The following is a 55,038-nucleotide window of genomic DNA, read 5'->3' as shown; positions in this document are numbered from 1 at the left end:
CCGTGTCGGCGAGCGCCGCGATCGCCGCGGCCTGGGCCGGGCGGGAGGCGTTGAAGGGCGAGCGCACGCGGTTCAGCACATCGGCCACCGACGCAGGCGCGTAGGCCCAGCCGAGGCGAAGCCCGCCGAGGCCGTAGATCTTCGAGAAGGTGCGCGTCATCACGACGTTCGCGCCCGGGCCATCCACGAGCGCGACGGCCTCGGAGCCGCGCGGGTCCTCGAGATACTCGGCATAGGCGAGGTCGAGGACGAGCAGAACGCTTTCGGGCAGGCCCTGACGCAGCCGTGCCACCTCCGACCACGGCAGCATCGTGCCGGTCGGGTTGTTCGGGTTGGCGAGCATCACGAGCGTGGTGCGCGGGCTGACGCAGGCGAGGATGGCGTCGACATCCGCCGTCAGGTTCCGTTCCTCGGCGACGACCACCGTCGAGCCGGCGTAGCGGGCATAGATCGGATGCATCGCGAACGCATGCTTCGTCACGATCGTCTCGGTGCCGATGCCGCCATAGGCCTGGGTGAGGAGGCAGAGCAGGTCGTCCGACCCCGCGCCGCAGACGACGCGCGACGCATCGAGCCGGAACGCCGAGGCGATCGCGGAGCGTAGCTCGCCCGCCCCGCCGTCGGGATAGCGGTGGATCTCGCCCTTCTCCGCCTCATAGGCGGCGATAGCGCGCGGCGAGGGGCCGAGCGCGCCCTCGTTCGAGGACAGCTTGATCACCCGGTTCGCGCCGGCGAGCTTGCCCTCGCCGCCGACATAGGCCGCGATCTGCATGATCCCGGGGCGTGGCTGAGGCGGCATGGCGGCTACTCCGAAGCGGAAGGATTGGCCGAGGCGAGAAGATAGGCGCTCTCGGGCGGCGGGACGGGCCAGCCGCCGATCACCGCGGGCCGCGCAACCGCCGCCCCACTCTCGAGAAGCGCGCCGAGGCGCGGGTCGTCCACGGTGATCAGGCCTTCCACCTCCGCGAGGCAGGCTGCCTCGGTCCTGTCGGGCCTGTGCAGAACCAGGTTCAGCGGCTTCAGTCCGGCAGCGACCAGCCGGTCGCCGATCCGGGCGCGGCTCACCTCGTCGGCCGAATGGAAGGCGACGAGGCTCCTGTCGTCCCCGGAAGCCTCGGGCGGCGTGGAGGCAACGACAAGGGCGGAGGCGCGGGAGGCCCCCTCCGTGCGCACGGTGACGAAGGGCAGCCTCGCGACCACCGAGATGGCCGGCCGCTCGCCCCGCATCAGGGCGATCCACCAGGGGTCGTTCGCGCCCTCGGCGTTAGGGTCGTCCTGCGGCAGGGGAAGCACCCCGGCCTGCGCCTCGCCCTCGCCCACGGCGTAAAGAACCTGGGCGGTGGTGCGCATCCAGCGGATCGGCGTGATGGAGCCGAAATGCTCCCGGGCCAGGCTCACCGTGCCCGCCCCGGCCTCGGGGTTCCACACGGCGATGTTGAAGGGGCCCTGCATGGCGATGGTCGCTGCCAGCATCTCGCGCCAGATGCCGATCACCGCCTGCTTGGGCAGCCTGCCGGTATGGCGGGCGAGCAGGCGGCGGAGGATCTGCGCCTCCCGGGCCGGGCGGTAGGGCGAGCCGCGTTTGATCCGGGAGGCGGCGAGCTGCTCCACGATCGCTGCCCGGAGCAGAAGCGTGTCGTGCAGAAGGTCGTCGAGCCGGTCGATCTCGGCGCGCAGCGCGGCGAGCCGCGACGCCGCCTGCTCGGGCGTCTCGGCGGTATTTTCGGTCGTCTCGGTGGAACCCTCTGGCGGCATGGCGCCGAAGGCATAAAGGATGCTGGGCAGGTTGCAAGTGCGGCGGCGGCCAGGCCCCGGGCTGCCCTGCCCCCCGCCTCGCGCCAGTTGCGCGGCGCGGGGCCACAACCTACTGATGGCAGCGTGACGACCATTGCGCCGACACCGCCGGGGCTGAATGCCTCCGTCATGCACCAGCATGAGACCTTCGAGGAGGGCCTCGCCCTCGATTGCGGCACCCTCCTGCGCCCGCTCGATGTCGCCTACCGCACCTACGGGCGGCTGAACGACAGCCGCTCGAACGCCATCCTTCTCTGCCACGCGCTCACGGGTGACCAGTACGTCGCCGAAACGCACCCCGTCACCGGCAAGGCCGGCTGGTGGGAGACGCTGGTCGGCCCGGGCAAGCCGATCGACACGGACCGGTTCTTCGTCATCTGCGCCAACGTGCTCGGCGGCTGCATGGGCTCGACCGGCCCTGCCTCGGAGATGACGGACGCGAACGGCGCCAAGCAGGGCCGGCCGTGGGGGACGCTGTTCCCGCCGGTCACCATCCGCGACATGGTCCGCGCCCAGGCGATGCTGGTCGAGCGGCTCGGCATCCCGAAGCTCTTCGCCGTCATCGGTGGCTCGATGGGTGGGATGCAGGTGCTCGAATGGGCCGCGCTCTACCCCACCCGTGTCTTCGCAGCGATCCCGATCGCGACGGCCGCCTGGCACAGCGCGCAGAACATCGCCTTCCACGAGATCGGCCGCCAGGCCGTCAACGCCGACCCGGACTTCCATGGCGGCGAGTACTGGCGCCACGGCACGATCCCCGCACGCGGCCTCGCGGTCGCGCGTATGACGGCGCACATCACCTACCTTTCCGAACAGGCGCTGACGCGGAAGTTCGGCCGACGCCTGCGCACCGGCCCGATGCTCACCTTCGACAAGGACCTGTTCGAGGTCGAAAGCTACCTGCAATACCAGGGCAGCACCTTCGTGCAGCGCTTCGACGCGAACGCCTATCTCACCATCACGCGCGCGATGGACTTCTTCGACCTCGCCGCAGAGTACGGGGGCTCGCATGGCGGCACGCTCGGCGAGGCGTTCCGCAACTCGCCCGTTCGGTTCTGCGTCATCTCCTTCTCGTCCGACTGGCTGTTCCCCACGGCGATGAGCCGAGAGATCGTGCGCGCGCTGAACGCAGCGGCAGCGAATGTCAGCTTCGTCGAGATCACCTCCGACAAGGGGCACGACGCCTTCCTCCTCGACGAGCCGGACCTGTTCCGTACCGTCTCCGGCTTCCTCAAGGGTGCTGCGGAGCGGTGGAGCCATGGCTGACGGGCTCGTCTCGCCGCGCATCGGCCGGCCGCTGTCGGACAGGCTCGACCTCCGCCTGATCGCCGAGATGGTCGAGCCGCGGTCGCGCGTCCTCGACATCGGCTGCGGCGACGGTGCGCTGCTCGACATCCTGGTGCACGAGCGCGCGGTGGATGGCCGCGGCATCGAGATCGACATGGGCGAGGTTGCCGCGGCCGTCGCGCAGGGCCTGCCGGTGATCCACGCCGATGCGGACACCGACCTCGCCTTCTATCCCGACGGCGCGTTCGACTACGTGATCCTCTCCCGCACGCTGCAGGCGACGGAGCGGCCGCGCGAGGTGCTGGCGCAGATGCTGCGCATCGGCAGGCGCGCCATCGTGTCGTTCCCGAATTTCGGGCATTGGCGCGTGCGGCTAGCCCTGCTCGCCACAGGGCGGATGCCACGCACCGAGGTGCTCGACCGAGCGTGGTACGACACTCCGAACATCCATTTCTGCACGCTGACCGACTTCTTCGATCTCTGCGCGCTCGATGGCTACGTGGTCGAGCAGTGGCTCGGCGTGGACGACGAGGGCAAACGCACTCCGTGGCGGCGCAACCGGCGCCTCGCCAATCTCTTCGCCGAACAGGGCCTGTTCCTGCTCAGGCGCGGCTGAAGGGATCGAGCCTCGCGCCGGCAGCGCCGTCGAGCATCACGCCTGCGACCGCATCCGTCCTCGCCTCCAGCGTCGGCCCGGCGAAGCGGGCGAACTTGGCCACCACTGCTTCGCGCGTCATCGGCAGCGCAGCATCGCCCGGCACGGCCTCGACCGCGGCGGTCTCCCGCCGTCCGTCTTTGCTGACGATCGTCAGTCTCGCGCCGCGGCCCTCGCGCCCGCCCCCCCAGTCGCGAAGCTCCACCAGCGCCTCGAGCCGCCGCAGGGCAGGGTCGGCCAAGGCGGCATCGGTGTAGGCCTCGGGCGAGAGATCCCCCTGCGCCAGCGCGGCAGCGGCCGCCCAGGACAGGCTGAATTGCGCCTTGATTGCGCTCGCCGGGGCGCGGTTTCCGGCATAGGTCAGCGCCTCGCCGTAGGTCTCGAGAAGGATCGCCGACACACTATCCGCAGGGATGCGCCCGCGCAGCGCAATGGCCGCCGCGGCGGCGTAATGGGCATGGCGCACCCCGGCATAGGGTTTGATGTAGGCCTCCGCCAGCAGCCAGCGTCCTGGCTCAGCCGTCGCCGGCGCATCGTCACGGCCGAGAACCGCCTTCCGTCCGGCCGCGAACCCTTCCTTCGGCGCATCCATCCCGGCGGCGGACGCCGCGGCGGCGAGCGTGCCGAGCAGTACGGCATGGGCGGGGTAGGTGTTCCGACCGTCCATCCCGGCAGCGATCGGGGCGTAGAGGCTCGCGGGGATCTGGCAGGCGGCGAGCCGCACCGCCCGCGCAGCCGACGCGGCACCGCCCCCCGCGAGCCGCGCGGCAGCGGCGGCGGCGCCGAGCGCGTGCCACGAGCCATCCACATGCATTCCCGGCCGGATGCGCCAGGCGAGACCGGCGCGGGCCGCCACTTCGTAGCCGAGCGCATACGCAGCGCGCGCCTCGCCAAGCGTGACACCCTCGGCGAGTGCGGCGAGAACGAGCGGCGCCACGGCGAGGCCAGGACGGCCATGCGCGATGGCAAGCCCGTCATTGGCTTCATCCCAGCACATCGAGGCGGCAAGCACGCCGGCAGCGCCCGCGCGGGAGAGCGAAGCGGCGACCCCGGGCAGCGCGATGCGCCCCGGCATTGCATGCGCAAGTGCCTCGCCAAAGCCGTGCGGCCGCGCGTGGCGGAGCCCCGCGAGCGCGCAGCCGAGGCTGTCGAGCAGCAGAAGCCGCGCGGCCTTGTCCTCGCGGCCGCCCTCCGCCGGGCCGTCGAAGGCCCAGGCGACGGCACCATGCGGCATGGCTATTCCGCCGTCGCGCCGGAGGCCTTCACCGCCTCGCGCCAGGCCGGCACCTCGACGGCGAGCGCGCGGATCAGCGCCTCGCGGTTCTCCGGAACGCGCTCGGCCTGGCGCTGCTCGAGGAGCGCGGCCCAGGCGGGGCTGTCGAGAACCGCGCGCAGGTCCGCCTCGAGCCGCGCGAGCACCGGCGCGGGCGCGGCGGCCGGGCCGAACACCCCGTACCATGGGCTGGCGTCGTAGCCCGGAACGGTCTCGGCGATGGCGGGAATGTCCGGCAGCGACGGCGCGCGGGCGGCGGAGGTCACCGCCATCGCCTTCAAAGTGCCGGCCGAGACATGCGGCATCGAGGTCGCAACGGCATCCATCGCGAGCGCGATCTGCCCGCCGATCAGGTCTGCCAGCATCGGCGCGGAGCCGCGATAGGGAACGTGCACGAGCTCGATCCCCGCCTTCATGCGGAACAGCTCCATCGAGAGATGGGTGAAGCTGCCGACCCCGTTCGAGCCGTAGGCGAGCGGCTGCGGTGCCGCCTTGGCCATCGCGATCAGCCCTGCGAGGTCGGGCGCGGTGACGATTTTCGGGCTCGCGACCAGGAGGTTCGGCTGCCGTGCCATGAAAGCAAGCGGGGTGAAATCCGCATCGGGGTCGTAAGGCAGGCGCCGGAACAGAGCCTTGTTGATCGCGATGATGCCCTGGGTCGCGACGAGAAGCGTGTGCCCGTCCGGCTCGGCCCGCGCCACCGCCTCCGCTGCGAGGTTGCCGCCTGCGCCGGCGCGGTTCTCGACGACGACCGCCTGGCCGAGCCGCGGCTGGAGCTGGTCAGCCAGCGCGCGGGCGAGGATGTCGGTCAATCCTCCCGGCGCGAAGGGAACGACGAGCCGAACCGGCCGCGACGGCGCCCATTGCGCCTGCGCCCCGCCGGCACCGAGAAGCGCTGCGCCTGCGGCCAGGACTGTCCTGCGCCCGATGATGCGGTCGGTCATGCGCGTCGTCTCCCCCTCGCTGTCATGCTCGCGCGAGCTTCCAACTGCGGGACGGCAACGGCAACCCCTGGCGCTCACCCGCCTGCGTCGCGCCCCACCTCCTCCGCCCGCATGGCCTGGAAGGCGCGGAGCGCGCGGCGAAGCGTCGGGAAATGGCGATGCGCGATCATCGCCTCGCCGAGGCCTCTCGCGCGCAGCATCTGCTCGGTCTCGGTCATCCGCCCGGCGATGACGAGCTCGGCCCCCCGCGCATGCAGGAGCCGCGCGAGATCCTCGAGCATGTCGACGCTCGTGATGTCGACGCCCGTCAGCGGCAGGGCATCGACGACGAACCAGCGGAGCTCGGGCCCGGCGTCACGAATCGCGGCGAGCGCCTCCTGCTTAAAGTAGGGCGCATTGAAGAACACAAGCGGGGCGTTGAAGCGGAAGATGATCATGCCCGGCTCCGTCCGCGCAGCGCGGTGCCGAGAGATGGAATGGAACCCGGGAAGCCCCTCCACCTCGCCGAGAAGCTCGACGCGCGGGCGCGCCATCAGCCGCACGAAGTTCAGGAGCGCGAGCACTATCGCGACGAGGATCGCCTGGATCGCGCCGACCCAGATGACGCCGGCCGTGGCAAGCAGGCAGAGGGCGAACTCGAAGCGGGAAAAACGCGCAAGCCGCCGAAGCGTGTCGATGTCGAGAAGCGACAGCGAGGCCCGCACGAGCACCGCCGCCAGTGCCGCAACCGGAACGAAGCGGAGCGGCTCGGTCAGCAGCAGGAGCACGAGCGCGATCGCGGCCGCCGCCACGAGGCCGGTCATCTGCGTGCGCCCGCCCGCAGCGTCCGCGACGGCGGTGCGGGAATCGGCGCCGCTGACGGCGAAGGTCTGCGACAGCGCCGCCGCAAGGTTCGCCGCCCCGAGCGCTGCGATCTCGCGATCGACATCGATCTCGTAGCGGTTCTTCGCAGCGAAGCTGCGCGCGGTGAGCATCATGCTCGTGAAGCTGACGAGCGCGAGCCCGCCCGCTGCGCCGAGGAGGTCAGCCAGCGCGGCAAGCGGAACGGCTGGAAGACCGAGCACCGGCAGCCCCGCCGGTACGCCGCCGATCACGGCCACGCCCCGCGCATCGAGACCGGTGGCGGCGACGACGGCGCCGGCAACGACGAGCGCGATGAGCGGCGCCGGCAGCCGAGGCAGAAGCCGCGACGACAGGGCCAGCAGCGCGAAGGTTCCCACGCCGAGCGCAAGCGTCGGCGCATGCGTCTCCTCGATCCGCGCGCCGATCTCGAAGGCGGTCGCGACCATGGTGGTGGTGTCGATCCGGAAGCCGAACAGCTTCCCGAGCTGCCCGATCATGATGTGAAGCGAGATGCCGTTGAGGAATCCGACGAGGATCGGCTTGGACAGGAAATCGGCGATGCGGCCGAGGCGGAGGAAGCTCGCGCCGATGCAGAGAAGCCCCGCGATGGCGGTGAGCGCGACGGCAAGCGGCATGGCGGCAGCCGCATCGCCGGCCGAGAGAGGCGCGACGGCAGCGGCGACGAGCGCGCAGGTCGCGGCATCGGGTCCGACGATGAGCTGACGCGACGTGCCGAACAGGGCATAGGCGAGGAGCGGCAGGATGCTCGCGTAGAGACCGTACACGGGCTCGAACCCGGCCAGCTGCGCGTAGGCGACGCCGACAGGAAGTGCGACGGCGGCGACGGAGAGACCCGCGGCGAGGTCGTGCAGCAGGTCGCTCCACCGATAGCGAAGCAGCGCGGAGAGGCCCGGTGCGAACCGCGCGGGCCAGGGCTCGGGCGATGCGGATGCCATGGGCCGCCTGTTACCGCAGCGGAACCGTTTGCGCCAGCCGAGCAGCGGGATGACGATGGTTCCCTGCCGGCCGGGCGCTGCTGTAGCGTGCCCTTCTGCGCCGAACTGGCAGCAAGGGGAAACCACATGCGCAACGCCTTCCGGGCCGCCATCCTGGCACTGCCGGTTCTCTGCACGCCGGCGCTCGCCGGGCAGACCTTCGATGCCGTGAAGCAGCGCGGCGCGGTGATCTGCGGCGTCAACAGTGGCGTTGCGGGCTTCTCCGCGCCTGACAGCCAAGGGGTCTGGCGCGGCCTCGATGCCGATTATTGCCGCGCCGTCGCCGCGGCGATGTTCGGCGACGCGTCGAAGGGGCGCTTCGTCGGCACGAGCCACCAGACGCGTTTCACCGCGCTCCAGTCAGGCGAGGTCGATATCCTAGCCCGTAACGTGACGCTGACGCTGACACGCGACACCGCGCTCGGCTTCAATATGGTGGGGGTGAACTTCTACGATGGCCAGGGGTTCATGGTGCCGAAGCGGCTGAACGTCACCGCTGCGAAGCAGCTCGACGGCGCCTCGGTCTGCGTCACCGCAGGCTCGACGAGCGAACTGAACCTCGCCGATTTCGCGCGGCGCGAGGGCATTCGCATCAGCCCCGTGGTGATGGGGCGCTTCGAGGAGATGGTGCCCGCCTACAACAGCGGCCGCTGCGATGCGCTGACCACCGATGCCTCGCAGCTTGCCGCGCTGCGCGTCTCGGCGATTACCAATGGCGCCGAGCATATCATCCTGCCCGAGCGGATCTCGAAGGAGCCGCTCGGGCCCTATGTGCGGCACGGTAACGACCAGTGGCTCGACATCGCCCGCTTCGCGCTGATGGCGATGATCGAGGCGGAGGAGCTCGGCATCACGCAGGCCAACGTCGACGAGATGCTGAAGAGCCAGGACCCGACCATCCAGCGATTCCTCGGCGTCTCGCCCGGCTTCGGCAAGGCGCTCGGCGTCGAGGAGAACTGGGCCTACGCCATCGTCAAGCTGGTGGGCAACTACGGCGAGGTGTTCGAGCGCACGCTCGGCAAGGGCGGGCCGATCGGGCTGGAGCGCGGCCTCAACGACCTCTGGACGCGCGGCGGCTTGATGTATGCGATCCCGGCCCGGTGACGTGGCCAGGCCGGCAGGCCGCCGAGCCGAGCCGTTGGCGCTGCGCGACATGCCATGGCAGAGCGGAGGCGCATACCATTGCGAAATGACAGCTACAACGTGTCGCGTTTCTGCAAGACGCAACCATGGATAGCTTGAAGGTTAAGAAACTATTGAAGCACGGTGGCGGCAAGACAGGAGAACACCCATGCCGCGCATTCGTGAGTATCGACGCATCGACTTCGGAACCGACATGATCGCAGAGGCGCTGCGTACCTGCATCGCCGACATCATCCGCCTCGAGATGCCAGACGCCGAGCTCGACCATGTGCGCATGGCCGAAGCGGAGACGGGGGAGGACGAGATGGCGGAGGATGCCGTGATCGTGGCGCGCTGGCGGCGCGCCGGCGGGCTGTATCGGGACTGCGCGATGGACGCCGAGGAGGTCACCGCCGTGCTGATCGGCTGGTGCAGGCTTGCCGGCATCCCCCTGCCGAAGGGCGGGGAGAAGGCGCTCGAGCCGGCGGCCGACGGCGTGACGCTGATCATCCGCCAGCGCGGCCTCGCCCCGGCGTCCGCGCTGCACTAGAAGAGGGGCGTGGACGCGACACTGCACCCGCCGCCAAGGCCCGACCTTCGCTCCCGGCCGAGGATCTACCTCGCGGGGCCGGAAGTGTTCCTGCCCGATGCGCTCGAGGTGCTCGCGGCGAAGAAGGCGATCTGCCTTCCTCTCGGCCTCGAGCCCGTCGCGCCGCTGATCGACACGCCGCCGCCGCCGGCCGCCACGGCGCGCGCCCGCGCCTTCGCGATTGCCGCCGGCAACGAGGCGCTGATCCGGAGCTGTGTGGCCGTCATCGCCAATCTCTCGCCGTTCCGCGGCGTCTCTGCCGATGTCGGCACGGTGTACGAGGTGGGGCTGGCGCGGGGGCTCGGCCTCGCCCTCTTCGCCTACACGACCGACCCGCGCGACTATGTCGAGCGGGTGCTGAACGACCCCGACGGGCTCGACATCGAGGATTTCGGCCTCTCCGACAACCTCATGATCGAGGGCGGGATCGCGGCGGCGGGCGGCACCTTCGTTCGCGTCTCGGCGCCGGAGGCCGACCCCTGGCGCGATCTCGGCGCTTTCACCGCCTGCGCCCGCGCCGCCGCCGCCGCACTTGCCGCGCCGCGGCAGTAGGCTGCCGCCGCCAGCTCCCGGAACGATGCGGCACTGAGGCGGCGCGCCGTCAGGCGAAGACGATGTCCGTGCCGATGCCGAGGCCGGTGACACCCTTGACGATGATGCCGCCCGCGTAGCTGCCGAAGCTCACGACCGTGTCGCCGCCGATCTCCTGCACCGTGTAGCTGTCGCCGCCGAGCTGCACCAGGAGCTGGTCCCCCCCCCGCAGCGAAGTCGTGGATCGTGTCCACGCCGTCTCCGTTGGCGACGCTGTAGAGGAAGTTGTCGGCCCCCGCGCCGGCGAAGGCGCGGTCGCCGCCGAGCGCTGCGACACCGGTTCCGGCGAGCACGAGGTCGATGCCGTCCACCAGGTAGTCGGACGGATCGCCCACCGCCATGGACGCAGCGGTGTTGTGGCCGAGGAAGCGGATCTCGTCGAAGGCGATTCCCTTGGCGATGACGATGCTGCCCTCGCCTCCATTCGTCGCGCTGAACGTTCCCGTCGGCACCAGGAGCTCAATCGGGCCGTAGAGCGCGTCGTCGACGAGCGCGCCGTCGTTCCAGAGCTGGATGCGCGCGACCTCGCCGCCATTCTCGCCGCAGTAGAAGTAGTTGAGCGCGACCTTGGCCGCGATCGTCTCGGCACCGCCCCAGGACACGACAAGCACGTCGGTGAACGCGTTGCCGTCCGCCCCGCCCCAGGCATTGAGCTCGCCCATGCCGTTCGCCGCGGCGTTGTCGGGGTTGGCGAGGCTGGCGCCGCCGCCGAAGAACTCAGTCCTGGTTGGTTGGCTGATACCGATGCCGCCCGCGTCGGGGAACAGCGCCGGCGTGTTCTGCACCACACCGAGATCGGCCGGGCCGGACCACATGCCGCTCGCCTGGGCGAAGCCGGCGTTGAAGTCGGTGCCGGCGATGGCCGCGACGTCGGCCTCGCCGGCGAGGACGCTCGCTGCCGCGGCGGTGGCGATGGCGCCGCCGGCGGTCTTGAAGTAGGCGCCCAGGCTAAGGTCGATCCCGGCCGCGGCGGCATCGGCGAACCAGTCGGCGAGCTGCGCCTTGGCACCCTGCTCACCGCCCGACACGCCGAGCGTCACCGTGCCTCCGGAACCGAGGAACAGCGTTCCGAAATCGCTGGCCAGGGTGACGGCTGTCTGCGCCTCCGCGCCGTTTCCGTCGAACACGTCATCGCCGCCGCCGAGATTGGCGACGACGAGCTGGAGCTTGCCCGAGGTGTCGAACACCTGGCCGGGAAGCGTCCTCGCCGGGCCCGCCATGTCGCCCCGCGCGATGAGCAGGCTGTCGCCGAACTGCGAGCCGACGACGACGAAGCTCGCCTGCCATTCGGACACGTTCGGCGAGACCAGGTTGGTGGCGAGCGAGATGGCCGCAGCGATCCCCTTGTCGCTCGCCGAGGCGATCAACTCGCCGCGCTTGACGTTCTCGATGTCGACGACGTGACGTCCGGCATGGCCGTCGCCGTCGCAGGACGGCGCGATGGCGACGTCGCCGAGCTTGATTCGCACATCGACGACGTTGCGGATGCTGATGCCCGACAGGCCGGGAACATCCTCACTGTCGACCAGGAGCTCGACGTTCTTGATGCCGTTCCAGTCGGCGTTGGCGAGCGAGACGCCGAGCACCCCGTCGGCGAAGCCGCCAGCCACGAGAGGGTTCTGGTTTCCCGCCGCGCCGCTGAACACCCGACCGCCGGCGAGGTTGGCGGCGAGGCCGGAGCCGGCAAAGGTGCCGCCCGCGATGAAGTCGAGGCTGTGGCGGGCGGACACGCCGTTGACCTGCTCGACATTGGCGTTCGCGTCGAAATTGCTCGCCGCCACGGCGGTCGGCACGCCCTGGACGATGCCAGGCACGCTGTCGGGGGAGCTGGTCCCGTCCGCCACCCCGCCGTCCCACGTGTTGCGCTGCCCGGTTCCGCCCGAGCTCTGGCTGAAGACCGCGTAGCTCCTATTGGCCATGACCTCATTCCCCACTGCGCGCGGAACCGCCACCTGCGCCAGCTTCTGGCGCAGGCCCCCGGCAGGTACCTGACGCAACAGTAAACATCGCCCGTGTTAGAGGATAGAGCACGCGCACGCAGTACGTGTGTGTTCGGTGGGTTATCGCGTCTGGCGCGCGTACCACACAGCCTTCCGCGGGGGCGCCAACGGTGCTTCAATGCCCCAGAGACGGCATGGTGCCAACCGGGAATTCGGGCGCGACAGCGCGGCCGTCGCTTCCGGTTGCGCCATCGGCCGGCCGGCCCGGCTCCACGCCGGGCACGGCCAGGCCGCACGCCTCGGCGCCGACTTGGCATCGCCTGGGCGGAACGGGGCAGGGGCCGGACACAACAGGGGAGTAGACAGAACGATGGAAACGCCGATCCGCCCATGGCTTGCCTCGACCGCCGCAGCGGTCGTGGTCAGCCTCGGCCTCGCCGCCGGCCCCGCAGGCGCGCAGCAGCAGGCCAACACGCTCGATCTCATCAAGCAGCGCGGCAACCTCAATTGCGGCGTGAACACCGGCCTCGCCGGCTTCGCCGCACCCGACAGCCAGGGCGTGTGGCGCGGCCTCGATGTCGATCTCTGCCGCGCGGTTGCCGCCGCCCTGTTCGGCGACGCGACCAAGGTGCGCTACGTGCCGACGACGGCGCAGCAGCGCTTCACCGCCCTCCAGTCGGGCGAGGTGGACATCCTCAGCCGCAACACGACCTGGACGCTCTCGCGCGACACCTCGCTCGGCCTCGATTTCTCGGGCATCAACTTCTATGACGGCCAGGGCTTCATGGTGAAGCGTGAGCTCGGCCTCAAGAGCGCGAAGGAGCTCGACGGCGCGACGGTGTGCGTGCAGCCCGGCACGACGACCGAGCTGAACCTGACCGACTGGTTCCGTGCCAACAACATCCGTTTCACCCCGGTGGTGATCGAGCGTCTCGAGGAGGTGAACGCTGCGTTCTTCTCCGGCCGCTGCGATGCGCTGACGACCGACGTCTCCGGCCTCGCCTCGGTGCGCTCCACGCAGGGCGCGAACGCCGAGCAGTTCGTGATCCTCCCCGAGGTGATCTCGAAGGAGCCGCTCGGCCCCGCCGTCCGCCAGGGCGACCCCCGCTGGGCCGACCTCGTGCGCTGGGCCCATTTTGCCATGGTCGAGGCAGAGGAGCTCGGCCTCACCTCGGCGAACATCGACCAGCACATGCAGAGCGCCAACCCCTCGATCCAGCGCTTCGTCGGCGCAGCGGGCGAGCTGGGCCAGATGCTCACGGTCGACGCCAAGTGGGCCTACAACATCATCAAGCAGGTGGGGAACTACGGCGAGAGCTTCGCCCGGAACGTCACCCCGCTCGGCATCCAGCGCGGCCCGAACGAGCTCTGGACCAAGGGCGGGCTGATGTACGCCCCGCCGATGCGCTGAGCATCGCCTGCTGCGCGGGCGGGTTGCCGCGCGCATGAGCAGAAGGGCCGTCCTGGATGCCGGGGCGGCCCTTTTTGTTGCTGATGGCTCGCATCAATCCTGTTGAACCGCTCCGATCTCTGGCTCACATTGCCGTGGCAAGCCGCCGGAGTGCGGCCGGGAATGCGGCGCATACGGCGGCGCGGGCGCGCATCGGGGCCACTGTCAATCGGGGCATCCGCTGCGGGCTCAGGGGAGTCTGGGTTCTGGGACGGAGGTTTTCGATGAGGAATGCCATGCGCGCCGGCGTGTTCGCCGCCGCGTTCACCCTCGGCACGGCGGGCTTGGCCGTCGCGCAGCAGCAATCGACATTCGATGCGGTCAAGGCGCGCGGCACCGTCAATTGCGGCGTCTCCACCGGCGTGGCCGGGTTCTCCAACCCCGACAGCCAGGGCGTCTGGCGCGGGCTTGACGTCGATGGCTGCCGCGCGGTCGCGGCCGCGCTGTTCGGCGACGCCTCGAAGGTCCGCTTCGTCGGCACCACGACGCAGAACCGGTTCCCGGCCCTGCAGTCGGGCGAGGTCGACGTCCTGGTCCGCACCACGACATGGACGCTCGCGCGCGAGGCGAGCCTCGGCTTCCTGTTCACCGGCGTGAACTTCTATGACGGCCAGGCCTTCATGGTGAAGCGCTCGCTCGGGGTGAACAGCGCGAAGGAGCTCGACGGCGCGACCGTGTGCGTGCAGCCCGGCACGACGACCGAGTTGAACCTCTCCGACTATTTCCGCACCAACCGGATGTCCTTCCGCCCGGTGGTGATCGAGAGCGTCGAGGAGATCCGCAACGCCTTCATCAGCGGGCGCTGCGACGTCTACACCAACGACAGCTCCTCGCTCGCCTCGTTCCGCTCGACGCAGGGCGCGAACGCGGAGCAGTACGTGCTGCTGCCCGAGATCATCTCCAAGGAGCCGCTTGGCCCGGTGGTCCGCAAGGGCGATGCGAAGTGGTTCGACCTCGTCCGCTGGGTCGGCTTCGCGCAGCTCGCCGCGGAGGAGCTCGGCGTCACCTCGGCCAATGTCGATGAGATGCTGAAGAGCCAGAACCCCGAGATCCAGCGCCTTCTCGGCGTCACCGGCGGGCTTGGCGAGATGCTCGGCCTCGACAACCGCTGGGCCTACAATGTCATCAAGCAGGTCGGCAATTTCGAGGAGATGTGGGAGCGTTCCATCACCCCGATGGGCGTGCCCCGCGGCATCAACAACCTCTGGACCAAGGGCGGGCTGATGTACGCCCCGCCGGTGCGCTGAGCTGACGGCAGGCTCGCGGAGAGCGGGCCGATGAGGGGACGGGGCCGCCCACCGCGGCGGCCCCCTGCCCACCCGGCCCGCCCCCTCCGCCCCTGACGGCCGGAGCCAACCGATGCCGAACGACGCCATCGCCGCCGATCCGCGCTATGCCCGCCGCCCCCCTACGCGGGGGATGACCCTCTCCTGGCGCGACCCGACGGTGCGCAACATCGTCTGGCAGGTGCTGATCCTCGGCGCTGTCGCGTTCGTGGTGTGGTGGCTCGTCTCCAATACGATGCGCAACCTCGAGGTCCGGCGCATCGCCACCGGCTTCGGCTTCCTCGGCCGCGAGGCGGGGCTGCCGATCGGCGAGGCGATGGTCGAATACTCGCCGGCCGACACCTACGCCCGCGCGCTTCTCGTCGGCGTGCTCAACACGCTGCGCGTCGCCGTCATCGGCGCGGTGCTCGCGACCATCCTCGGCACCATCGTCGGCATCGCGCGGCTGTCGAGGAACTGGCTCGTCTCCAGGCTCGCTGCGGTCTATGTCGAGGTGCTGCGCGACCTGCCGCTGCTGCTCCAGCTTCTGTTCTGGTACGGGCTGATGCAGGCTCTGCCCGGGCCGCGCCAGTCGCTCAACCCATTCGGGAACGTGTTCCTCTCGAACCGCGGCATCAAGTTCCCCTGGATCGTGTGGGAACCTGCCCACACTGCGGCGCTGCTCGCCTTCGTCGCCGGCATCGCCGCGACCTGGGCGCTGGCGCGGCTCTTCCGCGCACGCCAGTTCGCGACCGGCCAGCGCACGCCGATATGGCCCTATGCGCTCGGGCTCATCGCGGGCCTGCCGATCGCCGTGTGGCTGCTGATGGGCGCGCCCTGGACCGTGGATGTCCCAGCGCTCCGCGGCTTCAACTTCAGCGGTGGCGGGACGGTCAGCCCCGAGTTCGCTGCACTCCTGCTCGGCCTCGTCCTCTACACCGCCGCGTTCATCGCCGAGATCGTGCGCGCAGGCATCCAGGCGATCCACAACGGCCAGTGGGAGGCGGCCGGCGCGCTCGGCCTTTCGAGGGGCGACCAGCTTCGCCTGATCATCCTGCCGCAGGCGCTGCGCGTGATCGTGCCGCCGATGACGAGCCAGTATCTCAACATCACCAAGAACAGCTCGCTCGCCGTCGCGATCGGCTACCAGGACATCGTCTCCATCGCCAACACCACGATCAACCAGACCGGCCAGGCGATCGAGGGCATCGCCATCATCATGATGGTCTACCTCACCATCAGCCTCTCCATCTCGGCCTTCATGAACTGGTACAATGCGCGCATCGCGCTGAAGGAGCGCTAGGCCATGACACCGCCTCCTGCGGAAGCGGCAACGATGGGCCAGGCGAGCGCGGCATTCGTTCCCGCCGAGGAACGCAGGCCGCCCTCCCTCTCGGTCGGCCCGATCGGCTGGATCAGGGCGAACCTGTTCAATTCCTGGGCGTCGACTGCCGTCACGCTGGTGCTCGGCTATCTCATCATCCGCTGGACGCTCGGCTTCCTCGACTGGGCCGTGTTCAACGCCGTGTGGTCGGTTCCTGGCACGGGCCAGGCCGTCAACACCACCGCCTGCCGCGAGATGAAGGGCATCGGTGCCTGCTGGGCGCTGATCGGCGAGAAGTACCGCTTCATCCTGTTCGGCCTCTATCCTTTCGACGAGCAGTGGCGGCCGGCCGTCTGCATCGCGATCTTCGTCGGCCTCTACGTCGTCTCGGCGATGCGGCGGTTCTGGCGTCGCGAGCTCCTGTTCATCTGGATCGCCGCGCTGACGGTCATCGGCATCCTCATGTGGGGCGGCGTGTTCGGCCTGCCCTATGTCGAGCAGGAGCGCTGGGGCGGGCTGATCATCACCCTCATCCTCTCGACCTTCGGCATCGCGCTCGCCTTCCCGCTCGCGATCTTCGTCGCGCTCGGCCGGCGCGCGCACAACCTGCCGGCCGTGAAGGCGCTCTGCGTCGTCTACATCGAGCTGATCCGCGGCGTGCCGCTGATCAGCCTCCTCTTCATGGCGTCGGTGATGTTCCCGCTGTTCCTCCCCGAGGGGATGAACATCGACAAGCTTCTCCGCGCGCAGATCGCGATCATCCTCTTCGCCGCCGCCTACCTCGCCGAGGTGATCCGCGGCGGGCTGCAGGCTCTGCCGCGCGGGCAGTACGAGGCGGCAGAGGCGCTCGGCCTCTCCTACTGGCAGAAGACCGGGCTGATCATCCTGCCCCAGGCGCTGCGCATGGTGATCCCGCCGCTGGTGAACACATTCATCGGAATGTTCAAGGACACCTCGCTCGTCCTGATCATCGGCATCTTCGACCTCCTGAACGCCGCCAAGACCTCGATCATCGAGCCGGCCTGGCAGGGCTTCGGCACCGAGGCCTATCTCGCGGTCGCGGCGATCTACTTCGTGTTCTGTTTCGCGATGTCGAAATACAGCGCAGGGCTCGAGACCGAGTTCAACCGCCACCGGAACCGCTGATGCGGGCGGCAGGGAAAGTGAGGACGTGATGCAGCAGGCAGCGGTGCAGCAGGCGGCGAACGATCATGCGGCGGCGCTCGAGGCCGCCCAGCCGATGATCGTGCTCGACAAGGTGAACAAGTGGTTCGGTGCGCTGCATGTCCTGCGTGACGTCACGCTCACCGTCAAGGAGCGCGAGCGCGTCGTCGTCTGCGGCCCCTCGGGCTCGGGCAAGTCGACCATGATCCGCTGCATCAACCGCCTCGAGGTGCACCAGGAAGGCCGCATCGAGGTCGACGGCATCGAGCTGACCGGCGACCTCAAGAACATCGACGCCATCCGTCGCGAGGTCGGCATGGTGTTCCAGTCCTTCAACCTGTTCCCGCACCTGACCATCCTCGAGAACCTCACGCTTGCGCCGATCTGGGTGCGCAAGATGCCGAAGAGGGAGGCCGAGGAACTCGCGATGACCTATCTCGGCCGCGTGAAGATCCCCGAGCAGGCGCACAAGTATCCCGGGCAGCTTTCTGGCGGGCAGCAGCAGCGCGTGGCGATCGCCCGCGCGCTCTGCATGCGGCCCAAGATCATGCTGTTCGACGAGCCGACCTCGGCGCTCGACCCCGAGATGATCAAGGAAGTGCTCGACGTGATGGTCGAGCTCGCCGACAGCGGCATGACCATGGTCGTCGTCACCCACGAGATGGGCTTCGCCCGCCAGGTGGCAGACCGCGTGGTGTTCATGGATCGCGGCGAGGTGGTCGAGGTGGCGCCCCCCACGGAATTCTTCGGCAACCCGCGGTCGGACCGGCTCAAGATGTTCCTGAGCCAGATCCTGCGCGGGCATTGAGGGCCGGGCCAGCGCGCCGGCCCGCGCCGGATCAGTCGTACTCGATCTCCTTGATCTGGCCCGAGCGCGCATCGATCTCGACTTCCATCTCGCGGCCGGAGGCGCTCCGGCCCTCGACTTCCCACTCGTCGTCGTCGCAATCGACCTCCTCGACACGCACGAGCCCGACAGTCTGGGCAATCGCGATCGCCTGCGCGCGCGTCACAGGCATGCCGCGGCAGTCGTCGTCTGCCCGCGCGGGCGAGGAGATGAACAGAAGCACGGCAGCGATGAGGATGGCCGAGCCGGCCAGAGCGACGGATGTGGCGAGGCGCGTGAGGCGTGGCATGGCTGGATCACTCCCGGCTTCCAATGAATTGCGCGCAACGCTGACCGCCTGCCATGGTTGCGGCATGGCCAGCGGATGGCGGCCACATGGCGGAGCAGCCCGGCCGGCGGCCCCCCGCATCACGGCTCCGTGACCACGCGACGACAGCATGGCCGAGAACACACCCGACGGACGCGACGATGCCTGGGGCCGCCTCATGGCCCAGGCCCAGGACGGCGACCGCCGCGCCTATGACCGGCTCCTGCGCGAATGCCTTCCCTTCCTGCGCGCGGTGATCCGCCGCCGCCTCCGCGGCGAGGCCGATGTCGAGGACGCGGTGCAGGACACGCTGCTGACGCTGCACCAGATCCGCGCAACCTACGACCCATCCCGGCCGATCCGCCCCTGGCTCGCCGCGATCGCCGAGCGCCGCGCGCTCGACAGGGCACGCGCCACTGGCCGACGCGGCGCGCGTGAAGTGGAGCTCGACGCCACCTTGAGCGAAACCTTGCCCGGGGCTCTGACGAATGAAGGAGAGGCGCGGCTTGCCGCGCGCGATGTCCGCGCCGCGGTGGCAGACCTGCCGGCCGGCCAGCGCCAGGCGATCGAGCTCCTGAAGCTGAAGGAGCTCTCTCTGGCAGAGGCCGCCGCCCAGACTGGCAGTTCCGTCACGGCGCTGAAGGTCGCAACCCACCGGGCGATCGGCGCGCTGCGCCGCAAGCTCGGCGGCGAATGAGGAGCAGGGAGCAGGTGAGGACCGAGGATCTGGTCACGGCGATGGTGCGGGAGATGGGGCCGGTGCGCCGGCTTCGCCCGCCGCTCGTCCGCGCCGCGCTCTGGCTCGGATTCTCCGTCGCCGTCATCGCCGCGCTGGTGCTCTACAGCGGCCCGCGCGCCGATCTCGCCGAACGCCTGGCGCGGCCCTGGGAGGCAGCGCAGATCGCGCTTGCCGCGCTCACCGCCGTGCTCGCAGCGATCGCTGCCTTCCACCTGTCGCTGCCTGACCGGTCTGGCCGCTGGGCGCTGCTGCCCCTTCCCGGCTTCGCGCTCTGGGTCGCCTCGCTCGGCTGGGGGTGCGTGGCCGATTTCGTCCGGCTCGGGCCGGGCGGGCTCGCCCTCGGCACCTCCTGGGGCTGCCTGGGCTTCATCCTCGGCCTGTCCGTGCCGATGGGCGGCGCGATGCTGCTTGCCCTGCGCCATGCGGCGCCGATCCGCCCGGTGCCGACGATGGCCGCAGGCACCCTCTCCATCGCGATGCTCGCATCCGTCGGCCTGTCGATCACGCACCATCTCGATGCGGCGATCATGGTCCTCGTCTGGCATGCCGGAGCGGTGCTGCTCGCGGTCGCGGTCGGGGCGACCGCAGGCGGGCGGGCGCTTGCGCGGCAGAGCGCGCTGGTTCAGGCCGAGGCCTGAGGCCGCCGCGCCGCGATGGCTTTGGCAATCGCGGGCCAGAGAAGCACGGCGATGGAGGCGATCCACAGCACAGCGGCGATCGGCCTCGCGAACAGGATCGTCGGGTCGCCGTCCGACAGGGCCATCGCGCGGCGCACATTGTCCTCGAGCATCCGCCCAAGCACCATGCCGAGCAGGAGCGGGACGAGCGGCACGCCGGCCTTGCGCGCCGCCCAGCCGGCGACGCCGAGAAGCGTTGCGAGCACCAGGTCGAGCACCGAGTTGTTCACCGCCCAGACGCCCGCGAAGGCAAGCGCGATGACGAGCGGGTAGAGGACCCAGGGCGGGATCAGCAGCATCCGCACGAAGAAGCGGATGAGCGGCAGGTTCATCACCAGCAGCACGACATTGGCGAGATACATCGAGGCGATGAGGCCCCAGACAAGCGGCGCGTTGTTCTGGAACAGCAACGGCCCCGGCGTGATGTCGTAGAGCATCAGCGCGCCCATCATCACCGCCGTCGTCGCCGAGCCGGGGATGCCGAGCGCGAGCATCGGGATCATCGAGCCGGCATGTGATGCGTTGTCGGCCGTCTCCGGCGCGGCCACGCCGCGGATGTCGCCCTGTCCGAACCGCCCCGAGGCACCGGCGATGCGCCGCTCGATCGAGTAGGCGAGCGGAGTGGCGAGCGTCGCGCCCGCACCCGGAAGGATGCCGATGAAGAAGCCCGCGATGCCACTCCGCGCCATGGTCGGGAAGGTGGCGCGGATATCGGCGAGGCTGAGCCCGCCGCGCCCGACCTCTGGCACGGAGGAGAACCCCGCCTCGCGCCGCTCGAGAAGCTCGAGCACCTCTGCCACGGCGAACAGGCCGATCACCACGACGGTGAAGTCGATGCCGTCGAGGAACTCCAGCAGGCCGAAGGTGAAGCGCTCGACACCCGTGCCGCTGTCGGTTCCGATCGTCGCGATCAGGAGGCCGATGGCCCCCGCCGCCAGCGCCTTCGGCGCCGAGCCGCCGCCGATGCCGGCCGCGGCGGCGAGCGCGAGCACGACGAGGCCGACGAACTCCGCCGGCCCGAAGGCGAGGCCGGCGCGCGCGATGGTCGGCGCTGCGAGGGTAAGCATCACCACCGCACCCGTTCCGCCAACGAAACTGCCGATCGCGGTGATCGCAAGAGCCCGCGCCCCCTCGCCGCGCCGCGCCATCGGGTAGCCGTCGAGCGTCGTCATCACGCTCGAAGGGTCGCCCGGCACGTTCAGCAGGATCGCGGCGATCCGCCCGCCATAGCCGCCGCCGTAGTAGGTCGCGGCCATCAGGATCAGCGCCGAGGTCGCGGGAAGCTTCAGCGCGTAGACGAGGGGCAGCAGAAGCGCGATGGCGTTGACCGGCCCGATGCCGGGAAGCGCGCCGACCACCGTTCCGGTGAAGGCGCCCGCGACGGCGAGAAGCAGGTTCAGCGGCGACAGTGCGGTCGCGAACCCATCGAACAGCAGCCCGACGGCCTCCATCAGCGCAGCAGCGGTGCGAGCAGGCCGAGCGGCAGGGGGATCTCGAGCACCCTGTCGAACAGCCAGAACAGCGCGAAACCGGTGCCGAGGCCGAGCATCACCGCATGGACGATGCGGGCACCGAACACCGCGGCCGCAACCGCGACGGTAACGGCTGTGGCAAGGACGAAGCCGAGCGGCCGCATGCCGACCGCGAACAGGACGAGCGCAGCCGTCGCCGCAGCGATCGCGCCCAGCCGCGCAGCAGACGGCCATTCGACCGGCTCGCCTGGGCGGGCGGCGATGAGCAGGCCGCAGGCGACGAGCACCGCACCGGCGGCGATGGGGAAGGGCTTCGGCCCGACCGGGTCGCCGAGGAAGGGCACCTCGATCGCCGCGGCGCCAAGGATCGCGGCGAGGCCGAGCGCGGCGAGCGCCACGCCCAGCACCCGATCGGTCATGCCCTTCCGCGGCATCGCCGCGTCTCCCGGGCCGAGGCTACTGGATCAGCCCCATCTCCTTCGAGAGATCGCGCATCACCTGCACCCGCGACTTCACGAGCGTGGAGAACTCCTCGCCGAAGCTGTCGAAGGGAAACAGTCCCTGACCGTCGCGCGCCGCCGGCCAGGCGGGGTTGGAAGTGAGCTTCCTGAGCGCATCGACCCAGAAAGTGTAGGCCTCGTCCGGCGCGGCAGGGGCCATGTAGAGGCCGCGGATGATCGCCCACTCGACATCGAGCCCCTGCTCCTTCGCCGTCGGCACATCGGCGAAGGGAGCGGGCAGGCGGTTCGGCGAGAGCGTGGCGAGCACGCGGATCTCGCCCGCCTCGAGCTGCCCCTTCACCTCGGAGGCGTCGCCGGGGAAGACCTGGATGTGGCCGCCGAGCAGAGCGGCCATCGACTGACCGCCGCCCTCGTAGGGCACGTAGCGCATCGCGCGCGGGTTCACGCCGGCCGCGCGCGCGATCAGCGCCGCCTTCATCCAGTCCTGGCTTCCCACCGTGCCGCCCGCGCCCATCGGCACGGAGGCCGGATTGGCCTTTAGCGCCGCGACGAGATCGGCGAGCGAGCGCAGCGGGCTGTCCTTGCGCACGACGATCACGCCGAAATCGGCGCCGATCGCGCCGATCCAGCGCACGTCGTTCTCCGTCCAGCGGCCGAACTTGCCCGTCGCGAGGTTGAGGAAGGACCCGGTGGAGACGGCGACGACCGTGTTCGGGTCGGCCCTGCGCTGCGCCTGGATGTGGTTCATCGCCACGGCCCCGATGCCGCCAGGCATGTTGGTCGTGCGCATCGGCGCCTGCACGATGCCGAGCTCGTTCAGCATCCGCCCGGTCAGGCGGCAGGTGAGGTCGAACCCGCCACCGGGTGCCGCGCCGGCGATGCATTCGGGGTTGGAGGGCTGGAACTGCGCCGTGGCCTGGCCCGGCGCGACGGCGATCGCGAGGGCGAGCGCCGAGGCTGCGATGCGGATCATGGAGCTTCTCCCCGTTTGTCGCGGCGCGCGCGCGCCGCGGACTCGGCCGGAGCCTGCCATCGCCGCGAGGACCCCGCCAGCCCCCTGCAGCGAGGCCGGATCACGCGGCCGTTCCATTCCGGCCCCGTTTCGTGCTCAGATCGGCCGAGGAGCGTCCCGGGATCCAAGATCGATGGCATACCGTCTCTCCAGGATCGAGGGCATCGGCCCGAGATACGCCGCCCTGCTCGGCGATGCGGGGCTCGCGACGACCGAGGACCTGCTCGAAGCTGCGGCGCGGCCGAAAGGGCGCGCCTCGCTGTCGGAGAAGACCGGGATCAGCGAGACGCTGATCCTGAAATGGGCCAACCGGGCCGACCTCATGCGCATCAACGGCATCTCCGAGGAGATCGGCGACCTGCTCGAGGCAGCCGGGGTCGATACGGTTCCGGAACTCAAGCGCCGCCGCCCCGAGGCGTTGGCCGAGGCGCTGAAGGCCGCGAACGAGAAGCGGAACCTCGTCCGCCGCGTTCCCGGGCTTGCGCAATGCACCCGCTTCATCGAGGACGCCAAGGCGCTGCCGAGGGTGCTCAGCTATTGATCGTTCTCAGCTCTTCGTCGTTCTCAGGCATTGAACCCCTCGTGAGCAAGGGCCGAGCTACGGCGCGTTGACCCGTGGCCGCATGCCGGGAACCATCCGGGTTCACCGCGCCGGAGTCGCCGCATGACAGCCCCGATCACCACCACCGAAGCCTGGGCCAGGCTCGCCGCCCTCGCCGCGCGTCCCGACGCCGCCGCGATCCGCCGCCGCATCGAGGCAGACCCGAACCGCTTCGCCCGGTTCTCGCGCTCCGGCGCCGGGCTCCTGCTCGACCTCTCCCGCACCGCGATCGACGAGTCGCTGCTCTCCGCCCTGCTCGACCTCGCCGACGCCGCGCATGTCCGCGAGGCCTTCGCTGCGATGGCGCGCGGCGAGATCGCCAACCCGACCGAGCATCGCGCGGCCCTGCACATGGCGTTGCGCGCGCCAGCCGATGCGGGGTTCCGCGCCCGCACCGCCGAGGGGTGGGAGGACGCGTCGAGCCTCGTCGCGGACGAACTGTCCCGGATGGAGGCGTTCGTGCATGCCGTACACGAGGGAAGGCTTCGCGGCGCCACCGGCGCACCCTTCGCCTCCGTGGTGAACATCGGCATCGGCGGGTCCGACCTCGGCCCGGCGATGGTGACGGAGGCGCTGAGCTCGATCCAGCCGCGGCTTGCCGCACACTACGTCTCCAATGTCGACGGCCACGCGATCGCGCCGGTTCTCGCCGCGCTCGACCCCGCGCGCACGCTCATCCTCGTCGCGTCGAAGACCTTCACGACGCAGGAGACGATGGCCAACGCCGCCGTCGCGCGCGCCTGGCTCGTCTCCGCCCTCGGCGAAGGAGCGGTCGCTACGCATGTCGCGGCCCTCTCGACCAACGCCAAGGCGGTCGCGACATTCGGTGCCACACCGGAACAGACCTTCGGCTTCCGCGACTGGGTCGGCGGGCGCTTCAGCCTGTGGAGCCCGATCGGCCTCGGCATCGCGCTCGCGCGGGGCTGGAGCGCCTTCGCGCAGCTTCTCGCCGGCGCGCATGCGATGGACCGCCACGCGCTCGCCGCCCCCTCGGCCGAGAACCTGCCGCTGCTTCTCGCGCTCGTGCACACCTGGCACGCGACCTTCCAGGGGCGCGGCGCCTATGCCTGCCTGCCCTATGACCAGCGTCTCGCGCGGCTTCCCGCCTGGCTGCAGCAGCTCGAGATGGAGAGCAACGGCAAGCGCGTCGACGTCGACGGCCGCGCCGTCACCTACCCCACCGCGCCGGTGGTGTTCGGCGAGCCGGGAACGAACGCCCAGCACAGCTTCATGCAGCTCGTGCACCAGAGCCCCGCTGTGGTGCCCGCCGACATCATCATGGTCGCGCAGCCGGACCATGGTCTTGCGGCGAACCATCGCATCCTGCTTGCCCACGCGCTCGCGCAAGGGGCCGCGCTCGCGCTCGGGCGAAGCGGCGAGGAGCAGGAGAAGGCGATGCTCGCCTCCGGGATGGCAGCGGATGAGGCTGCCCGCCTCGCGCCGCACCGCCACTTTCCTGGCGACCGCCCGACCATCGGAATCGTCCTGCCGAGGCTCACAGCCCACGCGCTCGGCGCGCTGCTCGCGCTCTACGAGCACAAGGTGGCGATGCAGGCAGCGCTGTGGGGCATCAACGCCTTCGACCAGTGGGGCGTCGAGCTCGGCAAGACGCTCGCGGCCGGCACGCTTCCCGCGCTCGAGACGGGCGATGTCGGCGCGCTCGACCCCGCGACTGGCGGGCTCGCCTCCGCGCTGAGACACTTGGGCGGATGATGGACGGGCTTGCCCCGCGCGCGCCGCCGCCGCGCGTCAGGCTGCTGCCGCCTGCCGTGGCGGACAGGATCGCCGCGGGCGAGGTGGTCGAGCGTCCGGCTGCCGTAGTGAAGGAGCTCGTCGAGAACGCACTCGACGCCGGGGCGAGCCGCATCGCCGTCACGCTCGAAGGCGGCGGCGTGGACCGCATCACCGTCGAGGATGACGGCGCGGGGATGGCTGCCGACGATCTCGCGCTCGCCGTCGCCCGCCACGCCACCTCGAAGCTCGCCGACGAACGGCTGATCGAGATCGCAACGCTCGGCTTCCGCGGCGAGGCGCTTCCCTCGATCGGCGCGGTCGCGCGGCTCGAGATCGTCTCGCGGCGGCAGGGTTCGGCCGAGGGTCACGCCATCGCGGTGACGGGCGGGGCGAAGGGCGAGGTGCGCCCGGCACCGGCGAGCCCCGGAACGCGCGTGACGGTGCGCGAGCTGTTCTTCGCCGCACCGGCGCGGCTGAAGTTCCTGAAGTCGCCGCGCGCGGAGACCGAGGCCTGCCTCGCAGCGCTGCGCCGCCTCGCGCTCGCCCATCCCGCCGTCGCCTTCCACGCAACGGTGGACGGGCGGGAGGCGCTCGCTCTTCCGCCTGCCGACCGGGCGGCGCGCATCGGCAGGCTGCTCGGGCCCGAGTTCGCCTCCCATGCGATCCCGGTGGAGGCAGAGCGCGGGCCGATGCGGCTTGCAGGCCTCGCCGGGCCGCCGAGCCTGACGCGCGCGACCGTTACCGAGCAGCATGTCGTGGTGAACGGACGACCGGTGACCGACCGGCTTCTGCGCACCGCGCTGCGCGTCGCCTACGCCGAGGCGATCGAGCGTGGCCGCCACCCGGTCGCGGCGCTGTTCCTCGACCTCCCCTTCGCGCTGGTGGACGTGAACGTGCACCCGGCCAAGACGGAGGTGCGGTTCCGCGACACCGATGCCGTGCGGGGGTTCGTGATCGCCGCGCTGCGCGAGGCGATCGGCGCTGCCCGCAGCGCGCCCGTTGCCTCTGCCGCCCTGCGGTTCACCCCGCCGCCTGCGCCGAGGCTAGGGCTTGCGGAAGCAGCGATGCCTCTCCCCCTGCCCGCAGCCCCGCAGGCGCGGCCGGTGCCGACCGCGCCTGCCCCGCCGGCCGACCATCCGCTCGGTGCGGCACGGGCGCAGCTTCTCGCCACCTATATCGTCGCCGAAACCTCGGACGGCGCGGTCGTCCTGGTCGACCAGCACGCGGCGGCGGAGCGCCTCGCGCATGAGGCGCTGAGGGCTGCGCGTGCCGCCGGCCCGGTCCCCGCGCAGTCGCTTCTCGTGCCTGCCGTAGTGGAGCTCGACGTGGCGTCAGCCGAGCGCATCCTGGCGCGGCAGGACGAGCTTGCCGCCTTCGGCCTCGTCGTCGAACCGTTTGGCGAAGGGGCGGTGCTCGTGCGCACCGTGCCCGCCCCGCTCGGCGGCGGCGACCCGGCACCGCTCCTGCGCGACATCGCCGACGAGCTTGCCGAAGGCGAGGAGAGCACCGCGCTCGGGCTCAGGCTCGATGCCGTGCTCGCGCGCATGGCCTGCCACGGCTCGATCCGCGCCGGCCGGCGCCTGACGCAGGCGGAGATGGACGCGCTGCTCCGCGCGATCGAGACGACGCCGGGAAGCGGCACGTGCAGCCATGGCCGCCCGACCTGGATCAGGCTCGCGAAGGCGGATCTGGAGAAGCTGTTCGGCCGCAGGTAGCGAGGCTCAGGCGCCCGTTCCGATCAGGCCGGCAAGCCAGGGAAAGCGGGTCGCCAGCACCGTCGGCGCAACGTCGCGGTCGATTCCGGCGAGCTCGGCGCGCATCGCATCGTCGAGGTCGTCCATCTGCCCGCGCTCGATCGGCGGGACCGCGCCGCGGGCCTTCACCACGCGGTCGACCAGCGTGCCCGTCGCCGGGTCATGCTCGCGGCGGACAACGACGATCGAGACCGAGGACGAGGGAAGATCGAGGTCGAGCGCGCGGAACGAGGCTTCCGCGCCGGAGAGATCGGCATGGTTCGCGGCAAGGAACCAGCGAGCCCTCGCCCCGAAGAGAGAGGGGAGCTCGGCATGGACCAGAACCTGGAAGAGCCCGCTGACCATGTGTCGAGCATCGCGTGGTTCAATTTCAGTTCGATTAACCGGCCGACACAAAGAGCACCTGCGCCGCCCCCCAGCGCCGAATATCGTGCAACATGAAGCCGGGCAGGTCGGGGGAGGCCTCGTCGGCCCCGATCTCGGCGACGACGCGCGCCTCGGGAGCGATCCAGCCCGCAGCAACGAGAGCGGCCAGCGCCGGGGCGACGAGCCCCTTGCCGTAGGGCGGATCGAGGAAAACGAGGCCGGCGGCCGCGCGGGCGGGAGGCGGGCGGAGGGCGTCGCCCGGGATGAGATGGGCCCGCCCCCCTGCCCGGCAGGCAGCGATGTTGGCAGCGATCGTCCGGCGCACCTCCGGGGCGTTCTCGAGGAACCAGGCCTCTGCCGCGCCACGCGAGAGAGCCTCGAGGCCGAGCGCGCCTGTGCCGGCGAAGGCATCGAGCACCACGGCATCCTGGATCGCACCACGGCCCGCGAAGGGCGCATGGGTCAGGACGTCGAACAGGGCCTGGCGGGCGCGGTCCGAGGTGGGGCGTGTGGCGTTTCCGGCGGGCGCGGTGAGGCGCCTTCCGCGCCATGCACCGGCGACGATGCGCATCACGCCTTGGGTTTCCGCACCGCGTCCTGGCCGAGCTGCTCGCGCAGCACCTTGGCGGGCACCTCCTCCACCCCGCCCCGCGGGAGAAGTCCGAGCTGGAACGGCCCGTAGGCGACGCGGATCAGCCTCAGGACCGGAAGGCCGAGATGCTCGAACACGCGGCGGATCTCGCGGTTCTTGCCCTCACGCAGCGACACGGTGAGCCAGGAGGCCTCGCCCTTGACGGCATCGAGCCCCGCCTCGATGGGCCCGTAGCGTATGCCTTCGACGGTGATGCCCTTGGCCAGGGAGGCAACCGCGGCGGGGTCGGGCCGGCCATGGATGCGCACGCGGTAGCGCCGCACCCAGCCATTCTCGGGGTGCTCGAGCCGTCGCGCGAGCCCGCCATCGGTCGTCAGCAGCAGGAGCCCCTCCGAGCCCATGTCGAGCCGGCCGACGGAGACGACGCGGGGCATGGTGTCGGGCAGCTTCTCGAAGATGGTCGGGCGGCCCTCGGGGTCGCGCGCGGTCACGAGAAGCCCCTTCGGCTTGTGGTAGCGCCAGAGGCGCGCCCGGCCGGGCGGGTCGATCGGCACGCGATCGACCGTCACGGTATCGCCGGGCTCGACGAGCACCGCCGGGTCGGCAAGGCGCCTCCCGTTCACCGCGACGCGGCCCTCTGCGATCATGCGCTCGGCGTCGCGGCGGCTCGCGACGCCGGCGCGGGCGAGCCATTTCGCCACGCGGTCCCCCGCCGCGCCTTCTGCGGTGCCTGCCCGCCTCATCGGTTGCCTGTTCCCGTCATGGGTGTGATGTAGCGCGGATGGAGAGGCCCCGCGAGATCAGCCCGATGCGCCGCGCGCTCGCCGAGGCGCGGGCGGCCGCGGTGCGGGGCGAGGTGCCTGTCGGTGCCGTGGTGCTCGGGCCGGACGGCTCGGTCCTGGCATCGGCCGGAAACCGCGTCGAGGAACTGGCCGACCCCACGGCCCACGCCGAGCTCCTCGCCCTGCGGGACGCTGCGGCGAAGCGGGGCGAACCGCGGCTTCCCGATTGCGACCTGGTGGTCACGCTCGAGCCCTGCCCGATGTGCGCCGCGGCGATCAGCCTGTTCCGGGTCCGCCGCCTGGTGTTCGGCGCCTATGACCCGAAGGGTGGCGGGGTGGAGCATGGGGCACGGATCTTCTCGCATCCCACCTGCCACCACCGGCCGGAAGTGGTGGGCGGCGTCGAGGAAGCCGAGGCGGCTGCGTTGTTGAGGACGTTCTTCGCCGACCGGCGCTGAGCCGTCACGCCATGGCGGCGCGGAGCCTGCCAGGTGTCGTGCCGAGCACGGCGCGGAACGCGCGCGTCATGTGCGTCTGGTCGGCGAAGCCCGAGGCAAGCGCGATCTCGGCGAGAGGGGCGCAACGCTCGCGGAGCAGCGCCGCGGCGTGCTCGACCCGGATGCGGCGGAAGCGGGCAAATGGCGTCTCCCCGGTCGCTGACCGAAAGGCGCGCGCGAAGTGGCATGGGCTCAGCCCGACCGCCGCGGCGAGCGTGGCAAGGTCGAGATCATCCTCGATCCGCTCGCGCATCAGTGCCAGGACCTTCGCGAGCCGCGCGGGGCCGAGCGCGGGGCCGGACCGCCCGCGTCGCGCGTCTGCGCCGGCGCGGCGGATCAGAGCCAGGGCGAGCGCGATCGCTGCCGCATCCCCGAACAGCGCGCTATGCCCGTCGGGCGCCTCGGCCTCAGACCAGAGCCGCTCCAGTGCCGCGGCGACGAAGGGGTCGCGGAACCGCGCCGCCGCCAGCGGCGTCAGGTCGGGCACGTCCTCGCCGAGCAGGCGGCGCAGCGGTGCCGTGGGAAAGGCGATGCCGATCGCCTCGCACGCGTCGAACACCTCCGTGTCGGCGACCGCGCCCGCCGGGGCGAGCAGCATGTCGCCGGGCGAGAACCAGCCGCGCACGCGGCCTGCGCCGAACTCGGCCGAGGCGCGGAAGCTGCGGCCGCGCGCCATGAAGAGGACATGCGCTTCGGTCGCCGGATCGGGGTAGTGGCCGGGGGGCTGTGACACGGCGACGATCGTGACCTCCGAGGCGCCACCGAGCCTGCGCTCCGCGACCAGGTCGGGATAGGGCGTTGCATAGGCGTAGGGTGATGCCGCATCGGGATCGTTCTGCATTGCCATTGTTTCCAGCCGGACCCAGCGTCTTCCACCAGTCTGCACGGCGATGTTTCACGCTGATGTCCCCCTCCGTGCCGAGTGGCGCGCCAGACATGCGCGGCGAGCGCGTTTCCATTCCTTCCGGACAGCAGGATCGGCCGACGCGCCGCAGCCCTGGCCGAGATGCCACAGCCTCCCCGCTGGCAGAACGCCGCCACTGCGGCTTCCATGGTGGCAGCCGCGACGAACCAGGAGAGAAACCATGCGCGGCGCAATCCGCCTTCAGGACTTCCACTTCCTCGGCAACGCCCTGTTGCCGGCTGTGCAGCAAGGCACGACGACGAGCTTCCAGTGGACAGGCCCGATCGTTGCGAATCCCAACCCCATCGACCTCGGCGACTTCTATGGTGGCGAGGGTCATGACGTGTTCGTCGGTACCGACAAGTCCGAAACGATCTACGGCAATGGCGGCAACGACACGCTGCGTGGCGGCGGCGGCGACGATACGATCCATGGCGGCGCGGACAACGACACGCTCCATGGTGACGCCGGCCGCGACACGCTGCATGGCGGCAGCGGCGACGACGTGCTCTATGGCGGCGCGGACAACGATACGCTGTACGGCGATGCCGGCAACGACCGCCTCTATGGCGGAACCGGCCATGACAAGCTCTACGGCGGCGACGCCAATGACAGCCTGTCCGGCGAGGATGGCGACGACCAGATGCTTGGCGGCAACGGCAACGACATCCTCTATGGCGGCGCCGGGACCGACCTGATGTACGGCGATGGCGGCGACGACGTCATGTACGGCGATTCGGGCCATGACATCATGCTCGGCGGTGCCGGCAACGACACGATGCATGGCGGCCTCGGCAACGACTACATGTACGGCGAGGACGGCAACGACCCGATGCATGGTGGTGCCGGCAACGACACGATCGTGGGGGGTGCCGGCAACGACATCATCCACGGTGGCGACGGCGATGACGTGATCACTGGCGGTCTCGGCCAGGATGTGATGACCGGCGGCGCGGGCGCGGATCGCTTCGTGTTCGCGAGCGCGGCCGAGAGCAGCGGCTTCTACGACAGGATCACCGACTTCGAGCGGGGCAAGGACAAGATCGATCTGAGTGCGATCGATGCGGACCCGTTCAACTGGCCAATCGAGGACGCTTTCACATTCATCGGCTACACGCCGTTCAACGGCGAGTACGACGACACGTTCGAATGGAAGGAGGGCGAGCTGCGCGCCGAGATCGTCAACAACAGCTTCACCCTGGTGCAGGGCGACGTCAACGGCGACAGCATCGCCGACTTCACCATGCGCGTCGACGGCACCGGACCGCTGACGGCGAACGACTTCATTCTCTGATCGTCGGCAGAGGCCCCGGCCGCGAGCATCCTCCGATGATCACGGCCGGGGCCATCGGCGTACTCGGCGACTTCAGCTCGCGAGGCGGGCCGGGACGATGTCCTCCTGCGCGACCTCGTAGATCAGCGTCCGCCCGGGGCCGTGCCGGTCGGGCCAGACGATCGGCGCCTGGGTCGCGAGCAGGGTGAGAACGCGGACATCGGGAACAGGGTCGGCCCTGCCCGTGGGGTCATGGATGAACATCACGATCCGGCTGGCCGATCGCATGGGGAACTCCGGGGGATGATGGTTGTCGTTGCGCGGCTGTGTAGTCGAAGCGCCCGCGGAAACAGCAGCGCGAACGTTGCGTGTCAGGCATGTTCCTGCACGCGGCCCGGGTTACTCCGCGGCAGCCGGAAGTGGCACGAGCCTTCGCGCGCGCCGGCGTGCGGCAGCGACGAGGCCGAACCACGCAACGAGTGCAACGAGCCCGGCTAGGCTCAGTGACCGCGCCGTCAGGGCGATCGGCGGCGGTGTCATCGCGATCGTCACCTCGGACCGTCCGGCGGGGAGCGACAGCGCGACAAGGCCCGCAGCGCTCGGCGCGATCTCCGCCCCCCCGCCTGCCGACACGGCCCAGCCGGGGAACCAGAACTGCGGCAGCTCGGCCGTACAGGCAGAGGCGCAGGATGCGCGGATGGAGAGGCGCGCCGCGCCGTCGCGGGTCATCTCGACAGTCCCGTCGCCGGCGACGAGGCGCGGCAGGCTCTCAAGCGGAACGATCTCCCGCCCCACCGGCACGTGCCGCCCCTCCTGTTCGACAACAACGACCCACCCGGCTTCCCGTGCGCGGCGGGGAATGTACTCGGGCGGGTCGCTGAGCAGGGTGTTGCCGGCAACCGCGCGGTCCATCGCCGCGCCCACGGCGAAGGCAGGCTTGCGATGGGGCCAGCGATCGGCGACCGCGAACATCGCGAAGCTCGCGACGAACGCCGCCAGCAACGCCCCCTGCAGGCCGAGGACGCCGACGCGGCGCCGGGTGCCCGCCAGCACAGCGGCAAGCACGGCTGCGGCCACCGAGGCACCGCCGAGGAACCGCCAGGGAAACTGCAGCAATCCGAGGACGCGCAGGTGTTCCCACAGAGGGAGGGAAAGCGGCGTGGTCAACGCGAGCGCCGCGAGGAGGGAGGCAGCGAGCCCCCTGGGGACGGGCTCCGCCGCGACCGGGCGGAGCCTGCCGGCGAGCAGCACCGCCGCCGACGCGACGAGTCCGAAGAACGTCGCATACAGGAGAGCCCAGACGTAGCTGAACTGGGTGACGGCAAGCCGCCCCCAGAAGAGCATCGTGCCGCGATAGGAATGTCCTTCGGCGAGGAACAGCCCAAGCGAGATCGCCTCCTTCAGGTGCGAGGCCGGCAGGGCATGGAAGGCGCCGAGGATCACGGCGAGCATCAGCGCGCAGGCGGCGACGGGAAGCATGCGCGCAGGCCGGGAGGCAAGCGCGAAGGCGCCGATCAGCACTGCCGTCATGATGAAGCTCGGCACATGCGTCAGGAGGATGAGCGCGATCACGACAGCGAGCCACGGCGCGGCGAAAGCAGAACCGCGCGCAGCCGCGACGGCGAGGGCGAGGGCGAGGAACATCAGCCCCGAGGCAGCGGATTCGGCGGCGGCATACCGCAGGGTGACGTTGATGAAGACGATGTACGGCGAGAGCGCGAAGACGAGGAACCCTGCAACTGCCGCGCGCCGCCCGAACTGGCGCCTGAGCACGAGCACCGCGCCGGCAACGCCGGCGAGCAGGATGGTGATCCGGGCCAAGGCGAGCGACGTGGCATGCGCCTCGACCAGACCGCTGGCATGGAACGCGTTTGCCAGTGCGAAAAGAAGCGGCGGGTAGAAGCTGAACACCGGGCTGCCGAGCCCTGCCTGCGCCTCCGTCAGCCAGGGAGAGGGCCAAAGCGTTCCTTCCGCCGCAACCTGGGCCACGAAGCGGACAAGGACCTCGCTGTCGTGCCCCCATTGATTGCGGAAGGCGAACACGTGCAGGGGTTGGATCAACAGAAGCACCCCGAGCACGAGGCAGACTGGCACGATCTCGCGCCTGTATTCGACGATGCGCCAGGATGCGAACCACCCCATCGCCCGAACCCTCCTTGAATGCACGCCAAGTCATCAAATTCACCGACCGGCAAATATCACGGACACGCAAGAATCCGAACGATCGTCTTGTTCCTTTCTTGACCTAGGACAGAAAATGCCGGATCTATTTACCTGGAATACATCTTAGCCAGAAGTCATTCTATCATTGATTGATTCTGGGAGAGCTCGATTACCTGCGGTGGCATTGCTATTCGGATATGCAATTGGGCATCCGCGCCGGGCGAGCGCGGAGCTCCCGTCGCCCTCCCGAAGCGAAGCGGCAGTGGAACGACCGGCCGGGCCGCAGCCCGCGCCTCATGCCGATGATTGTCCTGCGCCGAAGGCGGCGCGCCGGTCAGCCGGCGCTGCCCTGGCTGATCGGGCTCGGCGCTACAGCTTCAGCCCAAGCCGCTGCACCATCGCCTTCTCCTCCTCCGTCTGCCTGGCGGCGAAGGCGGCGTAGTCGGCGCTTTTGAGGTACCAGGGCGCCATGTCGAACCGGTCCAGGATCGCCATGTGGGCCGGGTCGTCGATCGCGCGGCGGAAGGCGTCGTCGAGCTTCTGCACCACCGCGGGCTCCATCCCCTTCGGCCCGGCGAAGCCGTAGGGCGAGGAGGAGACGATCTCGTAGCCGAGCTCCTTCAGCGTCGGCGCGTCGGGAAAGTTCTTCGCCCTGTTCGCTCCCCAGGTGACGAGCAAACGCAGCCTGCCGTCGCGCACGAGCTGCGCCCAGCCTGAGCTGTCTGCCGTCGCCATCACGGTGCCGGCAAGGAGCGCAGTCTGGTTCTCGGCGACGCCGCGGAAGGGAACGTGCAGGAACTCCACCCCCGCCTTCAGCGCGAGCTGCTCCATCGTGATGTGCAGCGAGGTGCCGACCCCGGGCGTGCCGTAGGTCAGCTTGCCCGGGTTAGCCTTGGCCCAGGTCATCAGCTCATTGAAGGTCTGGAACGGGCTGTCCGCGCGTACGACCACGCCGAACAGGTAGCCGGTGATGTGGCTGACATAGGTGAAATCGGTCAGCGGGTTCCAGCCGGGCGTGGCCTGCATGAAGGGGAAGCGGAAGATGCTGATCGGCAGCTGCGCGAGGGTGTAGCCGTCCGGCCGGCTCTGCAGGAGCTGTGTCGCCCCTAGCGTTCCGCCGGCGCCGGGACGATTCTCCACCACCATCGGCTGGCCGAGGAGCTTGCCCGCTGCCTCGGCGATCGCGCGCATCTGCAGGTCGGTCGACCCGCCGGCCGTCCAGGGGCAGATGAGCCGGATGGGCCTGTCGGGAAAGCCCTGCGCCCGCGCGATGGCGGGCGCGGCGAGCGCCGCGGTGGCACCAAGCAGCACGGCGCGGCGGCCGGTGGCTACGCGCGCGGGTTGAACCGGCTCTGGGGTCATCGGATCGTTCCTCCCGTCGCGGCACCTCGTTCTCCGGTGCCCCCGTATCGGGGGAGTGTGCGGCGTCGGGCCGCCGCCCGGCAAGCCTCAGCGGATGGCGCGCTGGCCCGGGCCGGGCGGGGATGCGTTCGGCGTGACGCCGCCGACATGCGGCCCGGCCGAGGCCATCGCGCCCGACTTCTCCGCATCGCCGAGCGAGCGGAAGAAGCTGTAGCTGATGGTGATGACACGGAGGTCGCGCGTCGCGGGGTCGTCGAACAGCTTCGGGTCGACCCAGAAGGCGAGAGGCATCTCCACCTGCTGGCCTGGCGCGAGCGCCTGCTCGGTGAAGCAGAAGCAGGCGATCTTGTTGAAGTAGGGCGCCGCCTTCTCGGGGGTGACGTTGTAGGTGCTGATGCCGGTCACAGGCTGTGCGGCGTCGTTCCGCGCGGTGTAGAAGGCGATCCCCTCCTCCGCGCCGTGCAGCGTCACCGAGCGCTGGGCGGGCCGGAACGTCCACGGCATGCCGGCCTGGACGTTGGCGACGAACTCGACGCGGATCGTGCGCGCATCCTGCTCGGCCGGGATGTTGGCATTGATCATCGGCGTGCCGCCGAAGCCGGTGACACGGCAGAACAGGTCGTAGAGCGGCACGGCGGCGAAGGAGAGCCCCACCATGCCGGCCACCACGCCGGCGCAGGTCAGCGCGACGGTGCGGTTTGAGCGGGTGCGTTGGGGGCGATGCCCCCCGGGCGTGACCACGTTTGCGGGTTCTCCACCTGTGACATGCGGCTGATCGTCAGAGCGAAGAAGAGCACGACGAGCCCGAGCAGGACGACGAGCATGGCGCGGTTGCGCGTGCGCTGCCGGGCGCGCAGCGCGGCGGTCTGCTCGACGGTCAGGTCGGGGAGGCGATGCACGGCCTGCGGGTCAACCCCGTGCGGCGCCGGCTTCGGGCCATGGGCCGCCTGCGGCTGGGCCGGTTGTTGTGCTGCCATGGACATCAGATGGGAAGCAGCCCGGCGGATGCCAGCGCACGGTCGACCGCAAGGGCGCCGAACAGGGCGAACAGGTAGGTGATCGAGAAGCGGAAGCCGGCCTTGGCCGCGGAATCGCGCACTAGGCTGACGCCTGCCTCGTCCTGCGCCTCTGCCAGGATCGCGCGGGCGTGGCGGAGGAAGTTGAGGCCGAGCAGCACGGCCGTCGCGCCATAGAGCCAGCCCGCGAAGCCCATCGCCACCGGCGCGAGGCTCAGCGGCACGAGGATGGCCGTGTAGAGCATGATCTGCCGCCGCGTCTCGCGCGCGCCCGCGACCACGGGGAGCATCGGCACACCCGCCCGCGCATAGTCGGCATGTGCGAAAAGCGACAGCGCCCAGAAATGCGGCGGCGTCCAGAAGAAGATGATGGCGAACATCACCAGCGGCGCGGCATCGATCGTTCCGGTCGCCGCGGCCCAGCCGATCACGGGCGGGAAAGCCCCCGCCGCACCGCCGATGACGATGTTCTGCGGCGTGCGCCGCTTCAGCCACATCGTGTAGACGAACACGTAGAAGGCGATGGAGAGGGCGAGCACGAGTGCCGCCACCCAGTTCGCCGCAAGCCCCATCAGGACGACGGAGAACACCGCGAGCGTCGCGCCGTAGCCCAGCGCCGCCTCCGGCAGGACGCGGCCGGCGGGGATGGGACGCGAGGCGGTGCGCCGCATCAGCGCGTCGATGTCGCGGTCGTACCACATGTTGATGGCACCCGAGGCGCCCGCCCCGACGGTGATGGCGAGGATGGCCGCGAAGCCCAGAACGGGGTGGATCGGCGCTGGCGCGACGATGAGGCCGACGAGGGCGGTGAACACCACCAGCGTCATCACCCGCGGCTTGAGAAGCGCGATCCAGTCCGACGGCAGGGAGCCGAACAGCGCCTCCGGCCGTTCGCCTCCCGCCGGGTATGCGTCCCGCTCCCGCTCGAAGCCTGCGCGGTCGAGATCGGCCCCTGTCAGGCCAAGCTTTGCACCCTTTGCCATGTCACGCGGCGTCCTCCCGCCTCAGCGGATACGCGGCAGCTCCTCGAAGGCGTGGAAGGGCGGCGGGCTCGACAGCGTCCACTCGAGCGTGGTCGCCCCCTCGCCCCAGTAGTTGGGAGCGAGCTCCTCCTTCGAGGCAAAGGTCTTCCATACAACATAGAGGAACACGAAGGCCGAGGCGAAGCTGATGTAGCTGCCCCAGGAAGCCAGCATGTTCCAGCCCCAGAACGCGTCCGGATAGTCGGGGTAGCGGCGCGGCATGCCCTGAAGCCCGAGGAAGTGCATCGGGAAGAAGGTCAGGTTCACGCCAACGAACGTCGTCCAGAAATGCACCTTGCCCCAGAACTCGGGGTACTGGCGGCCCGACATCTTGCCGATCCAGTAGTAGAAGCCGGCAAAGATGCCGAACAGCGCGCCGAGGGACAGGACGTAGTGGAAGTGCGCCACCACGTAGTAGGTGTTGTGCAGCACCGTGTCGAGGCCGGCATTGGCGAGCACCACGCCCGTCACGCCGCCGACGGTGAACAGGAAGATGAAGCCGACGGCCCACATCATCGGCAGCTTCATCTCGATCGAGCCGCCCCACATCGTGGCGATCCAGGAGAAGATCTTCACGCCCGTCGGCACGGCGATCACCATCGTCGCGGCCATGAAGTAGGCGCGCGTGTCGACGCTCATGCCCGACGTGTACATGTGGTGCGCCCACACCACGAAGCCGACGACGCCGATCGCCACCATCGCGTAGGCCATGCCGAGATAGCCGAACACGGGCTTGCGGCTGAAGGTCGAGACGATGTGGGAGATGATGCCGAAGGCCGGCAGGATCATGATGTAGACTTCGGGGTGGCCGAAGAACCAGAAGAGGTGCTGGAACAGCACCGGGTCGCCGCCACCGGCCGCGTCGAAGAAGGCGGTGCCGAAGTTGCGGTCGGTCAGAAGCATGGTGATCGCGCCGCCCAGGACCGGTACGGCGAGCAGGAGCAGGAACGCCGTCACCAGCATCGACCACACGAACAGTGGCATCCGGTGAAGCGTCATGCCCGGCGCGCGCATGTTCAGGATGGTGGTGATGAAGTTGATCGCACCGAGGATCGACGACGCGCCAGCGAGGTGCAGGGCGAAGATGCCCATGTCCACCGACGGGCCCGACTGAAAGGTCGAGTTCGACAGAGGCGGATAGACCGTCCAGCCAACCCCCGCGCCCTGGCCTACGAAGGCAGAGCCGATCAGCAGCAGGAAGGCGGGAACAAGAAGCCAGAACGAGATGTTGTTCAGGCGCGGGAAGGCCATGTCGGGCGCGCCGATCATGATCGGCACGAACCAGTTGCCGAACCCGCCAATCAGCGCCGGCATCACCACGAAGAACACCATGATCAGGCCGTGCGCCGTGACGATGACGTTCCAGCCCTGCCCGTCGGCGAAGTACTGCATGCCGGGGTCCTGCAGCTCGAGCCGCATCAGCACCGACATGCCGGCGCCGATGAACGCCGCGATCACCGAGAACAGCAGGTAGAGCGTACCGATGTCCTTGTGGTTCGTGCTGAACAGCCAACGCGCCACGAAGCCAGGCTTGTGGTCGTGATGGTCATGCGCATGCGCGTCAGCGTGGGCCATGTCCGCTCCGTTCAACCCGCATCGGGCGCCGCGGCGCCCTCCTCGTCAAGAAATCCCCCGGCGGGCCCGTGCCCGCCGGCGATGTACACTACTGCGAGATGCCGCCGATCCGCTCGGCCGCAAGACGCATGACACCCTCGCCCTCTGCCGACGCCACCGGCGCGACGGGGCGGGCATTGTCGTTGGCGAAGCGCTGCCGCGCCTCCGCCACCCAAGCCGTGAACTCCGCCTCGGGCACGGCACGGATCACGATCGGCATGAAGGCGTGGTTCACGCCGCAGATCTGGTTGCACTGGCCATAGTAGACGCCAGGCCGGTCGATCCGGAACCAGGCCTCAAGCGTCCGGCCGGGGATGCCGTATTTCTGCAGGCCGAGCGAGGGGACGAACAGCGAGTGGATCACGTCCCGCGACGTCACCAGGACCCGGATGTCCTTCCCTGCCGGCACGACGAGCTGGTTGTCGACCTCGAGCAGGCGGCGCTGGCCGGGCTGCAGCTGGTCGGACGGCACCATGTAGCTCTCGAACTTCAGGCCCTCCTGGTCCGGATACTCGTATTCCCAGGCCCACTGGAACGCGGTGACCTTCACGGTCATGTCCGGCTCGCGCGCGCGGTCCATGTAGTAGAGCAGCCGGAAGGACGGCACGGCGATCACGACGAGGATGAGCACCGGAACCACCGTCCACGCCACCTCGAGAAGCGTGTTGTGGCTCGTGCGCGAGGGGTTCGGGTTCCGCGCGGCGCTGAAGCGGGTGATCGCGTAGGCGAGCAGTGCCAGGACGAAGATCGTGATCAGGGTGATGATGATGAGGACCATGTCGTGCAAGCTGCCGACACGCTCCTTGATCGGCCCGGCTGCCGGCTGCATGCCCATGCCCCAGGGCACAGGCTCGCCGACCTGGCCCTGCGCAAGCGCGGGCAGCGCCACGAGCCCGATCCCGATCCCCGCGGCGACCGCCGCGGCCAGCGACCAACGACTGCGTGACCAAAGACTGAAGGACGCCACGCCGCGGCAGAGGCTCGCAACCCGCATGATCAAACCTGTCCCGACCCGTTCCAGACAGCGCCCCGGCGCATGCTGCGGCGCGAAGCGGCGGGCCGATGTGTCGCGCGGACGGGCGCCAGGGTCAAGCATGCGATCCACCGCAGAAACGGTCCGGCCCCCGGGCTGGCGCGCGGGGGCCGGAAACGGTGCTCAGTCAGCGCCCTCCTTGGGCTTCTTCCGGCCGGTGAGCGGCACCCAGCCACGCCAGGCCTCGCGCCCACCCTCTGCAGGCTCGCGGGTCCTGATCAGGCTGAGCACGATCGATCCGCCGATCAGCGCCGCCGTGATGCCGAGCGCCGCCTCGACAGGCAGGAACTTCTCGCCCCACTCGTTCGCCTTCCAGACGTAGTTGCCGATCATCTTCGCGCCCACGACCATGAGAACGATCGCAAGCCCGTATTTCAGATAGTGGAAGCGGTGGATGATGCCGGCGAGCGCGAAGTACATCGCGCGCAGGCCGAGGATGGCGAACACGTTCGCGGTGTAGACGATGAACGGGTCGGACGTGATGGCGAAGATCGCCGGGATGCTGTCGAGCGCGAAGACGAGGTCGGTCGTCTCGATCAGGATCAGTACGAGTGCGAGCGGCGTGAAGTAGAACAGCCCGTCGCGACGGACGTAGAAATAGTCCTTCTCGTAGGTTTCCGTCACGCGATATCGCGACTTCATGAACTTCAGGATCTTGTTGTTGTCGAGGTCAGGCTCCTCATCGACCGCCTTCAGCATCTTCCAGCCGCTGAAGATCAGGAACGCGCCGAAGAGCAGCAGAACCCACTCGAAATTCGCGATCAGCTGCGCGCCCACGAGGATGAGCGCCCCGCGCATCACCAGCGCGCCGATGATGCCCCAGAACAGCACCCTGTGCTGCACGGCGGCCGGAACCTGGAAATGGCTGAAGATGAGGACGAAGACGAAGATGTTGTCGACCGAGAGCGACCACTCGATCAGATAGCCGGTGAGGAACTCGAAGCCCCTCGTCGTGCGTTCCGCCGGCGTCTCGCCATAGTAGAGGAACACGCCGGCGCAGAAGATCATCGCGAGAACGAAGAAGAAGGCGGAGCGGAGCAGCGCCTCCTTCACCGGGATGGGCCGGTCCCTCCGCGTGAAGACACCGAGGTCGAGCAGCAGCAGAAGCAGGATGAAGCCGTTGAACGCGACCCAGAACCACCAGGGTGCCGACATATCGGTCTATTCCTTCACGGCGCCGCGACGGCATGAACCCACGGCGGGACGCAGTTCTCCCGCCAGAGGGTCCGACATCGCGGTTGCCGGGCATGGCCTGGGCGCTGCGGCCATGCCGGTCCCTCCCGCCAGAGGGGCCCGGACCCGAGCGCGGCAGGTAGTGAGCGGCGGAACGCGATGCAAGCCCCGCGGCAGAATGCGTGCGGGGGCATGCGCGGCGGGGCGGGCTTTGCCGAGGGGGTTCCTTTCCGCTAGTGTCCCCCCCACATCACGGTCTGGGGCAGGCGGGGGCTTAGGCAAGCCTGCCGCTCCAGCACCATAAACGGAACGAGACAACGGCGCGGGACGGACGCACGCACGATGGGGACTTTCAGCATCTGGCACTGGCTTGTCGTGCTTCTGGTCATCCTGCTGCTGTTCGGCAGCGGCAAGATCAGCGGCCTGATGGGTGACCTCGCGAAGGGCATCAAGTCCTTCAAGCAGAACATCAAGGAAGACGAGAAGCCCGAGACGGCGACGGCCGAGCAGAAGCCTGCCGGCAGCCTCGCCGGACCGGAGGCGCAGGCCACCGCCCGCACGGGCGAGACCACGTCCGCCCCCCGGGGCTGACGGCCTCGATCGGGGGAAGGCGCTGCGGCGGCCTGGCGCGTTTCGCTCCGGGCCGCATCCGGCTGGCCTGACCCTGCAGTGAGTTGACGCGACGCGCGCCGCGCTGGGGCGGTGCGTGGCCGGATGCGGCGCAAGAACGCAGCCCGGCGACCGGATAGGGGGGCCGATGAGGAGCGAAACGTCCGGAGGCGGTGGCACGGCACGCGCGACCACGGGCCTCGCCCAGGAGACGATCAGCGCCGCCGACGCCGCGCGCATCGAGGACATGGAATTCGCCTCGAGCCGCCGTACCCTGACCGGCCCGATCGCGATCGGGCTGCGCTGGTTCGGCATCCTCTTCGTCGCCTTCCATCTCTGGACGCTTCTCGTCGCGCCGATCGACCCCCTGGTTGCGCGCGCGATCCATGTCTTCGCCGGCGCCGCCATCGGCCTCGGCGCCTTCGCCGCGACCACCAGCTCGCGGCTCGATCGCATCGCCTGGTACGACTGGCTGCTGATGGCCGCCTCGATCGCGGTCATCTTCCACTTCGCCCTCGACGCGGACGGCATCGAGATGCGGTCCTTCATGGGGCCGAGCACCCGCGACACGGTGGTGGGGCTTGCAGCGCTCGCGCTGCTAATCGAGTTCACGCGCCGCACCGCCGGCCTCGCGATGCCGATCATCGCGTTCGTCTTCATCGCCTACATCTTCGTCGGCCCCTGGCTTCCCGGCGCGCTCTATCACCGTGGCGTGCCCTGGCGCGAGGCCGTGAACTTCCTCGCCGGAACCGAGGGCATCTTTGGCATCACCACCTCCGTGTCGGCCACGTTCATCATCATGTTCGTGACCTTCGCGGCCTTCCTGCAGACCTCGAAGGCGGGTGACTACTTCAACGACCTTGCGATGTCGCTCGTCGGCTGGGCGCGGGGCGGGCCGGCGAAGGTCGCGGTCATATCGTCGTTCATGTTCGGCACCGTCTCGGGCTCGTCCGTCGCGAATGTCGTCGCCTCCGGAACCTTCACCATCCCCATGATGAAGCGCGCGGGCTACGACCCCGACACCGCCGGCGCGGTCGAGGCGACCGCCTCGACGGGCGGGCAGATCGCTCCGCCCGTGATGGGCGCGGGTGCGTTCATCATGGCCGAGGTGCTCGGCCGCCCGTACCAGGAGATCCTGATCGCCGGGATCATTCCCGCGATCCTCTACTACGTCGCCTGCTACACGCACGCCGACCTGCACGCGCTGAAGGCGAAGCTGCGCGGCCTGCCGCGCGACGAGCTGCCGCCACTGCTGCCGCTGCTGAAGCGGCTCTACCTGTTCTCGCCCCTCGTGATCCTGATCTACGTGCTTCTCTCTGGCTATTCGCCGTTCCGCGCGGCCGGGCTCGGCATCGCGGCGACGCTGGTGATCATGATCGTCACCTTCCTGCTGCACAGGCTCATGGTACAGCGGCAGAACCCGATCGCCGCCCTGGGCGGCGCCCTGGCGCAGCTTGCGCAGGCGATCGCCGACGCACTCGCCATCGGCGCGCGCGAGGCTCTGCAGCTCATCGCCGTCTGCGCCACGGCAGGCATCGTCGCCGGCGTGATCGGGCTGACCGGCATCGGCGGCCGCTTCGCCTCGATCCTGCTCGACCTTGGCGGCAACGTGCCCATCCTCGCGATGACCTTCGCCGCCATCGTCGCGCTGATCCTCGGCATGGGCGTGCCAACGACCGCGGCCTACGCGATCGCCGCCGCCGTCGTGGCGCCGGGGCTGATCCGCATGGGCGTGGAGCCGCTCGTGGCGCACATGTTCATCTTCTACTATGCGGTACTCTCGGCGATCACGCCGCCCGTCGCGCTTGCCTCCTTCGCTGCCGCGGGGCTCGCGCGCGGAAGCCTGTGGGGCACGAGCCTGAAGGCGCTGAAGTTCGGCATGGCGACCTTCCTGGTGCCATACATGTTCTTCATGAACCCGGTCCTGCTCGCGCAGGGCGAGCTCTTTGCCGTTCTTCAGGCGCTCGTGACGGCCGTGATCGGCGTGATCATGCTCGCCTTCGCGACGGAGGGGTATCTCGCCGGGCGGCTGCCGATCCCGCTCCGCCTCGTCGCCGCGGTCGGGGCGATCCTGTGCATCATCCCCGAAGGCATCACCGACCTTGTCGGCGTCGGAACCGGCGTCGCGCTCTATCTGTGGCAGAGGCAGGTCGCGAGGCGAAGCGGCGCCACCGCCTGAGCGTGGCCTCGGGCTTGCGCCGCGCGAGCGTGACGATGCGGCGACACGCCGGCCTTGACGCTTGACCCGCCCCGCCGCGCGCGGCCAGAACGACCGGGCGGCAGGCTCGGGCGCGTGAGGGAACCGGCGCGATGATCACGACCTACAAGGTCGAGGCGGGGCAGATGCGGGTGGGCGACGCGATCGTGTCGCTGCCGCCCCCCGGCGCCGCGCCCACCTCCACCCCTCCCGCCGCGCCGATCTGGATCGACCTGCTGCAGCCCTCGCTGCAGGAGGAGCGGCTCGTCGAACAGCTCATCGGCGTCGAGGTGCCTACGCGCGAGGAGATGCAGGAGATCGAGGCCTCCTCGCGCCTCTACCGCGAGGGCGAGGTGCTGTTCATGACGGCCCCCTTCCTGTTCGGCATCGACACCGGCGAGGTCGGCTCGACGCCGATCACCTTCGTTCTCACTACCTCCTCGCTGGTGACGATCCGCTACGCAACGCCGAAGGCCTTCGGTGTGTTCGCAGCCCGCGCGGCGAAGAACCCCTCGCTCGCGGCCACGCCGGACGGCGTCATGCTCGGCCTGTTCGAGCAGGTGGTCGACCGGCTCGCCGACATCCTCGAGCGCGTCGGCGCCGACATGGACCGCACGAGCCAGGCAGCCTTCAAGGCGGCGAAGAGCCACGACCGTGCCACGCGCAAGGACGAGACGCTGAAGGATGCGCTGATCGCGCTCGGCCAGGTCGGCGAGATCACCTCGCGGACCTCGGATACGCTTCTCGGCCTTTCGCGCATCCTCGCCTTCATCGCCGCGGAGAAGGACACCTGCATCCGGAAGGAGAACAAGAACCGGGTGAAGACCCTCGCGCGCGACGTGCGCAGCCTGATGGAGCACGGCAAGTTCCTGAACGAGAAGGCGACGTTCCTGCTCGACGCCGTGCTCGGCATCATCAACATCGAGCAGAACGCGATCATCAAGACCTTCTCGGTCGTCGCCGTGATCTTCATGCCGCCGACGCTGGTGGCCAGCATCTACGGCATGAACTTCCAGTTCATGCCCGAGCTGGGCTGGACGCTCGGCTACCCAGTCGCGATCGCGCTGATGATCGCCTCCGCCGTCGCCCCGCTCTGGTACTTCAAGCGCAAGGGCTGGCTTTGAGTCCAGGCCGGTCCGGCAGCATCAGCTCACTCGGAACGTCACAGTAAGCGAGGCTTCGGCGCCGACACCGGCGACGATCACGCCGGAATCGACGGTGATCGCGCAGCCGATCGATACGGTATCGAGCTCGAGCCCGGGCAGCGATATCAGCTTGGCCCGCAGCGTCGGACCGACGGCCTGCGCGACGGCGGCGACGCCATCGGCGATCCTCTCGGCGCTTATGCGCACGACCTTCGTGACCGCCTTGCCGGCATCCAGCGCCTGCTGTTCGCCTCCGCCAGCGCCCTTCCGCACCAGCCCACCGCCGCCAACCGCCGTCTCGACGATCAGAACCTCGATGTCAGGCATCACAACCTCCTAGAGATGGAGCTCGATCGCGAGCTCCGCCGTCACCTGCTCCATCGCCTGGCAAACGCCCTGCGCCAATCCCCCGGAGACTGGTCTGACCGTTCCGACGTAGAGCCCCACAGCGTCCCTCGTCCCGGCCCTCGTCGCGAGCGCGCCGCTGTCGCCACTCGCGTATGCCTGGTCGATTACCAGCCGATGCGGGACGGTGAACCCAACATGCGTGGAGGGCTGGAACGCGAGCAGCACCGTCGCGCGCGCTCTTGCCCCCTTTAGATGAACGTCGACGTCTACGCCGACGGCGGCGGGCAACACGTTGAGCAGCGAGGCGTGAGGCGGGATGGCCTCGGGGCAGAGTACGGCGGCATCGAGTGCATAGCCGACGACCGCATGCGGCGAGGGAGGCGTCATTGGCGTCACCGGCGTCGCCTCGATCGCGACATGCGCGGCGGTCAGCACCCCGCTACCCTGCATGCCGGTCGGGTTTGGCCCGCCGGAGACGGCCTGCGCCCAGCAGGCAGCCGTGCCGATCCGCGCCCCGGACGGATGCGTCGGCCCGGCGCGCTGGTGACGCTCGACCCGCGCCGGCAGCCGCAGCACCGGCAGCACGGCACCGTCGACTGTTAGCGGCTCTAGCAGCCCCGGGCTCTCCCCCGGTTGCCCGTCCGGAAACAGACAGAGCCCAAACACGAACCCTTCCGAGGCGCCGATCCAGATCGGCGTCACCATACCCTTCGGCAGCCGAGCGAAACCCGCCGCCATGAAGGGATAGTCGGGCAGCGGCCGTGCGGCGGCGCGCCACAGATCGGGCCGCGCGATAGCCGCGTCGGACGCAGCGGTGGTCCAGAGGAACGCCCGCGCAAGCCGCTCGTCGCCCATCGCCGCGGCTCGCCGCATCACCTGTTCGGAGACCGCAGGCACCCGGTCGGGCACGAGGCTCCAAGGGATCTCGGTCGGCATCGGCGCCTCCTTGGCTGATCCGTACAAAATCGTAACGGATTAGCCCCTCGCGGCGCAAGCCGCCGGGCGCGTTGATCAGAGCGCGGCGACCTTCTCGGCGAGCGCGAGCAGGTTCGCAGGCGCCGCCTCGAGCTCGGCCACCGGGATGCTCTCGGCCGGCTTGTGCGCCTCCGACACGTCCCCAGGGCCGAGCACGATGCAGGGCGCGATCGCCTGGAGCTCGGAGGCATCGGTGCCGTAGGGGGCCGTGATCGGCGCGACGCCGGTCAGCGCGACGGCGGCGGCGACGAGCGGATGATCGACGGCCAGTTCCGGCGGGGCACTCTCCCACGCCTCCTCGAGCGCGACCCCGAACTCCCGCGCCGCGTCGCGCACTGCCGTCACGATCGGCATCGGGTCGACCTTGCGGGAGTAGCGGAACTTGATGCGCGCCGTCGCCTTCGCGACCGTCACGTTCGCGGCCGTGCCATGGTTGTCGACGGTGATGTTGAAGTCGCTGAACGGCGGGTCGTAGGCCGTATCCTGCCAGGATGGGTCGTTCCGCAGCCGCTCGTGCACCGGCAGGATCGCGTGCAGGAAGCGGATCAGCGCGAGGTTGGCGTTCAGCCCCTTGCCTGTTGAGGAATGAGCCTGGACGCCGCTCGCCGTTGCCGTGAACTGCACATGCACGCGGTGCCCGCGCACGCAGCGCATGGAGGACGGCTCGACCACCACGATGCCCTTCGGCGCCGCGCGGCGGGCAAGTGCGCTCTGCTCGGCGATGAGGTGCGCGCCGGCCTTCGTGGTCTCCTCGTCGAAGGTGTAGAGCAGCGTGATGGGAAGCCCTGCGGGGGCGGCCTTCGCAGCGACGATGCTCGCCGCGAGCGGCCCCTTCATGTCGCAGGCACCGAGGCCGGTGAGCCTGCCATCGGCCACGACGGGGCTCCACGGGTCGGTCGTCCAGCCCGTTGCGGGAACGGTGTCCATGTGCGCGCTGAACGCCGCACCCGGCATCATCGGGCCGCGATGCGCCACGAGAGCGCGCTTGGCGACGCCCGCGGGGTCGATGAAGTCGAGTCGCTCGATCTCGAACCCGACCAGTTCCGCCTCGATACGGTCGGCCACCGCAAGGTTCGAGAGGGAGGAGCGGCTGTCGAGCGCGACGAGCTCGCGCGCCAGCCTGATCACGTCATTCATCGTCGGGTCCCCGTGCTTGCGGCGCGCAGCCTTGCAAGCCGGCGCGGCTTGGGCAAGCCTCTGCGGCGCATGGCACAATCTCCTTCCTATCTCGACCCAAGGTCGGGCCGCACCTGGCCGCTCGACCACCCGCGCTGGCGCTCGGACGATGGTGCGCCGTTGATGCTTACCGAGCTGCCCGGGCTTCGCCGCGATGCGATTGCGGCGGGCACGCGAAGCCTCTGGCGCTATCGCAGCGCGTTTCCCTTCGGGCCGGAGGTGGCCCCGATCACCATGGGCGAAGGCTGCACGCCGCTCGTGCCACGCCGCATCGGCGGGGCGGAGGTGCATCTCAAGCTCGAATGGTTCGCCCCTACCGGCAGCTTCAAGGATCGTGGCGCCTCGGTGATGCTCTCTGGCCTGCGCGCGCAGGGCGTCGAGGCGGTGCTTGAGGACAGTTCCGGCAATGGCGGGGCGGCGATCGCCGCCTATGCGGCGGCCGGCGGCATGGCGGCGACGATCATGGTTCCCGCCTCGACGTCACCGGCGAAGATCGTGCAGATGAAGGCCGCGGGCGCTGCGATCGAGCTCGTTCCCGGAACGCGGCAGGACTGCGCCGACGCGGCGCTCGCGAAGGCCGAGGCGATCTTCTACGCGAGCCACAACTGGCACCCGTTCTTCCTGCACGGAACGAAGACTCTCGCCTACGAGCTCTGGGAGGACCTCGGCTTCCGCGCGCCCGACAACGTCATCATCCCCTGCGGCGCGGGCTCGAACGTTCTCGGCTGCGACATCGGCTTCGGCGAGCTGCTCCGCGCGGGCGAGATCGCGCGCCTGCCGAGGCTGTTCGCGATTCAGCCGGCGAATGTTGGCCCGATCGCCGCCGCCTTCGCCGCCGGCTCCGACACGGTCGTTCCCTGCACCGTGGCGCCGACCATCGCCGAAGGCACAGCCATCGCCAAGCCGATCCGGCTCGCCGAGGTTCTCGGCGCCATCCGCCGCTCGGGCGGTGCGGCGGTGACGGTGACGGAGGCGGAGATCGAGACAGCGCTGTTCTCGCTCGCCCGCACCGGCATCTATGTCGAGCCGACCTGCGCGACGGCCGCCGCCGCGCTCGCCAACCTGCTCGCCGACGGAACGATCCGCCCGGGCGAGACCACCGTTCTCGTGCTCACCGGCACGGGGCTCAAGGCGACGGCGCGCATCGGCGCGCTGATGGGAATGGAGATCTGATCCGATGGCCAAGGGCCCGCCGCCACGCATCGCCGTGCTCGGCTTCTCGATCGAGTGCAACGCCTTCGCCCCGCCCGCCACGCGCACCGATTTCGAGGGATGCGTCTGGCTCGAGCGCGACGCGATCACGGCCGACGCACGGGCCCGCGCGCCCATCGCGCTTCCCGAGACGCCCGGCTTCTATGCAGCCATGGACGCGACCGGCCCATGGCAGCCCGTGCCGATCCTGCTCGCGATGGCCGAGCCGAACGGCCCCGTGGAAGAGGCGCTCTTCGCGGAGATGATGACGATCTGGCGCAAGGGCCTCGAGGCCGCCAAGCCGCTCGACGGTGTCTATCTCTGCCTGCACGGCGCCGGGCTGACCACCGCGCGGCAGGACCCAGACGGTGATCTCTGCGCGATGGTGCGCGAGGTGGTGGGCCCCGACGTGCCGATCGTCGCCACGCTCGACCTGCACGCCAACGTCTCGCAGGCGATGGTGGACAACCCCGATGTCTTCGTCGGCTATCGCACCAACCCGCACATGGACATGCGCGAACGCGGCGAGGAGGCGGCCGTGCACATGCGCGCCCTGCTGCGCGGAACCCGCACGGTGAAGGGCTTCGTCCGCCTTCCCATCGTTCCGCCGACCGTGACGATGCTCACCGGCCAGGACGCGACGGACCGACCCTATGGCGAGATGATCGATTTCGGCCAGCGGCGCGCGGCGGATGCCGACTGCGCAGGCCGGATCATGAACGTCTCGGTGATGGGTGGCTTCGCCTACGGCGATACGGCGAAGAACGGCCTCGCCGTCGTCGTCACCGCGCGCGAGGAGGATGCGGACGAGGCCCGCTCCGTCGCCATCGAGGTGGCGGAGGTCGGGTGGATGAACCGCGAGCGGTTCCGCGCCAGGCTGACAAGCCTCGAGGATGCGACCGCGCTTGCGCTTGCCACGGGGGCGGACCCGAACAAGCCCGCGCAGTGCTTCGCCGACGTTGCCGACAATCCCGGAGGCGGCGGGCGCGGCAACACGATGTGGATCATCGAGGCCTTCCACAAGGCGGGCGTGCAGGGCTGCTATGTGGGCATCATCAACGATCCGCCGCTCGCTGCCGCCGCGCATGCCGCAGGCAAGGGTGCGACGATCACCGCCCGGTTCAACACCGCAGAGACGAACGAGTTCTCCAAGCCCTTCGAGGCCGAGGCCAAGGTGATCGAGCTCGGCGACGGGCACGTCACGGGGCGGCGCGGCATCTTCGCCGGCCGCGACATGCGGCTCGGGCCAACCGCCGCGCTCGCCATCGGTGGGCTCACGGTCGTCGTCGTGTCGTACCGCACGCAATGTGCCGACCCTGCCTTCTTCGAGATGCTCGGGCTCGACATCCGCGCCGCACGGTCGGTCGTCGTGAAGTCGCGCGGGCATTTCCGCGGCGGGTTCGACGAGTTCTTCGGCAATGACCGCATCACCGAGGTCGACGCGCCGGGCCTCTGCTCGCCCATGCTCAAGCGCTTTGCGTGGAAGAACCTGCCGCGGCCCGTTATCCCGCTCGACAATGATGTGACCTGGCAGCCGCCCTCCTTGCGCCGCTGAGCGCTCGCGCGGCACACTGCCGTAACGTCCGGGAGACGCAACAGGAGGGAGGTTCACGCGATGCGCATCCGCTCATGGCTTGCCGCGACACTTCTCGCATCCGCACTCGCCGCACCGGCGTCGGCCGAGACGCTGACGATGGGCATCAAGCTCGGCCCCTCGTCCATGGACCCGCATTTCCGCTACGCGGGAGAGACGGACAACACGCTCGAACACCTCTACTGGCGCCTGATCCGCGAGAGCCCGACGAAGGGCATGGAGCCGGGGCTTGCCGCCTCCTGGCGTCTCGTCGATCCGCTGACGTGGGAGTTTTCGCTCAGGCCCGAGGCGAAGTTCAGCGACGGCAGCCCCGTCACGGCCGATGACGTCGCCTTCAGCCTCGCCCGCGTGCCGCGCATCGAGGGCTCGCCGGGAAGCTACGTGATCTTCACCCGCGCCATCGCCGGCGTCGACGTGGTCGACCCCCGCACGGTGCGAATCAGGACGCGCGAGCCCTATCCCTTCGTGCCGGTCGACATGGCGCGCATCTTCATCGTGCCGAAATCGCTCGGCGAAGGCATCCGCACGGCCGATTTCAACGCCGCCCGCGCGCCGGTGTTCTCCGGCCCCTGGATGCTCGAGAGCTGGCGGCCTGGCGAGGTGATGGAACTCGTTCCGAACCCGCATTGGTGGGGCGAGAGGAGCCCCTGGACGCGCGTGTCGATCCGCACGATCTCGAACGACACGGCGCGCACGGCCGCACTTCTCTCCGGCGCGGTGCAGGCGATCGACGAGGTGAGCCTGACCGATCTCGGTCGCCTCCGCACGGACACGCGCGTCTCCGTCACGCAGATCGCCGGAAGCCGCGTGATGTATGTCGCGATGGACATGGACCGTGACGTCTCGCCGCATCTGCGCGACCGGGCCGGCGCGCCGATGACGACGAACCCGCTGAAGGATGTGCGCGTCCGCCGCGCGCTCAGCCATGCGATCAATCGGGAGCTTCTGGTCGAGCGCGTGCTCGAGGGCGCGGCCACGCCGGCGGCGAACCTCCTGCCGGACGGCGCGCCGGGGCTCTCGCCCAACCTGCGCCCCGTCGCGTTCGACCCCGACCGCGCCCGCACGCTGCTCGCCGAAGCGGGCTATCGCGACGGGTTCCGCCTCACCCTGCACGCAACGAACGACCGCTACCCGAATGACGACAAGGTGGCCCAGGCGATCGCTCAGATGTGGGCGCGCATCGGCATCCAGACCGAGGTGGCGCTGCTGCCCAACGCCGCCTTCTTCCCCGCCGCGAGCCGGCAGGAATTCAGCGTGATGGCGGCGCAATACGGAACGTCGGACATCTCCACGATGTACCGCGCCCTGGTGCATACCTATGACCGCGCGGCGGGCCTCGGCTCGGCCAACCGCACGCGGCATTCGAGCCCGGATGCCGACGCGCTCGTGCGCCAGGCGCTCACCGAGATGGACGAGGAGAAGCGCAACGCCCTGTTCGCCCGAGCCTCCGAGATCGCGCTCGACCGCGACATGGCGATCATCCTCGGCTACTACCCCTCCTACATCTTCGCCGCGACCGGTGGGCTCAGCGTGACGCCCTACAACGACGGCCGCTTCCTCGCGCACGCCATCCGGAAGAAATGATGCGCCTCGCAGACCTCACCACGCCGTCGCTCCTGCTCGAGCTGCCGGCGCTCAAACGCAACCTCGCCGCCATGCACCATGCGGTGGCGCGGCACGGCGTCGCGCTCAGGCCGCACATGAAGACGGCGAAGTCGGTCGAGGTCGCGCGGCTCGCGACGAAGGGCGAGGCGGGCGGCATCACCGTCAGCACGCTCGCCGAGGCACGCTACTTCGCCGCCGCAGGCTTCCGCGACCAGATCTACGCCGTGGGCATCACGCCGCAGAAGCTCGATGCGGTGGCGGAGATGAACGCGCGCGGGGCCGAGGTGAAGGTCATCACGGACGACGCCGATGCGGCTGCGGCGATCGCCGCGCATCCGGGCCCGCTCACCGCCCTCGTCGAGGTCGATGTCGGCGAGGGCCGCGGCGGCCTCGGGCCGGATGACGAGGCGCTCGCCGCCATCGCCGCGCGCCTCGGCCAACGCTTCGCCGGCGTGCTCACCCATGCGGGGCACTCCTATGCCGGGCGAAGCATCGAGGACATGCGGCGCATGGCGGAGACGGAACGCGCAGGCATCGTGCGCGCGGCCGAGCGCATCCGCGCAGCGGGGCAGACCGTGCGCATCGTCTCGATGGGCTCGTCGCCGACTGCGCTGCACGCGGGGCACCTCGAGGGCGTCACGGAGGTGCGCGCCGGTGTCTACATGTTCGGCGACCTTCTGCAGTGCCAGATCGGCACCGAGGCGCGGGACGACATCGCCGTCTCCGTGCTCGCCTCCGTCATCGGCCGGCGGCCTGAGAAGAACCAGATCCTGCTCGATGCCGGTGCGCTCGCTCTCTCGAAGGACCGCAGCACCGAGGCGGCGCCGAAGGATTACGGCTTCGGCCTCGTCGTCGGGCTCGACGGACGCCCGAGCCTCGGCGACGCCATCGTCCGCCGCGCCTACCAGGAGCACGGCGTGGTGGAGAGCGACCGCCCCCTGCCCTTCGACGCGCTGCCCATCGGCGCGAAGCTGCGCGTGCTGCCGAACCATTCCTGCCTGACGGCGGCCGCCTACCCCGCCTATCACGTGCTCGACGGGTCGGACGAAATCGTCGCCGTGTGGGATCGCGTGAACTACTGGTAGAATTTATTCGGCGGGTTGCGCCGCGACGCGCGCGGCCTGCGCCGTCCCTGCGGTGAACACCGCCGCAGCGAGGCAGAGCGCGGAGACGACGAGGGTCAGCCCCGGCCTGCCCATGTCGACCAGAGCGCCGAGCGGGGCCGGAACGATCGCCTGGCCGAGCGGCAGGCCAGCAGAGACGAAGCCGAACACCTGGCCGGTCGTTCCGGGCGGCGCGGCCTTCCGCACAAGCATGTCGCGCGCGGGCATCAGCACGCCGAGCATCACGCCTGCTACGGCCGCCGTCACGATCAGCCCAACCGCCCCCATCGGCACCACGCCGAGCGCGGCGACGAGCGTCGCGCAGCCGAGCAGCATGATCGCGACCGTCGTCGCGTGCCGTGCCGTGCGATCGGCGAGCCAGCCGCCGAGAAGCGTTCCGCCGGTGCTGCCGAGAAGCCAGGCCGTCAGTGCGGCCGCGGCGGCGGCGAGCGTCACGCCATGGATCTCGGGCAGCACCGTGACGAGGAAGGTCTGCACCCCCGAGCCGCCCATGGCGAGAAGCGTCATGAAGGCGAAGAGAAGCAGGATCGGCCGTGCCGTCAGCACCCGCACGGGGCTTCCAGTATTGGCGTGGCGCGCGATGTCGCTCCGGAACACGCGTCGGAACAGAACGAGCGCGAGCACCACGGGCGCAGACATCAGCCCGACGGCGATCAGCGCGCCGCGCCAGCCGAACAGCGCCTCGAACCCGATCGACACCGCGGGGGCGGCGGCGAAGCCCGCATACCCGGCCGCCGTGTGCAGGCTGAAGGCGCGGCCCATCCTTTCCTGGCTCACCGAGCCAGCGAGGATCGCGTAGTCCGCCGGGTGGATGGTGGCGTTGCCCAGGCCTGAGACGAGCGCCGCGGCCAGGAACCACCACCAGCCTGGCGCCAGCCCCATGCCGATGCTTGCCGCGGCCATCAGCAGCGTGCCACCGATCAGCCAGGGTGCCGCACCGGTGCGGTCCACCCACACGCCGATGGGCGTCTGCCCGAGCGCAGTGACGGCAGAGAGAATGGCGACGGCGCCCCCGAGTGCGGCATACGAGACGCCAAGCTCCTCCCGCATCATCGGGAAAAGGGGAGGGATGGCGAGGATGGTGAAGTGGCTGATGAAGTGCGCAGCACCAATCAGCGCTATGACCAGCGCGTCACGCGCCGCGGGCCGCTCGATCGTCGTTTCTGCACCCATCCCGGGCACGGTAGCCGATGCGGCGCCGGGAGCCTATTCCCCGGCGCCGACCCGCACGGCGTCCAGCCGTCAGAGCAGGTCGTCGCTGTCGAACACGTCGCTGTCGAAGCCGTCATCCGCCGGCGGCTCCTCGATCATCGCCGGCGGTGGCTCCGCCGCCTCCGTCGTGCCGCCAAGGCCCATCATCGAGCCGAGCATGCTGCCGAGCATCATGCCGCCCATGACGCCGACCGCGGTGCTCGCGGCCGTGCCGAGGAAGCCGGATCTGCGCTGGTCGAACAGCCCGGGGCGATGACCAGGTGCCTGAACGTTGGCCGGAGGCGGGGCGGCGGAACCGCCTCCGAACAGGCCGCCGAACATGCCCTTCGGCTGCTGGGCCTGCCACTCGGCCTGCTTCACCCGGTTCGTGGCCTCGGCGAGCGCATGCTCCTGGAAGAAGGCGAGCTGCGTGATCCGATAGCGCGCTTCCGGGTACTTCTCGAACAGCTCCCGCAGCAGCGCATCGGCCTCGGGGTCGATGGGCTCGCCGCCGGCCTTGGCCGTACGGGCGACAAAGGCGGTGATCAGGCCGCGTTCCTCGTCGGTCATGGCATCCTCCTCTGCACCGGCGCGCACGTGGCCCGCGCCGGCCTCGCCTTCAAGAACCCACACAGGCTTGTCACGCTGCGCCGGGCCTAAAGCCCAAGACGTGGCGCCTCGATGGCCGGGCAGCGGTCCATCACCACCTTCAGGCCTGCCGTACGGGCACGGGCGGCGGCGGCCTCGTCGACGACGCCGAGCTGCATCCACACGACCTTCGCGCCGCACGCGATCGCCTCGTCGACCACCGCGCCGGCTTCCTCGCTTCGGCGGAAGATGTCGACCATGTCGATGCCGCCCGGAACGTCGGCGAGGCGTGCAACGACCGTCCGCCCATGGATCGCCTGGCCAGCGAGGCCCGGGTTGACGGGGGTGACGTCGTAGCCGCGGGCGAGCAGCCAGCGAAGCACGCCGTTGCTCGGCCTCTCCGCCTTCGCAGAGGCGCCGACCAGAGCGATGCGCCTGACGCTGGTGAGGATGTCGCGGATCGCCGCGTCGTCGTTGCCGTCATGCATCGCACATCCTTGCGCGGAGCGGCGCATGAGGGAAGGGATGGGGCATGCGCGTTCCCGCACCCCTCGCCTGGCTCGCCCTCGCCGCCGCCCTCGGCGCCGCCGTTGCCGCCGCTGCGCCCCCTGTCGCGCTCGCCGCGCAGGCGGCGCTTGCCCTCCTCGCGGCCCGCCGC

General features: G+C 69.9%; 52 protein-coding genes (1 of these 52 only partly in view). 24 read left to right on the top strand and 28 right to left on the bottom strand.

The annotated features are described in order from the left end of the window. A protein-coding gene (hisC, locus tag FIF60_RS14300) for a histidinol-phosphate transaminase (RefSeq protein WP_144186770.1) crosses the window boundary here: on the bottom strand, positions 1–799 show its 5' portion. The gene continues 314 nt to the left of window position 1, outside the view; 799 of the gene's 1,113 nt are visible here — the first part of the coding sequence; it begins with the start codon at positions 797–799; the stop codon falls past the left edge of the window. Positions 800–804: 5 nt separating this feature from the next. Beyond that, positions 805–1,755 (bottom strand): chorismate mutase, encoded by a 951-nt coding sequence (locus tag FIF60_RS14295; protein ID WP_158639221.1) that lies wholly within the window; start codon positions 1,753–1,755, stop codon positions 805–807. Between the two features lie 168 nt (positions 1,756–1,923). On the opposite strand from FIF60_RS14295, the gene metX reads away from it, so the two are divergent. Both metX and metW read left to right on the top strand, forming a co-directional pair. Then, entirely contained in the window at positions 1,924–3,060 is a 1,137-nt protein-coding gene (gene metX / locus FIF60_RS14290; RefSeq protein WP_144186768.1) for a homoserine O-acetyltransferase MetX, read from the top strand. Then, positions 3,053–3,697 (top strand): methionine biosynthesis protein MetW, encoded by a 645-nt coding sequence (gene metW, locus FIF60_RS14285; protein WP_144186767.1) that lies wholly within the window; start codon positions 3,053–3,055, stop codon positions 3,695–3,697. The genes metX and metW overlap by 8 nt, the downstream gene beginning before the upstream one ends. Here the strand turns inward: metW and FIF60_RS14280 are convergent. The 3 genes from FIF60_RS14280 to FIF60_RS14270 all read right to left on the bottom strand — a co-directional run bounded on the left by FIF60_RS14280 (position 3,684) and on the right by FIF60_RS14270 (position 7,752). After that, a complete protein-coding gene (locus tag FIF60_RS14280; RefSeq protein ID WP_144186766.1) occupies positions 3,684–4,970 on the bottom strand; it encodes an MmgE/PrpD family protein in 1,287 nt (428 codons plus the stop codon). The genes metW and FIF60_RS14280 overlap by 14 nt on opposite strands. Positions 4,971–4,972: 2 nt before the next feature. After that, complete coding sequence (locus FIF60_RS14275) at positions 4,973–5,953, bottom strand: Bug family tripartite tricarboxylate transporter substrate binding protein (protein WP_144186765.1); 981 nt, start codon at positions 5,951–5,953, stop codon at positions 4,973–4,975. A 74-nt stretch (positions 5,954–6,027) separates the two neighbouring features. Continuing rightward, positions 6,028–7,752 carry a SulP family inorganic anion transporter gene (locus FIF60_RS14270; RefSeq protein ID WP_144186764.1) on the bottom strand — a complete coding sequence of 575 codons (1,725 nt, stop codon included), beginning with the start codon at positions 7,750–7,752 and terminating at the stop codon, positions 6,028–6,030. 126 nt (positions 7,753–7,878) lie between these two features. Between FIF60_RS14270 and FIF60_RS14265 the strand changes: the two genes are divergently transcribed. The 8 genes from FIF60_RS14265 to FIF60_RS14230 all read left to right on the top strand — a co-directional run bounded on the left by FIF60_RS14265 (position 7,879) and on the right by FIF60_RS14230 (position 18,044). After that, on the top strand, positions 7,879–8,895 hold the full coding sequence (locus tag FIF60_RS14265) for an amino acid ABC transporter substrate-binding protein (RefSeq protein ID WP_144186763.1): 1,017 nt from the start codon (positions 7,879–7,881) through the stop codon (positions 8,893–8,895). 187 nt (positions 8,896–9,082) lie between these two features. Next, positions 9,083–9,463 (top strand): hypothetical protein, encoded by a 381-nt coding sequence (locus FIF60_RS14260; protein WP_144186762.1) that lies wholly within the window; start codon positions 9,083–9,085, stop codon positions 9,461–9,463. A gap of 9 nt (positions 9,464–9,472) precedes the next feature. Next, entirely contained in the window at positions 9,473–10,054 is a 582-nt protein-coding gene (locus FIF60_RS14255) for a nucleoside 2-deoxyribosyltransferase (RefSeq protein ID WP_239451638.1), read from the top strand. A 2,349-nt stretch (positions 10,055–12,403) separates the two neighbouring features. Continuing rightward, positions 12,404–13,444 (top strand): amino acid ABC transporter substrate-binding protein, encoded by a 1,041-nt coding sequence (locus FIF60_RS14250; protein WP_144186761.1) that lies wholly within the window; start codon positions 12,404–12,406, stop codon positions 13,442–13,444. A 263-nt stretch (positions 13,445–13,707) separates the two neighbouring features. After that, on the top strand, positions 13,708–14,730 hold the full coding sequence (locus FIF60_RS14245) for an amino acid ABC transporter substrate-binding protein (RefSeq protein ID WP_144186760.1): 1,023 nt from the start codon (positions 13,708–13,710) through the stop codon (positions 14,728–14,730). A gap of 112 nt (positions 14,731–14,842) precedes the next feature. After that, positions 14,843–16,051, top strand: coding sequence for an amino acid ABC transporter permease (locus FIF60_RS14240; RefSeq protein ID WP_144186759.1), 1,209 nt, complete (start codon positions 14,843–14,845; stop codon positions 16,049–16,051). Positions 16,052–16,054: 3 nt separating this feature from the next. Beyond that, positions 16,055–17,218, top strand: a complete 1,164-nt coding sequence (locus FIF60_RS14235; protein ID WP_144186758.1) for an amino acid ABC transporter permease — start codon at positions 16,055–16,057, stop codon at positions 17,216–17,218. Positions 17,219–17,246: 28 nt separating this feature from the next. Next, positions 17,247–18,044 carry an amino acid ABC transporter ATP-binding protein gene (locus FIF60_RS14230; RefSeq protein WP_456305155.1) on the top strand — a complete coding sequence of 266 codons (798 nt, stop codon included), beginning with the start codon at positions 17,247–17,249 and terminating at the stop codon, positions 18,042–18,044. A 31-nt stretch (positions 18,045–18,075) separates the two neighbouring features. Here the strand turns inward: FIF60_RS14230 and FIF60_RS21625 are convergent, their stop codons facing one another. Beyond that, positions 18,076–18,372, bottom strand: coding sequence for a PepSY domain-containing protein (locus tag FIF60_RS21625; protein ID WP_158639220.1), 297 nt, complete (start codon positions 18,370–18,372; stop codon positions 18,076–18,078). A 148-nt stretch (positions 18,373–18,520) separates the two neighbouring features. On the opposite strand from FIF60_RS21625, the gene FIF60_RS14220 reads away from it, so the two are divergent. After that, positions 18,521–19,087, top strand: coding sequence for a sigma-70 family RNA polymerase sigma factor (locus FIF60_RS14220; protein WP_204251203.1), 567 nt, complete (start codon positions 18,521–18,523; stop codon positions 19,085–19,087). A 14-nt stretch (positions 19,088–19,101) separates the two neighbouring features. Next, positions 19,102–19,767 carry an NrsF family protein gene (locus tag FIF60_RS14215; RefSeq protein ID WP_158639219.1) on the top strand — a complete coding sequence of 222 codons (666 nt, stop codon included), beginning with the start codon at positions 19,102–19,104 and terminating at the stop codon, positions 19,765–19,767. Here FIF60_RS14215 and FIF60_RS14210 read toward each other — a convergent pair. From FIF60_RS14210 to FIF60_RS14200, 3 genes are read right to left on the bottom strand one after another with little or no spacing between them, the layout of a single operon-like run. Beyond that, a complete protein-coding gene (locus FIF60_RS14210; protein WP_144186754.1) occupies positions 19,752–21,257 on the bottom strand; it encodes a tripartite tricarboxylate transporter permease in 1,506 nt (501 codons plus the stop codon). The genes FIF60_RS14215 and FIF60_RS14210 overlap by 16 nt on opposite strands. Then, the gene (locus tag FIF60_RS14205) at positions 21,257–21,712 is read right to left on the bottom strand and encodes a tripartite tricarboxylate transporter TctB family protein (RefSeq protein WP_144186753.1); all 456 of its coding nucleotides are present in this window, start codon (positions 21,710–21,712) and stop codon (positions 21,257–21,259) included. Before FIF60_RS14205 ends, FIF60_RS14210 begins: the two co-directional genes overlap by 1 nt. 22 nt (positions 21,713–21,734) lie before the next feature. After that, entirely contained in the window at positions 21,735–22,712 is a 978-nt protein-coding gene (locus tag FIF60_RS14200; protein ID WP_144186752.1) for a Bug family tripartite tricarboxylate transporter substrate binding protein, read from the bottom strand. Between the two features lie 172 nt (positions 22,713–22,884). On the opposite strand from FIF60_RS14200, the gene FIF60_RS14195 reads away from it, so the two are divergent. The 3 genes from FIF60_RS14195 (at position 22,885) to mutL (ending at position 26,801) form a co-directional block, all read left to right on the top strand. Next, positions 22,885–23,292 carry a DUF4332 domain-containing protein gene (locus tag FIF60_RS14195; RefSeq protein WP_144186751.1) on the top strand — a complete coding sequence of 136 codons (408 nt, stop codon included), beginning with the start codon at positions 22,885–22,887 and terminating at the stop codon, positions 23,290–23,292. A gap of 123 nt (positions 23,293–23,415) precedes the next feature. Beyond that, a complete protein-coding gene (gene pgi / locus FIF60_RS14190) occupies positions 23,416–25,065 on the top strand; it encodes a glucose-6-phosphate isomerase (RefSeq protein WP_144186750.1) in 1,650 nt (549 codons plus the stop codon). Further along, positions 25,062–26,801: a DNA mismatch repair endonuclease MutL gene (gene mutL / locus FIF60_RS14185; protein ID WP_144186749.1), complete on the top strand. Its 1,740-nt coding sequence runs from the start codon at positions 25,062–25,064 to the stop codon at positions 26,799–26,801. Before pgi ends, mutL begins: the two co-directional genes overlap by 4 nt. 6 nt (positions 26,802–26,807) lie before the next feature. Here the strand turns inward: mutL and FIF60_RS14180 are convergent, their stop codons facing one another. From FIF60_RS14180 to FIF60_RS14170, 3 genes are read right to left on the bottom strand one after another with little or no spacing between them, the layout of a single operon-like run. Next, a complete protein-coding gene (locus FIF60_RS14180; protein WP_144186748.1) occupies positions 26,808–27,185 on the bottom strand; it encodes a hypothetical protein in 378 nt (125 codons plus the stop codon). A gap of 34 nt (positions 27,186–27,219) precedes the next feature. After that, positions 27,220–27,777 (bottom strand): 16S rRNA (guanine(966)-N(2))-methyltransferase RsmD, encoded by a 558-nt coding sequence (rsmD, locus tag FIF60_RS14175; RefSeq protein WP_144186783.1) that lies wholly within the window; start codon positions 27,775–27,777, stop codon positions 27,220–27,222. Beyond that, positions 27,777–28,541 (bottom strand): pseudouridine synthase, encoded by a 765-nt coding sequence (locus tag FIF60_RS14170; RefSeq protein WP_144186747.1) that lies wholly within the window; start codon positions 28,539–28,541, stop codon positions 27,777–27,779. Before FIF60_RS14170 ends, rsmD begins: the two co-directional genes overlap by 1 nt. Before the next feature lie 65 nt (positions 28,542–28,606). On the opposite strand from FIF60_RS14170, the gene FIF60_RS14165 reads away from it, so the two are divergent. Further along, complete coding sequence (locus FIF60_RS14165) at positions 28,607–29,038, top strand: nucleoside deaminase (protein WP_144186782.1); 432 nt, start codon at positions 28,607–28,609, stop codon at positions 29,036–29,038. 4 nt (positions 29,039–29,042) lie between these two features. Here the strand turns inward: FIF60_RS14165 and FIF60_RS14160 are convergent, their stop codons facing one another. After that, the gene (locus tag FIF60_RS14160) at positions 29,043–29,918 is read right to left on the bottom strand and encodes an AraC family transcriptional regulator (protein WP_158639218.1); all 876 of its coding nucleotides are present in this window, start codon (positions 29,916–29,918) and stop codon (positions 29,043–29,045) included. Positions 29,919–30,162: 244 nt separating this feature from the next. On the opposite strand from FIF60_RS14160, the gene FIF60_RS14155 reads away from it, so the two are divergent. Next, positions 30,163–31,275, top strand: coding sequence for a calcium-binding protein (locus tag FIF60_RS14155; RefSeq protein ID WP_158639217.1), 1,113 nt, complete (start codon positions 30,163–30,165; stop codon positions 31,273–31,275). 72 nt (positions 31,276–31,347) lie between these two features. Here FIF60_RS14155 and FIF60_RS14150 read toward each other — a convergent pair whose 3' ends face one another. The 9 genes from FIF60_RS14150 to FIF60_RS14110 all read right to left on the bottom strand — a co-directional run bounded on the left by FIF60_RS14150 (position 31,348) and on the right by FIF60_RS14110 (position 40,619). Then, on the bottom strand, positions 31,348–31,542 hold the full coding sequence (locus tag FIF60_RS14150; RefSeq protein WP_144186744.1) for a hypothetical protein: 195 nt from the start codon (positions 31,540–31,542) through the stop codon (positions 31,348–31,350). A gap of 111 nt (positions 31,543–31,653) precedes the next feature. After that, positions 31,654–33,396, bottom strand: a complete 1,743-nt coding sequence (locus FIF60_RS14145; RefSeq protein WP_144186743.1) for a hypothetical protein — start codon at positions 33,394–33,396, stop codon at positions 31,654–31,656. A 390-nt stretch (positions 33,397–33,786) separates the two neighbouring features. Continuing rightward, entirely contained in the window at positions 33,787–34,779 is a 993-nt protein-coding gene (locus FIF60_RS14140) for a tripartite tricarboxylate transporter substrate binding protein (RefSeq protein ID WP_144186742.1), read from the bottom strand. A gap of 87 nt (positions 34,780–34,866) precedes the next feature. Next, the gene (locus FIF60_RS14135) at positions 34,867–35,436 is read right to left on the bottom strand and encodes a cytochrome c oxidase assembly protein (RefSeq protein ID WP_239451637.1); all 570 of its coding nucleotides are present in this window, start codon (positions 35,434–35,436) and stop codon (positions 34,867–34,869) included. Between the two features lie 23 nt (positions 35,437–35,459). Further along, positions 35,460–35,756 carry a hypothetical protein gene (locus FIF60_RS14130; protein ID WP_144186740.1) on the bottom strand — a complete coding sequence of 99 codons (297 nt, stop codon included), beginning with the start codon at positions 35,754–35,756 and terminating at the stop codon, positions 35,460–35,462. 5 nt (positions 35,757–35,761) lie between these two features. Continuing rightward, positions 35,762–36,778, bottom strand: coding sequence for a heme o synthase (locus FIF60_RS14125; protein WP_144186739.1), 1,017 nt, complete (start codon positions 36,776–36,778; stop codon positions 35,762–35,764). 21 nt (positions 36,779–36,799) lie between these two features. Further along, positions 36,800–38,392 (bottom strand): cytochrome c oxidase subunit I, encoded by a 1,593-nt coding sequence (gene ctaD, locus FIF60_RS14120; protein WP_144186738.1) that lies wholly within the window; start codon positions 38,390–38,392, stop codon positions 36,800–36,802. Between the two features lie 88 nt (positions 38,393–38,480). Then, a complete protein-coding gene (coxB, locus tag FIF60_RS14115; protein ID WP_239451636.1) occupies positions 38,481–39,320 on the bottom strand; it encodes a cytochrome c oxidase subunit II in 840 nt (279 codons plus the stop codon). 267 nt (positions 39,321–39,587) lie between these two features. Further along, the gene (locus FIF60_RS14110; protein WP_144186736.1) at positions 39,588–40,619 is read right to left on the bottom strand and encodes a TerC family protein; all 1,032 of its coding nucleotides are present in this window, start codon (positions 40,617–40,619) and stop codon (positions 39,588–39,590) included. 360 nt (positions 40,620–40,979) lie between these two features. Here FIF60_RS14110 and FIF60_RS14105 point away from each other — a divergent pair, with 360 nt between their 5' ends. The 3 genes from FIF60_RS14105 to FIF60_RS14095 all read left to right on the top strand — a co-directional run bounded on the left by FIF60_RS14105 (position 40,980) and on the right by FIF60_RS14095 (position 44,567). Beyond that, positions 40,980–41,228 (top strand): twin-arginine translocase TatA/TatE family subunit, encoded by a 249-nt coding sequence (locus FIF60_RS14105; protein ID WP_144186735.1) that lies wholly within the window; start codon positions 40,980–40,982, stop codon positions 41,226–41,228. A 166-nt stretch (positions 41,229–41,394) separates the two neighbouring features. After that, a complete protein-coding gene (locus FIF60_RS14100; protein WP_144186734.1) occupies positions 41,395–43,425 on the top strand; it encodes a TRAP transporter permease in 2,031 nt (676 codons plus the stop codon). A 131-nt stretch (positions 43,426–43,556) separates the two neighbouring features. Next, the gene (locus FIF60_RS14095; RefSeq protein ID WP_144186733.1) at positions 43,557–44,567 is read left to right on the top strand and encodes a magnesium transporter CorA family protein; all 1,011 of its coding nucleotides are present in this window, start codon (positions 43,557–43,559) and stop codon (positions 44,565–44,567) included. 21 nt (positions 44,568–44,588) lie between these two features. Here the strand turns inward: FIF60_RS14095 and FIF60_RS14090 are convergent, their stop codons facing one another. The 3 genes from FIF60_RS14090 to FIF60_RS14075 all read right to left on the bottom strand — a co-directional run bounded on the left by FIF60_RS14090 (position 44,589) and on the right by FIF60_RS14075 (position 47,048). Continuing rightward, positions 44,589–44,915, bottom strand: a complete 327-nt coding sequence (locus FIF60_RS14090; RefSeq protein ID WP_144186732.1) for a CU044_2847 family protein — start codon at positions 44,913–44,915, stop codon at positions 44,589–44,591. Between the two features lie 9 nt (positions 44,916–44,924). After that, on the bottom strand, positions 44,925–45,872 hold the full coding sequence (locus tag FIF60_RS21620; protein ID WP_158639216.1) for a hypothetical protein: 948 nt from the start codon (positions 45,870–45,872) through the stop codon (positions 44,925–44,927). 75 nt (positions 45,873–45,947) lie between these two features. Continuing rightward, complete coding sequence (locus FIF60_RS14075) at positions 45,948–47,048, bottom strand: M20/M25/M40 family metallo-hydrolase (RefSeq protein WP_144186730.1); 1,101 nt, start codon at positions 47,046–47,048, stop codon at positions 45,948–45,950. Positions 47,049–47,117: 69 nt separating this feature from the next. Here FIF60_RS14075 and FIF60_RS14070 point away from each other — a divergent pair, with 69 nt between their 5' ends. The 4 genes from FIF60_RS14070 to FIF60_RS14055 are packed head-to-tail and all read left to right on the top strand — an operon-like array spanning position 47,118 to position 52,562. Continuing rightward, positions 47,118–48,260, top strand: a complete 1,143-nt coding sequence (locus tag FIF60_RS14070) for a pyridoxal-phosphate dependent enzyme (protein ID WP_144186729.1) — start codon at positions 47,118–47,120, stop codon at positions 48,258–48,260. 4 nt (positions 48,261–48,264) lie between these two features. Next, complete coding sequence (locus FIF60_RS14065) at positions 48,265–49,833, top strand: M81 family metallopeptidase (protein ID WP_144186728.1); 1,569 nt, start codon at positions 48,265–48,267, stop codon at positions 49,831–49,833. 60 nt (positions 49,834–49,893) lie between these two features. Next, a complete protein-coding gene (locus FIF60_RS14060) occupies positions 49,894–51,456 on the top strand; it encodes an ABC transporter substrate-binding protein (protein ID WP_144186727.1) in 1,563 nt (520 codons plus the stop codon). Continuing rightward, complete coding sequence (locus FIF60_RS14055; RefSeq protein WP_204251202.1) at positions 51,456–52,562, top strand: alanine racemase; 1,107 nt, start codon at positions 51,456–51,458, stop codon at positions 52,560–52,562. Before FIF60_RS14060 ends, FIF60_RS14055 begins: the two co-directional genes overlap by 1 nt. Before the next feature lie 3 nt (positions 52,563–52,565). Here FIF60_RS14055 and FIF60_RS14050 read toward each other — a convergent pair whose 3' ends face one another. From FIF60_RS14050 to FIF60_RS14040, 3 genes are all read right to left on the bottom strand, one after another. After that, complete coding sequence (locus tag FIF60_RS14050; protein ID WP_144186725.1) at positions 52,566–53,774, bottom strand: MFS transporter; 1,209 nt, start codon at positions 53,772–53,774, stop codon at positions 52,566–52,568. A 69-nt stretch (positions 53,775–53,843) separates the two neighbouring features. After that, positions 53,844–54,362: a DUF2076 domain-containing protein gene (locus FIF60_RS14045; protein ID WP_144186724.1), complete on the bottom strand. Its 519-nt coding sequence runs from the start codon at positions 54,360–54,362 to the stop codon at positions 53,844–53,846. Positions 54,363–54,448: 86 nt separating this feature from the next. After that, a complete protein-coding gene (locus FIF60_RS14040; RefSeq protein WP_144186723.1) occupies positions 54,449–54,868 on the bottom strand; it encodes a CoA-binding protein in 420 nt (139 codons plus the stop codon). Positions 54,869–55,038: the final 170 nt, after the last annotated feature.

The sequence above is a fragment of the Elioraea rosea genome, assembly GCF_007644105.1.
GTDB classification, from domain to species: domain Bacteria; phylum Pseudomonadota; class Alphaproteobacteria; order Acetobacterales; family Acetobacteraceae; genus Elioraea_A; species Elioraea_A rosea.
Note: the sequence above shows the minus strand (reverse complement) of the source record. Positions and strands in the feature narration are given on the sequence as shown.

Bases quoted from the DNA above. Each gene is read 5' to 3' on its own strand.
- FIF60_RS14295 (WP_158639221.1), bottom strand. From the start codon at position 1,755: ATGCCGCCAGAGGGTTCCACCGAGACGACCGAAAATACCGCCGAGACG.
- metX (WP_144186768.1), top strand. From the start codon at position 1,924: ATGCACCAGCATGAGACCTTCGAGGAGGGCCTCGCCCTCGATTGCGGC.
- metW (WP_144186767.1), top strand. From the start codon at position 3,053: ATGGCTGACGGGCTCGTCTCGCCGCGCATCGGCCGGCCGCTGTCGGAC.
- FIF60_RS14280 (WP_144186766.1), bottom strand. From the start codon at position 4,970: ATGCCGCATGGTGCCGTCGCCTGGGCCTTCGACGGCCCGGCGGAGGGC.
- FIF60_RS14275 (WP_144186765.1), bottom strand. From the start codon at position 5,953: ATGACCGACCGCATCATCGGGCGCAGGACAGTCCTGGCCGCAGGCGCA.
- FIF60_RS14270 (WP_144186764.1), bottom strand. From the start codon at position 7,752: ATGGCATCCGCATCGCCCGAGCCCTGGCCCGCGCGGTTCGCACCGGGC.
- FIF60_RS14265 (WP_144186763.1), top strand. From the start codon at position 7,879: ATGCGCAACGCCTTCCGGGCCGCCATCCTGGCACTGCCGGTTCTCTGC.
- FIF60_RS14260 (WP_144186762.1), top strand. From the start codon at position 9,083: ATGCCGCGCATTCGTGAGTATCGACGCATCGACTTCGGAACCGACATG.
- FIF60_RS14250 (WP_144186761.1), top strand. From the start codon at position 12,404: ATGGAAACGCCGATCCGCCCATGGCTTGCCTCGACCGCCGCAGCGGTC.
- FIF60_RS14245 (WP_144186760.1), top strand. From the start codon at position 13,708: ATGAGGAATGCCATGCGCGCCGGCGTGTTCGCCGCCGCGTTCACCCTC.
- FIF60_RS14240 (WP_144186759.1), top strand. From the start codon at position 14,843: ATGCCGAACGACGCCATCGCCGCCGATCCGCGCTATGCCCGCCGCCCC.
- FIF60_RS14235 (WP_144186758.1), top strand. From the start codon at position 16,055: ATGACACCGCCTCCTGCGGAAGCGGCAACGATGGGCCAGGCGAGCGCG.
- FIF60_RS14230 (WP_456305155.1), top strand. From the start codon at position 17,247: ATGCAGCAGGCAGCGGTGCAGCAGGCGGCGAACGATCATGCGGCGGCG.
- FIF60_RS21625 (WP_158639220.1), bottom strand. From the start codon at position 18,372: ATGCCACGCCTCACGCGCCTCGCCACATCCGTCGCTCTGGCCGGCTCG.
- FIF60_RS14220 (WP_204251203.1), top strand. From the start codon at position 18,521: ATGGCCGAGAACACACCCGACGGACGCGACGATGCCTGGGGCCGCCTC.
- FIF60_RS14210 (WP_144186754.1), bottom strand. From the start codon at position 21,257: ATGGAGGCCGTCGGGCTGCTGTTCGATGGGTTCGCGACCGCACTGTCG.
- FIF60_RS14205 (WP_144186753.1), bottom strand. From the start codon at position 21,712: ATGCCGCGGAAGGGCATGACCGATCGGGTGCTGGGCGTGGCGCTCGCC.
- FIF60_RS14200 (WP_144186752.1), bottom strand. From the start codon at position 22,712: ATGATCCGCATCGCAGCCTCGGCGCTCGCCCTCGCGATCGCCGTCGCG.
- FIF60_RS14195 (WP_144186751.1), top strand. From the start codon at position 22,885: ATGGCATACCGTCTCTCCAGGATCGAGGGCATCGGCCCGAGATACGCC.
- pgi (WP_144186750.1), top strand. From the start codon at position 23,416: ATGACAGCCCCGATCACCACCACCGAAGCCTGGGCCAGGCTCGCCGCC.
- mutL (WP_144186749.1), top strand. From the start codon at position 25,062: ATGATGGACGGGCTTGCCCCGCGCGCGCCGCCGCCGCGCGTCAGGCTG.
- FIF60_RS14180 (WP_144186748.1), bottom strand. From the start codon at position 27,185: ATGGTCAGCGGGCTCTTCCAGGTTCTGGTCCATGCCGAGCTCCCCTCT.
- rsmD (WP_144186783.1), bottom strand. From the start codon at position 27,777: ATGCGCATCGTCGCCGGTGCATGGCGCGGAAGGCGCCTCACCGCGCCC.
- FIF60_RS14170 (WP_144186747.1), bottom strand. From the start codon at position 28,541: ATGAGGCGGGCAGGCACCGCAGAAGGCGCGGCGGGGGACCGCGTGGCG.
- FIF60_RS14165 (WP_144186782.1), top strand. From the start codon at position 28,607: ATGCGCCGCGCGCTCGCCGAGGCGCGGGCGGCCGCGGTGCGGGGCGAG.
- FIF60_RS14160 (WP_158639218.1), bottom strand. From the start codon at position 29,918: ATGCAGAACGATCCCGATGCGGCATCACCCTACGCCTATGCAACGCCC.
- FIF60_RS14155 (WP_158639217.1), top strand. From the start codon at position 30,163: ATGCGCGGCGCAATCCGCCTTCAGGACTTCCACTTCCTCGGCAACGCC.
- FIF60_RS14150 (WP_144186744.1), bottom strand. From the start codon at position 31,542: ATGCGATCGGCCAGCCGGATCGTGATGTTCATCCATGACCCCACGGGC.
- FIF60_RS14145 (WP_144186743.1), bottom strand. From the start codon at position 33,396: ATGGGGTGGTTCGCATCCTGGCGCATCGTCGAATACAGGCGCGAGATC.
- FIF60_RS14140 (WP_144186742.1), bottom strand. From the start codon at position 34,779: ATGACCCCAGAGCCGGTTCAACCCGCGCGCGTAGCCACCGGCCGCCGC.
- FIF60_RS14135 (WP_239451637.1), bottom strand. From the start codon at position 35,436: ATGGTGGGGCTCTCCTTCGCCGCCGTGCCGCTCTACGACCTGTTCTGC.
- FIF60_RS14130 (WP_144186740.1), bottom strand. From the start codon at position 35,756: ATGGCAGCACAACAACCGGCCCAGCCGCAGGCGGCCCATGGCCCGAAG.
- FIF60_RS14125 (WP_144186739.1), bottom strand. From the start codon at position 36,778: ATGGCAAAGGGTGCAAAGCTTGGCCTGACAGGGGCCGATCTCGACCGC.
- ctaD (WP_144186738.1), bottom strand. From the start codon at position 38,392: ATGGCCCACGCTGACGCGCATGCGCATGACCATCACGACCACAAGCCT.
- FIF60_RS14110 (WP_144186736.1), bottom strand. From the start codon at position 40,619: ATGTCGGCACCCTGGTGGTTCTGGGTCGCGTTCAACGGCTTCATCCTG.
- FIF60_RS14105 (WP_144186735.1), top strand. From the start codon at position 40,980: ATGGGGACTTTCAGCATCTGGCACTGGCTTGTCGTGCTTCTGGTCATC.
- FIF60_RS14100 (WP_144186734.1), top strand. From the start codon at position 41,395: ATGAGGAGCGAAACGTCCGGAGGCGGTGGCACGGCACGCGCGACCACG.
- FIF60_RS14095 (WP_144186733.1), top strand. From the start codon at position 43,557: ATGATCACGACCTACAAGGTCGAGGCGGGGCAGATGCGGGTGGGCGAC.
- FIF60_RS14090 (WP_144186732.1), bottom strand. From the start codon at position 44,915: ATGCCTGACATCGAGGTTCTGATCGTCGAGACGGCGGTTGGCGGCGGT.
- FIF60_RS21620 (WP_158639216.1), bottom strand. From the start codon at position 45,872: ATGCCGACCGAGATCCCTTGGAGCCTCGTGCCCGACCGGGTGCCTGCG.
- FIF60_RS14075 (WP_144186730.1), bottom strand. From the start codon at position 47,048: ATGAATGACGTGATCAGGCTGGCGCGCGAGCTCGTCGCGCTCGACAGC.
- FIF60_RS14070 (WP_144186729.1), top strand. From the start codon at position 47,118: ATGGCACAATCTCCTTCCTATCTCGACCCAAGGTCGGGCCGCACCTGG.
- FIF60_RS14065 (WP_144186728.1), top strand. From the start codon at position 48,265: ATGGCCAAGGGCCCGCCGCCACGCATCGCCGTGCTCGGCTTCTCGATC.
- FIF60_RS14060 (WP_144186727.1), top strand. From the start codon at position 49,894: ATGCGCATCCGCTCATGGCTTGCCGCGACACTTCTCGCATCCGCACTC.
- FIF60_RS14055 (WP_204251202.1), top strand. From the start codon at position 51,456: ATGCGCCTCGCAGACCTCACCACGCCGTCGCTCCTGCTCGAGCTGCCG.
- FIF60_RS14050 (WP_144186725.1), bottom strand. From the start codon at position 53,774: ATGGGTGCAGAAACGACGATCGAGCGGCCCGCGGCGCGTGACGCGCTG.
- FIF60_RS14045 (WP_144186724.1), bottom strand. From the start codon at position 54,362: ATGACCGACGAGGAACGCGGCCTGATCACCGCCTTTGTCGCCCGTACG.
- FIF60_RS14040 (WP_144186723.1), bottom strand. From the start codon at position 54,868: ATGCATGACGGCAACGACGACGCGGCGATCCGCGACATCCTCACCAGC.